This is a genomic window from Occultella kanbiaonis (assembly GCF_009708215.1).
GTDB classification, from domain to species: domain Bacteria; phylum Actinomycetota; class Actinomycetes; order Actinomycetales; family Beutenbergiaceae; genus Occultella; species Occultella kanbiaonis.
Map to the genome: position 1 here is coordinate 5193676 of NZ_CP046175.1, position 54824 is coordinate 5248499.

The following is a 54824-nucleotide window of genomic DNA, read 5'->3' on the forward strand; positions in this document are numbered from 1 at the left end:
GACAGTACCTGGACCACCCGGCGGATCTCCGCGTCTCGGCCGATGATCGGGTCGATCTTGCCCTCGCGGGCGGCCTGGGTGAGGTCCTGACCGTACTTCTCCAGGGCCTGGTACGTGCCCTCCGGGTCGGCCGAGGTGACCTTCGCACTGCCGCGCACCCGGGGCAGGGCGTCGAGCAGCCGGTCCCGGTCGGCGCCCGCGGAGCGGAGCACGTCCCCGACGGCGCCGGTGTCCTTCGCGAGGCCGAGCAGCAGGTGCTCGGTGGACACATAGGCATCCCCGAGCGCGGTCGCCTCGTCGCCGGCCGCCTTGACGGCGGTCGCGAGGGACCGGGACATCTGCGGCTGGTTCACCGACGAGCCGGAGGCCGCCGGCAGGGCCACGACGATGGCGCGCACCCGATCGGTGACGGCGGCCCGGTCCGCGCCCACGGCGTCGAGCAGGGCAGCGGCGACGCCGCCCTCCTGCTCGATCAGTGCCTGGAGCAGGTGTGCGGGCTCCAGTTGCGGGTTGCCGGATGCGGTCGCGGCCTGCAGGGCGGCGGCAACCGCCTCCTGCGACTTCGTGGTGAGTTTGGTGTCCAAGAGAACCTCCGGGTATCAGTGCTGTGTCTGATAGTGACAACGCCACCCAAGATTGAGTCTATTCCACTCAACTCTGGTCTTGATCACTGGATCTCAGTACGCCGCACCGACCGGGGCCAGGTCCTGGGAGCCGGTCACCCGGAGCAACGCGAGCGCCTGCGCCGCGGGTGTGCCGGGGGTCGCGGAGTAGACCAACAGGGTCTGATCCGCGCAGGGCATGGACACGGTGTCGCAGTCGAGCACGATCCGGCCGAGGTCGGGGTGGTCCACCGTGGTCGTCAGCGACTGCCAGTCGCAGGTGTGACCCTCGCCCCACAGCCGTTCGAAATCGACGCTGCCGCGGCGCAGGTCCTTGATGAGCCGCTGCAGGGGTAGGTCCTCGGGATAGCGAGCCATCGCGGTGCGCAGTGTCGCCACGGACGTGAGCTTCACGGCCGCCAGGTCCTCCGGGGTCATCGCGACACGGCCGGACTCGGCGCCCAGGAACCGCTGCCAGATGATGTTGCGCTCCCGGTCCGGCCACCGGGACAGGTCTCCGAGCAGCGCCGTGGCCATCGGGTTCCAGGCCAGCACGTCGCTCTTGGCGGAGAGCACCAGCCCGGGTAGGTCCGTGAGCCGGTCGAGCAGCCGGAGCAGGCCGGGACGCACGCTCATCTGGACCTGTCCCGGCCGCGGCGGCGCCGCGTCCGCGAGGACGTACAGCTGGTCCCGCTCCGGGTCGGGTAGCCGCAGGGCACGGGAGAGCGCCTGCAGCACCTGCGTGGAGGGGTGCGGCCCCCGGCCCTGCTCCAGCCGGACGATGTACTCCACGCTCAGGCCCGCGAGCTGGGCGACCTCCTCCCGGCGCAGGCCCGGCACCCGGCGCCGGGATCCGGCCGGCAGGCCGACGTCCTCGGGCCGCACCCGCTGCCGGGCTCGACGCAGCAGGGCGGCCAACTCGTTGCGGTTCACGCCCCCAGCATGCCCCCGGGTGGCCGCCGCCGCGAGGGTCGGCGGCCGTGGATCCTGGTATCGGGGGTACCAGGGTCCGCGCTACCTGGAAGGACCGGGCACCTGGAGCCACGGTGGAGCCATGACAACCACCGAACCGAACACCGCAGCCCGACCGACCGACCCGACCTCCGCCGTCGATCATCGAACGGCTGCGGGCGACCCGGCCCACGAGCAGACCACCGTGCTGGTCACCGGCGCCAACCGAGGGATCGGGCTCACCACCGCACGCCGCCTCGGGGAGCTCGGCTGGCGGGTCCTGCTCGGCGCCCGCGATGCCGGCCGGGGCGAGGCCGCGGCGGCGGACCTGGCCGCCGCGGGCCTGGACGTGAGCGCGGTCACGCTCGACGTGACATCTCAGGACTCGGTGCTGGCCGCCGTCGAGCAGGTGCGTGCGCACCACGACCACCTCGACGTCCTGATCAACAACGCGGGCGTCCTCGGCGCGACCGGTGACCCGGCGCGGACCGTCGCCGCCGACTTCCTCGCCCCCTACGGCGTGAACGTGCTCGGGCCGGTCCGGGTGACCCAGGCCTTCCTGCCGTTGCTGCGCGCCGCCCGGCGTCCCCGGGTGGTCATGGTCTCCAGCAGCCTCGGGTCGATCACCCTCACGTCCGACCCCCAGCGCATGGAGCACGCGACCCAGGAACTCGTCTACACCTCGTCCAAGGCCGCGCTGAACATGATGACCACCCAGTACGCGCGCGCCATCGAACAGGTGCAGTTCAACCTGGTGGACCCCGGGTACACGGAGACCGACATGAGCCCCCAGGGCACCCAGACCGTCATCGAGGGCACCGACGCCATCGTCGCTGCGGCTCAGGTGGGCCCAGGGGTCACCGGCACGTTCGCGGACCGCTTCGGCGTGGTGCCGTGGTGAGGCGCGCAGCCCTGCGTGCCCGCCGTGCGCGGCGGTCAGAACGCGGGCACGGCGGACCGCGGGTCGACGCCGGCGAAGGCCAGGGCGATCACCGTGCCGGCGAACTCCTCGACCTGCCGGGCACGATCCAGGCCACCGAGGACGTGCGGCGTCGCCCCGACGTCCCGGACGAGCCGGATGACGTCCGCCAGCGCGGAGGGGTCGTCGCCCGCGATCGTCACGACGTCGTCGGGGCCCGCACCGTCCCATCGGGACGCCGGGTGGACGTTGAACGCCTTCACGACCCGGGCTCCCGGCGCACGGGAAGCAATGTGTTCTGCGGCCGAGCCGGTGGCGAGGCGATGCCTTCCCACGCCGTGGCCGACGGGGTTGGTCGGGTCGATCAGGGTCACCCCGGAGAGGGCATGGTCTCCGGCTCTGACCTGAGCGAGGACGTCGTCGACCGCGGACCACGGAACGGCCACCAGGACGACATCGGCGCCCGCCACGGCATCGGCAGGTGAGGCGGCCGTGGCACGGTGCCCGATGTCGGACGCGAGGTTCTGGGCGTTCGCCAGCGACCGGCCGCCGATCACGACCGTGTGTCCGCGTGCGGCCCAGCGGCCGCCGAGGGTTCGTGCGATGTTCCCAGCGCCCAGGATGCCGATCCGGACCGCTGCAGGTGGTGCGAGCGTCGCTTCAGTCATAGGACAACGGTAGGAGGACCGCCACGCACCGAACGGTGCGCGCCGGGTGTGGAGAATGGGTCGCGTGACCCACCGATCGCCGAACCTGCCCGAGGACCGGGTCGCCGATTGCCACGTCAGGGCTGCCACCGATGTGCTCAGCCATCGGTGGGACGGTGTCGTGCTTGCGGCGCTCGGCGACGGCCCTCGCCGCAGGGTCGATCTGCGAGCCCGCATCGGCCAGGTCCGGGACAAGCCGTTGACCGAGGCTCTCGCGCGCTTGCTCGCGGCAGGCCTCATCTCCCGGCGCGAAGGTGCGGGTGCAGCCCCCGGCGTCGTCTACGAACTGACGCCGCTCGGGCGCAGCTTCCACGACGGACCGTTGCAGGCGCTGGCCACCTGGGCGCAACGGCACGGCCACGAGCTATCGGCCGGCGGCTACCAGGCGCTGCCGTAGCAGACGAAGGGTGCGGGGGGACCATCATGCTCGGCCAGGGCCGCGGCGAGCGCGGTGGCGGAGTCCGCGCCGGCCGCCAGTCGCGTGTGCACGCCCGCCATCACATCCGCGGCGGCACGGTCGTTCACGTTCGCCACGCCCGCGACCACGGCGCGGGTGCCCAACTGCAGCAGCACGCTCGCCAGCCCGAGCGGCTGGTCCCCGGGACGCACGCTGACCAGACCCGCCTCGCAGGCCGAGATGAGCACGCAGCCGCCGCGCAGGTTCTGGTCCTCCAGCTCGTGCGCGAACAACGGACCGTCCGCCAGGCGCAGCGACGAGAACAGCGGACTCTGGGGCTGGTGCAACCCGTGGGCGGCCACGTGGACCACGTCGTGGTCGGCCAGGGCGGTGCGGACCCGGCCGGCCGTGGCGCCGGCACCACCGAGGACCTCGGCACCGGGCCAGGCCGCGCCGACCCGGGAGACCTCGTCCTCGGCCCGGTCCAGGCCCGGCCCGGCAACGGCCAGCACGGTGGGCCGGTCCGGGCGCACCCCGGCCCGCCAGGCACGCCACCACATCGTCGCGCTCGGGGCGACGACGGTCGGCAGTCCGCGCCGGGACGGCAGCAGCGTCCACGGGACCGCGGCGAGATTCCCACCGGTGGCGAGCACGAGGGGGCCGCCCGCCCCGGAGCCGGCGAGCAGGATCTCGTCCAGCTGGGCCAGCTCGTCCGCGAGCGCGGTCCGGACCGTGCTCGCGATCGGCTCGGGCAGCAGCGGCAGCGCCAACGCGTCCAGGTCGGCGCGCACCCGCCGCATCAGTTCGGCCACCTGCGTGGTGGACCCGAGCTCGCGGACCCGGGACCGGCCCGCGGTCACCTCGACGGCGTACCACCGGCCGCCGTACGCGCCGAAGTTCACGAGCGTGGCACCGGGGTCGGTCCGCAGCACCTCGCGGACCCGGCCGAGGGTGACCACGTCGGTGTCCACCGGTGCCGCACCGTCACGCTCCCAGGCTCGGGACCGGATCTGACGCTGCAGGTCGGCGACGCGCTCGCGCAGCCGGGCCCGCTGGGAGGCGTGCTCGGGTTCGCCGATGAGGTCCCGGGACTCCTCCTCTGCACGCCGCAGCGCTCCGAGGAGCTCGGCGCCCGCCGGGTCCGCCGGCCCGCTCACGCCGGGCACGCGGACAAGGACCGATCGCGCCCACTCGAGGCTGTCGAACAGTCGTGCCGCGCCGCCGTCGGCCAGGGCCAGTGCGGTCCCGAGACCGGCCAGACGGGACCCGTGCACGGCCGCGGCGGTGCGCAGGTCGAGCGAGTCGAACGTGGCCCGGTGGTCGGTCAGCTCGGCCAGACCGACCCGCACCTCACGCCGCGCCCGCGCGGGATCCTGACGGGCGAGGGCGAGCTGGGCGCGCACCTCACGCCGCTCGATGCGCGTCCGGAACGTGTCATCCGGGCGCAGCCGGAGCACGGCGTCGAGCGACGGCGACCCCTCGACGCCCTCGGTCCCCGCTGCCCCACCACGCACCGGGTCCTCGCCAGCGGCGAGCCTGGTGCCGGCCAGCAGCAGGCCCCCGGCATCGGCGAGGTCCCGTCGACCCTCTCCCGCTACGGTCTCGACGAACTGTGCGATCCGGGTCGCCAACCGGGACAGCCGGGCCGGCGACGCGGCGACGAGCGCACGCTCGCAGCGCAGGGCCACGAACTCGCTGCGCCGCTGCCACATCACGTTGCCCCGGCGGCGGAACCGCCGGGCGGCCCCCAGCGCGAGGGTGCGCCCACGGTCGGGGGCACCTTCGACGAGCGCACATTCGGCGCGCAGCAGTTCCACCTCGGCGAGTTCCTGGCCGCGCCGGTCCGCCCGGAACAGATCGGCCGCGGCAGCGAGAGCTACGTCCGCGTCGCGGACCAGGCCGGCCTCTCGGAGCACCCGGGCGCGGTCCAGGTAGAACACCGGGTTGCGCCCGCCCGGTGCGATGTCAGCGGCGGCGGACATCTCCGCCAGCGCCCGCGGCAGGTTGCCGGCCAGGAAGTCGGTGTAGCCGAGGTTGTGGCGGGCCATCGACTCGACGAGCACGTCGCCCTCGGCGGCGGCGATCTCGACGCCGGCGCGCAGGTCCACGCGGGCCTGGTCCAGGCGGCCGAACTCGAGGGCGAGCGTGCCCCGGTTGACCAGGATCCGGACCTGATCCCGGGGCAGCGCCACGTCGATGAGTTCCATCGCGTGCCCGAAGGCATCCGCGGCATCGGCCAGCCGCCCGGAACGCATCAGCAGCAGCGCCTGCTGGCCACGGATCGCGGCCCGCACCGCGTCCGCACCGGCCGCCTCGGCATGCTCGGCGGCCAGCCGCAGGTGCTGCTGGGCCGCGGACAGGTCGGCATCGGTGTCGAACGTGGAGGTGGCCAGGCCGACGTAGGCGCGGGCCAGCACGAGCTCGGCACCCGGACGCCCGTCCGCGGCGGTCTCGACCGTGCGGACCAGCTCCCGGAGCATCCGCGCGGCAGCCGCGGAGTGGCCCTCGGCGTTGCGCCCGAGCCCCTCCGCGAGTCGTTGCTCAGCCAGGTCCAGGTCGAGCACCTGCGGGCCTCCGGAGGGGTTCGGCTCCTACAGTTCGAAGAGCGGTGTCACCACCGTAGTGGTGCCGATCTCGAATACGAGCTGCACGAAGCCCTCGGGGACGTTGTCGAAGACGAATCGGCCGGTCGGTTCACTCCGGGTGCTGAGCTCGCGGCCGTCCATCCGCAGACGCACCGCCAGCTCGCGCGGCGGCGCGATCCACCCGTCGAGCCGGGCGCTGGTACCGCTGTGCCCCACGGTGACCATCGCCGTCAGGGACTCGGCCGAGAACGTCAGCGTGTGCGTGCGGGTCACCGCCATCTCCGAGCGGACCCCGGCTCCGACCGTGGGCACCCGGGTCAGTTCGGCGACCTCGGTCATCAGTTCGGAGAGGGCGACGGCGAACTTGAGCCGGTCCACGAGTCCATCCGGGACCGGGTCCTGCTCCTCGTAGAACCGGCGCAGGCCGGCGAGCATCGCCGCGTCCCGGTCGTCGAGGGGTTCGGCGGCCGAGGCCACCTCCGCGGCCGTCCAGCGTTCCTTGTCGGTCATGACGCCCACCCCGGGTCGGTCGAGAGCTTCGCGCGCAGCCGGGCAAGGCACCGGCCGCGCGTCGGTCCGATACTGCCGACCGGCATGCCGAGCGCCTCCGCGATCGCGGCGTAGTCGGGCCGGTCGGCGAAGGCGATCACGCGCAGAAGCTCCCGGCATCGATCGGAAAGCTCCCGGACGTGGTGCCAGAGCCGCACGTCACGTTCGTTACGGACGGCGACGTGCTCGGGCAGGTCCTCGGCGGGCACCGCGACCCGGTCGATCTCGTCCGTCTCGGCGTCCGGCCGCGGCGTCGACGTGTGCGCCAGCTCGTTCCCACGCACCCGGGAGACCCGCCAGGACTCCCGCTTGGTGGTCACCAGCAGCCACTTCACGACGGTGCGTGGATCGCGCACCGACGCCGCGCTGCGGACCAGGCTCAACCAGACCGTCTGCAGCACGTCCTCGGCCTCGGTGCGGTCAAGGCCCTGCCCGCGCGAGGTGTGCCACAGCAACGGCGTGAGCATGCCGACCAGGTCGTCGAACGCCGTCCGGTCGCCGCCACGGAACCGTTCGAACGCCGCGCTGGCGCGGACCACAAGGGTCTCGCCCGGGCTGGCCTCGATCATCACGAACCACCGCCGTCCGCGGCGCGCGCGCCCGGCAGGTTCGCGAGGGCCTTACGACCCCGCTCGACGGCGTCGGCCGCCTTGGTCGAGTCGGCGCCACCCGCGTACAGCTCGGCCAGGGTGGCCGCGACCTCTCCTGCGAACACGGGGGCGGCGAAGGACGTGCCGCTCCAGGTGGCGAACCCGGACGCGAAGTCGTCCGGGTCGATGCTGGCCCGGATCCTGCCCTCGTGGGCCAGCGACGCCACCGGGTTCAGCGAGGTGTTGATCGTGGTCGGGAAGGTGCTGACCAGGCCGGCGCCGACCCGACGGTGCAGCACCCATGGGCCCTCGTTCGAGAAGAGTGCCACCGTGCTGCCGTTCGGGTTCAGGGCTCCGACGGCCTGCAGCGGCAGCCCATCCGGTGCGGTCCGCGCCGGGCCACCCGGGTAGTCGGCGAACGCGGCGGGGAACATCTCGCGGGTGGTGGCGTCGTTGCCCGAGGCCGCCACGACCGTCACACCGAGGGCGCCCAACGCCTTCAGCGGCAGCCACAGGAGCGGGTCGAAGGCAAGGTCCGCCGGCTGCTCGTGGTAGTACCCGAGGGACAGCGACAACACGTCGACCGGCGGCATCTCGGGGTCGCCGGCCGCCATCGCGACCACCTGCCACAGCACCAGCCGGCGCAGCGAGCGCACCAGCTGGGACTCGGCCACCACGCCGTCGCCCCGGAACACCCGGACCGAGAGGATCCGGGCATCCGCGGACTGCTGCCGGATCAGCCCGGCGATGAACGTGCCGTGACCGGCGTCCGCCTCGAGCCCGCCGACGAGCGGGTTCGCGGTGCCGGTCTCCTCGGTGTCCGGCACGAGCCGGGGCAGACCGAGGGGCAGACCGAGTACCTCGGGGTCACGGATGACGACGTCCGAGCCGAGCCACGGGTGCTCGCCGACCCCGGTGTCGAGCACGGCCACGACGGGCCGGCGCACGTTCGGATCGTTGCGCGGAGCGGGCTCGGGGCCGAGCCATGCCACCGGCTGGCGGCCGCCGGAACCGGGCATCGCGTAGGTCGAGAGCCCGTTGTTGCTGTGCGGGATCGTGTAGGGGACACCGCCACCGCTGGAGGAGACGTCGTGCGGTGCGCCACCGGCGACGTGCGGGATCGTGTAGGGCGTGCCGCCGATGTCCGTGGCGGAGAACACGAGGTGGTCGAGGGCCACCTCGTCGGCGCGGCCGGTCGCGGCCCGGTACGCCTGCACCAGGCGCCACGCGTCCACCGGCTCCGCGGGGGCGGCGGGGTCCAGTCGGACCACCCGGGCGCTCTCCACCCAGTTCTCCTCGATCAGGCCGCGCACCTCGGGCCCGAACTCGGGCCGGCCGAGGTATTCGCGTTCGGCCCTCGCCTCGTCGTCCTCGACCAGGCCGAGGCCCAGCTCCCGGGCGATGTTGCCGAGGGCCTTCAGGGCACCCTCGACGGCGGCGCCTCGGATCAGGACCGAGTCCACGGAGTAGACGGTCGGGTGCAGGGCCACCTCCTCGGCCCGCTGGACCGCGGTGGAGGGGTCCAGGACGCGGGCGCGGTAGCGCTCCCAGGATGCGTTCGGCAGACCGATCGGTGGTTCCGATACCAGTGGAACGTTGGCCTCGCCTGGGGTGTTCTGACTCACGTCCTTGTTCTCCTGTTGTTCGACGGGCGGTGCGACGGGCAGGGTCTTCCGCGGGCCGGGGGACGCTCGCGGTTCGAGCCTAGTGCGGCGTCGAGTGGCCGACCAGGGTCTGAGCGGGCTCCGGACCCACATGGCCGAGGAGGTGCTCGGCCGGGGCCTGATACACGCGGTCGGGCCTGGATCCTGCGGAGAGGCAGCGGTGTCGACGTCCGGGGTATCAGGACCGGGCGCCCTGCCTCATCACTAGGCACCGGTCCCACCCGGGGCCCGAGGGGAGCACGCGATGCACACCACCGACGTGATGCCGCAGACCACTGTTGCGGACGAGGTCGAGGCTGCCATCACCATGGTCCGCCGCACGCTGATCCTCGGCCGCGTGCGCAGTGCCGCCGAACTCACCGGGCAACTGCTCCGGGACTGGTACGCGCCGGCCACCCCGGTGCCGCCGGCCGATCCCGCGGAACCGCCGCTGGCCGGTCTGCTGCGCGTCGCACACGTGGGCTTCGAGCGGTGGCAGACGTCCAGCGGCTGGCGCGCGACGTCCGCCGGCCATGCCTGGCTCCGCGTCGAGGGCGGGCGGCCCCGGACCACCGTCGCCACGAACATCGTGGGCGCCGACGCCCACGGCGCCCTGGCGCCCACCGACCGCGTCGAGGTACGCGAGCAGGCCACCCGGGCCGCCGGCGGCCGCTGGCGCACCTGGGGGGCCGGCTGGGTACCCAGGCTGCAGGGCTCGGGCACGAACCTGCTCCGGATCCACCTGAACTGCCCGGCGGACAACCTGCCCGACCTGGTGCGGGCCGTCACCGCCCACACGAGCACCTGGGACGAACCGTGGGCGCTCGACGCCCCGACGGACCGGACGGCGACCGCACGTCCGGACGCCACCCACCTGACCCTCCCGGTCGGCGCGTTCATGCGCGGCACCGACCTCCTCCACGAACTCGTCGACGCCCTCGCGCCGCTGCTCCGGCCGGCCGTCCCCGCCCTGACGCTGCGACTCGCCCCGGGCGTCGGCGTGGGCCAGTCGGCGGCCACCGGACCCACGTTCGGCGAGCTCCGCTGCCACGTCCTGGCCCAGACGCTCATCGCGGACCCGTTCCCGCCCACTGCGGAACTCCTCCGACGCACACGCACCGCGCTCGCCCGTGAGGGCATCGACGCCCGCCGGCCCCACCGGGTCCGGGATACCCAGGATTGGGATGCACCATGGCTGTGACAGCACTCGCCGAACCGGACCTGCTGGCCTACGCGGGCGATCTCGCGGACGAGCTGCGGGCCGGGGTGGTCCGTGGCAGCACCGGGCCGACCTGGCGCAACCGCTCGCCCCGTACCCGCACCGGCCGCGGCCGTTCGCCGCACGCGGTCGAGGACGGTGACGCCGGGATCGCCTGGGCCCTGGCCGAACTCGGCCGCACGCTCGACCGGTCCGAGCTCCTCGATCTCGCCGTCGACGCCTCGAGCCGCACCCTGGAGGGCGCGGCCCGGGGCGGTGGACCTGGCCTGCTCACCGGCCTGGCCGGGGTCGCCTGCGCGGCCCATCGCGTGGGGGCCGCCGCGGACTCCCCCGAGCTGCGACGGAGGGCTCGCCGCGCCGCGGCGTCGGTGCGGACGGATCCACGTCGGCACGACCTCGCCGCGGGCACGGCCGGGCACCTGCTCGGACTGCTGGTCTGCGAGGCCCCGGCCACGGCCGTCTCGGCGGCCACCCGCCGGCTGCGCACAGCCGCCCGGCACCTGAGCGCGAACACGGTCTGCTGGCCTGATGCCGACGGTCGGGCGCGCACCGGGCTCGCCCACGGGACCTCCGGCGTCATCCTGGCCCTGGCGGAGGCGGCCGCCCGCCACCCCGTGCTGGCGACCGACCTGGTGCCACTCATCGACGGCGGCCTGCGCTGGGAGTCGGCCTGGTTCGAGCCTGAGGCCGACGCCTGGACCACGCCCGGATCAGAGCCGGCCGTTGCACCGGGCGGGCACGACGCGCAGACGACCGGCGACCCGTGGACCGGACCGGTGGGCATCGGGCTGACCAGGCTGCGCCTGCTCGCCCTGCGCGACCAGGGACTCGGGCTGGCGACCCCACGGACGAACCTCGTCGCCGACGTGCACGCCGCGGTCCGCGCGGGCACGCGCACCGCCCGAGCCACCACGGACCTGAGCCTCGGCCACGGCGCCGCGGGCACCTGGGACCTGCTCGCCTCGGCCGCAGTCGGTCTGGACGCCCAGGAATACCGCAGCGCCGCCGTCGACCTGGCGCACGAGGCCCTCGCCGCGCACGGCACGGCGGTACCGGGCCAGGGCGACGACGCCGGCCCCGGCCTGCTCTCCGGCATCGCCGGCACCGCACTCGCCCTCACCGCCGTGGCGACCCCTCGGGCCGGCTCCGCGAGCCGACTGTTCCTCGCGGGGAGGTGAGTGCCGTGGCCGCTGGACACCGACGTCGTCCGGTCCGACGAACCCCACGTCCGCGCGCGTGACCCTGCGGTTGCGCGCCCGCGACCTGTAACACTCCGTCAACACGCGTCGGGCAGAATGCCCATCACACCCGGCCGCAGCGTGAGGAGTGATGATGCACCTGACCCCATCGGAGCAGGAGAAGCTCCTGCTCGCGGTCGCCGGCATGGTCGCCCGCGACCGCAGGGAGCGCGGCATCCGCCTGAACTACCCGGAGGCGGCCGCGCTGCTGACCACCTGGGTGATCGAGGGCGCCCGCGAGGGACGCACCGTCGCGGACCTGATGGTGGCCGGCCGTGAGGTGCTCGGCCGCGCCGACGTGATGGAGGGCGTGGCCCAGATGCTGCCCGACATCCAGGTCGAGGCGACGTTCCCGGACGGTCGCAAGCTCGTCACCATCCACGAGCCGATCGCCTGAGGAGGCCGACGTGAGCGGACCGAACACGACCGGGCCCGGTGCGATCCGGGTGGCGCCTGGCACGATCGAACTCAACGCGGATCGGCGCCCCGACGAACGCCTGGACCTGGTCATCCTGAACACCGGGGACCGGCCGGTCCAGATCGGCTCCCATCTGCATCTGCCGGATGCGAACGAGGCCCTGGAGTTCGATCGCGAGGCCGCGCACGGGTTCCGGCTGGACGTGCCGTCCGGGACGTCGCAACGCTTCGAGCCGGGCGCCTCCCGCGCCGTGGCCGCGGTGGCGCTGCGCGGGGCGCGACGGGTGCCCGGGATCCGGTTGGGCCGGACCTCGGCGGACCTGGACGGCGACGATGGTTGAGATCTCCAGGGCGGCCTACGCCGCGCTGTACGGCCCGACGGCGGGCGACCAGATCCGCCTCGGTGACACCGATCTGTGGATCGAGGTCGAGCGGGACCACACGGTAGGCGGCGAGGAGGCCGTGTTCGGGGGTGGCAAGTCCATCCGCGAGTCGATGGCGCAGGGGATCACGTCCCGCACCGACGGAGCCCTGGACACGGTCATCACGAACGCGATCGTGCTCGACTGGTGGGGGGTGGTCCGGGCGGACGTCGGCATCCGCGACGGCGTGATCGTCGCCCTCGGCCGCGCCGGCAACCCGGACATCGCCGACGGGGTGCACCCGGCGCTGCACATCGGGCCCTCCACCGACGTGATCAGCGGCGAGGGCCGCATCCTCACCGCCGGCGCGTTCGACACGCACGTGCACCTCATCTCCCCCTCGCAGATCCACGAGGCGCTCGCCAGCGGCATCACCACGATCGGCGGCGGCGGCACCGGGCCCTCCGAGGGCACCAAGGCGACCACGGTGACCCCGGGCGCCTGGCATCTGGGCACGATCCACCGCAGCCTCGACCCGCTGCCGGTGAACGTGCTGCTGCTCGGCAAGGGCAACACGGTCAGTGCCGAGGCGTTCGCCGAGCAGGCCCTCGCCGGCGCGGGCGGGTTCAAGGTCCACGAGGACTGGGGCTCCACCCCGGCCGCGCTCGACGCGGCGCTGCGGGGCGCCGCGGACTGGGGACTGCAGGTGGCCCTGCACTCGGACTCCCTGAACGAGGCCGGGTTCCTGGAGTCGACGGTCGCCGCCATCGGCGGGCGCTCGATCCACGCGTTCCACACCGAGGGCGCCGGCGGCGGGCACGCGCCGGACATCATGCGCCTGGCCGGTGAGCCGTACGTGCTGCCGGGCTCGACGAACCCGACCCTGCCACACACCGTGAACACGGTGGCAGAGCACCTGGACATGCTGATGGTGTGCCATCACCTGAACCCCCAGGTCCCCGAGGACCTGGCGTTCGCCGAGTCCCGGATCAGGGCGACCACGATCGCGGCCGAGGACGTGCTGCATGACGTGGGGGCGATGTCGATCACGTCCTCCGACGCGCAGGCGATGGGCCGGATCGGTGAGGTCATCACCCGCACCTGGCAGGTGGCGCATGTGATGAAGGCCCGCCGCGGCGCGCTCGGCGGCGGGTTGCCGGCGGACAACGAGCGCGCCCGGCGGTACGTGGCCAAGTACACGATCAACCCGGCGATCGCGCACGGGGTGGACGCCTACATCGGCTCCGTCGAACCGGGCAAGATGGCGGATCTGGTGCTCTGGCAGCCGAAGTTCTTCGGGTTCCGACCGGACGTCGTGATCAAGGGCGGCGCCATCGTGCGCGGCGCCCTCGGCGACCCGAACGCGTCCATCCCGACCCCGCAACCGGTGCTGATGCGGGACGCGCTGGCGGCCGCGATCGGCGCCGAGGTCTCCGCGACGTTCGTCTCCCCCGCCGCGCTCGACGCCGGCCTGACCGAGCGGCTCGGGCTGCGCCGCCGGCTGCTTCCGGTGGCGGACACCCGCGCCGTGGGCAAGGCGCAGATGATCAACAACGACGCCCTCCCGGTGATCGAGATCAATCCCGAGACCTTCGAGATCGACGTCGACGGCGAACGCATCGTGCCCGCACCCGCCGCGCAGCTGCCGCTCGCCCAGCTGTACTCCCTGTTCTGATGGGCCCCTCCCAGTCGGTGCTCCTCGCGTTGCTCGCCGACGCCCGGCTGCCGACCGGTGCGCACACCCAGTCCGCGGGGCTGGAGCCCGCGCTGAGATCCGGGTTGGCCACGGACGCCGTCCCCGCCTACCTGGCCGCGCGGCTGCGAACGGTGTGCGTGGTGGAGGCGGGCACCGCCGTCGTGGCCCGGCACGTGAGCCTCGCCGGCGGGCGGACCGGCGACCTGGCCGCCGTCGAGACCGCATGGGCGGCCCGGACCCCCAGCCCGGCGCTGCGCGCGAACGCGCGCATGCTCGGGCGCGGCTACGTCCGGCTGTTGCACCGGCTCTGGCCCGTGGCCGGCGACGACCCGAGCTGGCGCGCCACTCGGCCGGTGGTCCTCGGGCTGATCGCCGCCCGGTCCGGACTGGACGCGGCGAACACCGCCCGTCTGGTCGGCTACGACGACGCCCAGACGGTGGCGGCGGCGATGCTCAAGCTCGCCCCGCTCGACCCGCTGGCGACGACCTCCTGGGTGCTCACGGCGTGGCCGCTGATCGAGACGCTCGCGGACCGCGTCGCCCACTTCACCCGACCCGGGGAGATCCCCGCCTGCGGTGCGCCCCTGATCGAGCAGTGGGCGCAGGACCATGACCACACCACCGAGAGGTTGTTCCGTGCCTGAGACCGCTGAGATTCCCAAGACCCGTTCCCTGCGGCTGGGGGTGGCCGGCCCGGTCGGCACCGGCAAGAGCTCACTGATCGCGCTGCTCTGCCGTGAGCTGTCCACCGACCTGGCGCTCGGGGTGATCACCAACGACATCTACACCGACGAGGACGCCCGGTTCCTGCGCTCGGCCGGCGTGCTGGACCCGGAGCGGATCCGTGCGGTGGAGACCGGCGCCTGCCCGCACACCGCCATCCGGGACGACGTCACCGCGAACCTGCTCGCGGTCGAGGACCTCGAGGCCGACTTCGCACCCCTGGACGTGGTGCTCGTGGAGTCCGGCGGGGACAACCTCACCGCCACGTTCTCCCCCGCTCTCGTGGACGCGCAGATCTTCGTGCTCGATGTCGCCGGCGGCGGCGATGTCGCCCGAAAGGGCGGCCCCGGGATCGCCCGGGCCGACCTGCTCGTGGTGAACAAGACCGACCTGGCCCCCTACGTCGGGGTGGACGTCGAGCGGATGGTCGCGGACGGGGCCGATGCCCGTGACGGGCGCCCCGTGCTCGCGCTCTCCCGGGACGACGCCGCGTCCGTGGCCACGCTCTGCGCGTGGGTGCGCGCCGTGCTCGCGGCGCACCGCGGCGGCGAGCACGTGCCGGTGGACCCGGGACCGATGGCGCCCCACTTCCACGCCGACCCCGACGGTGGCGGCGTGCTGCACTCGCACGCCGACGGCGATCACGACCATGCCCACGCCCGGCCGACCGGCCACGAGCACGCCACGGCCGAGGGACACGACCACACCGGGGACCCCGCGGGCACGTGAGCACCATCGCCGTCGCCCCCGCGCCGGGCCGGGCGCGGTGTCGGCTCGTCGCGGGCGCGCTGAGTCCGCGCATACTGCATGCCGACGACGGCGGAGCCCGGGTCGCGCTCGTCGCGACCGGCGCGTTGCTGCTCGGCGGCGACGAGGTGCGCATCGACGTCGAGGTGGCGCCCGGCGGGTGGCTCGAGGTGGTGGAGACCGCCGGGACGGTCGCCTACGACGCAGGCGGGACGCCGTCGGGCTGGCACGTACGGGCGCACCTGGGCGAGGGCGCCCGGCTGAGCTGGTGCGGACTGCCGCTCGTGGTGGCCGACGGCGCCCACGTACGGCGCAGCACCGAGCTCACCCTCGCCGCCCACGCCCGGGCGCTCCTGCGCGAGACCCTCGTGCTCGGCCGCGCCGGCGAGACCGGCGGGCTGCTGCGGGCCACCACCCGTGCCACGCTCGACGGCACGGACCTGCTGGTCGAGGACCTCGACCTGGCGCCGGCCGCCCGCACGGCACCCGGGGTCCTCGGGGAGCTCCGGGTGCTGGACACCACCCTCGCGCTCGGCTGGCGCCCGGTCGAGGTGCGGGCCGGGCGCCGGTACGACCTCGACGGTCCTGGCGCCTTCGTGCGACATCTCGGCGCCGATACCCATTCCGGGACGGGACCGGCGCTCGCGGCGACCTCCTGGCGGGCCGACCTCGACCTCCCGTGAACCACCCGGGCGCCGTTTCGGGGTGCGCCCGCCGCCGAACCCGACCACAATCGGGCCCGACCGGGCGGCTGCCCGGCTCGGTGATCGGGAGGGGACGCACATGGGTTTCGACGAGTTGAAGAAGAAGGCCAGCGAGTTGCTCGGCAACGAGGAACAGACGGACAACGCCCTCGACCGGGCCGCGAACTTCGCGAACGAGAAGACCGGCGGCAAGTACGAGGACAAGATCCAGCAGGGGCGTGACTTCGCAGACGGCAAGGTCGGCGACGAGCGCGCCTGACCGCTGATCCAGCGGCGGCCGGTCCCGGACGGGACCGGCCGTTGTGCTGTACGCGCCGGGGTCGGTCGGACCCGCGCGGATGTCGGTGCGCGGTGGCAGGATCGAGAGCATGGCCGAGTTGAAGACCCGCCCCGGTCCGGGGGACGTGGAGGCGTTCATCGCGTCCGTGCAGGATCCCGTCCGCCGCGCCGACGCCGAGCGTCTCGTCGAGCTGATGCGCGAGGTCAGCGGCGACGAGCCGGTGCTCTGGGGCCCGAGCATCATCGGCTTCGGCGAGCGCCACCTGGTCTACGCCAGCGGGCGTGAGATCGACTACTTCGAGGTCGGCTTCTCCCCGCGCAAGGCGGCCACCACCCTCTACCTGGACGCGGTCCTCGGGTCGTCGGCGGAACTGCTCGCCCAACTCGGACCGCACACCACCGGCAAGGGGTGCCTGTACGTCAAGAGGTTGGCGGACGTGGACGGTGACGTGTTGCGCCACTTGCTGGAGGAGGCGGTGCGGGCCGCTCGCGGGTGAGCGCGACGAGAAATCTCTGCGCCCGCACGGGCGAAGCGGGCATAGGCTGACCCCATGCGCCAGGCACAGGTCACCACGACGCCGGAGACTCTCCGGATCGTCGCGTAGCCATCAGCGCACCAGCCCCGGGGAGAACAACCCCGGGGCCTTCTCGTTCCGTGGGCTCTCCCCATCCCACGAAGGAGACAGCATGTCGCACGACCACCGCGTCCTCGGACGCCGGCTCGACCTGTTCGACACCACCCCCGCCGTCGGCGCCGGGCTCCCGCTCTGGCTGCCGGACGGCGCCGTGATCCGCGGTGAACTGGAGGCGTTCGCGCTCGAGGAGGCGCTCGCGTCCGGGTGCCGGCGCATCTACACCCCGGTGCTCGCCAAACGTGAGCTGTTCGAACGGTCCGGGCACTGGCACAAGTTCTCCGCCGACATGTTCCCGGAGATGATCGTGGGCGGCGAGAGCTTCGTGCTGCGGCCCGCCAACTGCCCGCACCACACCCAGGTGTTCGCCGCCCGGGAGCACAGCTACCGGGACCTGCCGGTGGGCTACGCCGAGCTGGGCTCGATGTTCCGCAGCGAGCTCTCCGGCGTGCTCGGTGGGCTCAGCCGGGTGCGCCAGATCAACCTCGACGACGCACACGTGTTCGCGCGGCCGGATCAGGTGGGCGAACAGGTGCGGGTGGCGCTGGCGGCGATCCGGCGCTGCTACGACGTGCTCGGCATCGAGATCGACCACCTGCGGCTCTCCGTGCGCGGCCCCGGTGGCGCCTACCTCGGCGGCGATGCGCAGTGGGAGCGTGCCGAGGGCCAGCTGCGGGAGGCACTGGACGGGGAGGGCCTTGAGTACGAGCTCGGCATCGGGGAGGCCGCGTTCTACGGCCCGAAGGTCGACGTGCAGGTCCGGGACGCCGCCGGGCGGGAGGAGACCCTCTCCACCGTGCAGGTGGACCACAACCTCCCGGAGCGCTTCGACCTCACCTACATCGGCCCGGACGGTCGCAAGCACCGCCCGGTGCTGATCCACCGCGGCCTGCTCAGCTCGATGGAACGGATGACCGCTCTGCTGCTGGAACGGCACGACGGTCGCCTGCCCACCTGGTTGGCTCCGGTCCAGGTGCGCCTGCTGCCCGTCGCCGAGCACGCCCACGGCCCGGCCGCGCTGCGCGTGCTGGACCTGATGCGCGGTGCCGGGATCCGGGCGGAGGTCTCCGTCGACGGGGCGCTCGGTGCCCGCATCCGCGCCGCTCGGGAACGCCGCGAGCCCTACCTCGCGGTGCTCGGCGACAGCGAGCTGGACGCCGATGCCCTGACCGTCAGCGCGCCGGGTTCCGGTGCACGCGCCACCATCGGGGTGGCAGCGTTCATCGCGTCCGTGACAGCCGAGGTCGGCCGGCGGTCACCGGCGGCGGCCCTGGACGCGGAGTCGATGGTTCCCCATCACGCAGACGCCCGGACCGAGGCTCACCGCTGAGCGGCCTCGAGCAGCTCCAGCTCGTCGTCGGTGAGCAGCCGGGACCGGATCAGGAACCGTACGCCCTCGGGGGCCTCGAGCGAGAAGCCCGCACCGCGCCCGGGGACGACGTCGATGGTCAGGTGCGTGTGCTTCCAGTAGTCGAACTGGAACCGGCTCATCCAGACCGGGACGGTGAAGTCGCCGTCCGGGGCGCTCACGCTGAGGTCGCCGAGGAGCACGTCGGCGTCGGAGGTGATGAAGTCGCCGTCGGCGAAGCACATCGGGGAGGACCCGTCGCAGCAGCCGCCGGACTGGTGGAACATCAGCTCGCCGTGGCGGCGGCGCAGGGAGGTGAGCAGCTCGCCGGCCGCGGGGGTCAGGGCCACCCGTTCGGCGGGCCCGGTCGTCTCGGTCATCGACGCCTCTGTCCTTCGGATGCGAGCCATCCGGACACCGGTGGGGACGGGACCACCGGTGCCCGGACGTGGGGCGCAGCGGGTCTGCTCAGAAGAATCCGAGCTTGTTCTCGCTGTAGGACACCAGCAGGTTCTTCGTCTGCTGGTAATGGTCGAGCATCATCTGGTGGTTCTCCCGCCCGATGCCCGAGTTCTTGTAACCACCGAACGCGGCCCCCGCGGGGTAGGCGTGGTAGTTGTTCGTCCAGACCCGGCCGGCCTGGATGTCCCGGCCGGCCCGGTAGGCGACGTTGCCGTTGCGGCTCCAGACGCCGGCGCCGAGGCCGTACAGGGTGTCGTTCGCGGTGGCGATCGCGTCGTCGTAGTCGGCGAACGAGGTGACCGACACCACCGGCCCGAAGATCTCCTCCTGGAAGATCCGCATCGAGTTCTTGCCCTCGAAGATGGTCGGCTGCACGTAGTAGCCGCCGCTCAGCTCGCCGCCGAGGTCCGCCCGGCCGCCACCGGTGAGCAGCTTCGCGCCCTCCGCCTTGCCGATGTCGATGTAGGACAGGATCTTCTCGAGCTGGTCGTTGGAGGCCTGCGCACCGATCATCGTGGTGGTGTCCAGCGGGTTGCCGGCGACGATCGCCTCGGTCCGCGCGATGGCGTCGCCGAGGAACGAGTCGTAGATGGACTCCTGGATGAGCGCCCGGGACGGGCAGGTGCAGACCTCGCCCTGGTTCAGCGCGAACAGAGTGAAGCCCTCGAGCGCCTTGTCGTAGTACGGGTCGTCGGTCCTGGCAGCGACATCCTCGAAGAACACGTTCGGGCTCTTGCCGCCGAGTTCCAGGGTGACCGGGATCAGGTTCTGGCTGGCGTACTGCATGATCAGCCGGCCGGTGGTGGTCTCGCCGGTGAACGCGATCTTCGCGATCCGCGGGTTGGACGCGAGCGGCTTGCCGGCCTCGGCGCCGAACCCGTTCACGACGTTGATGACGCCCTTGGGCAGGATCTCCCCGAGCAGCTCGATCAGGTACAGGATCGAGGTGGGGGTCTGCTCCGCGGGCTTGAGCACCACGGTGTTGCCGGCCGCGAGCGCCGGGGCGAGCTTCCACACGGCCATCAGGATCGGGAAGTTCCACGGGATGATCTGCCCGACCACGCCGAGGGGTTCCTTGAAGTGGTAGGCCACCGTGTCGTTGTCGATCTGGGTGGCGTGCTCCTCCTGGGCCCGGATCGCGGCCGCGAAGTAGCGGAAGTGGTCGATCGCGAGCGGGATGTCCGCAGCCAGGGTCTCCCGGACCGGCTTGCCGTTCTCCCAGGTCTCGGCGACGGCGATCTTCTCGAGGTTCTCCTCCATCCGGTCCGCGATCGCGTTCAGCACCGCGGCGCGCTCGGCGGCGGTGGTCCTGTTCCAGGTCCTCGCGGCCGCGTGGGCCGCGTCGAGGGCCTTCTCGATGTCCTCCGCGGTGCCGCGGGCCACCTGGGTGAACGGCTGTCCGGTCACCGGCGTGACGTTCTCGAAGTACTCGCCACCGACGGGCGGTACGTACTCGCCGCCGATCCAGTGGTCATAACGGTCGCGGTAGCTCATCAGGCTGCCCTCACGACCCGGTGCGCTGTAGACGGTCACCTCTGCGCCTCCTTGCGTTCTGGTCACCACCCGCCATCGGGTGGTCGTGTGGGTGACGTTACGAGCGGGTGCGTTGCAATCACGTTGCAACGGCAGCGCCCCGGGCGTCAACGGGGCGATCCCGACGTACCCAGTGCCTCGGAACCACACCGCAACGGGTTGGACCGGGTCGGGAGGAGGGGCGGGCCGCGCCAGGTCGGGTGGGTCAGGTGCCGAACTCGAGGTCGAGGGCCGCCAGACGCAGGTCCGCACGCAGGCGGGTCGCACTGCCGGCCGAGGCGAGGTCGCGCAGGCGCGCCCAGGCCTCCCAGTCGTCGCGGCCGGACGCGTCCGAGGTCCACCGCTCCACCGCCGCCGCGTCGGAGGTCGCGAGCACCGCGGACCGGACCTGCCCGGTCAGGTCGGCACGGAGGTCCTCGACGGCGGGTGCCACCGACGCGGGCAGCACCGGCCCGCCGTAGGCGGCGAGCGCACCGGTCAGGTCCCCGGCGCGGATCGCGTCCCGGACCTGTGCCACGTCGGAACGGGACGACGTGCGCAGTCGGTACGGTCCGCCGTCGGCCAGCATTCCGGGCAGCGCCCGGCGCAGCCGGGAGATCTCGGCGCGCACGGTGACCTCGGCGGTGTCCTCGAGGTACACCGCGGCCGCCAGTTCCGCGGCGCCGAGCGGCTCCGCGGACTCGCTGAGGACCAGGATCATCTCGCCGTGCCGGGCGGACAGGTCAACCCACTCGTGCCCACGGCGCAGCCCGGCCCGGCGGCGGCCGAGCACCCGCAGGTCGACCTCGCGGGAGACCGGTTCACGCAGCGGCGCGGCCAGTAGCTCCGCCTCGATCGCGGCGATCGTGGCCCGGATCAGCGCGAGCATGTGCGGCGCGGCCACCGAGGGACCGCCGGTGATGTCCAGGAGCCCCAGGGGTTGCCCGGTGCGCGGGTCGTGCACCGGCGCGGCCGTGCAGCTCCACGGCTGGATCGACGTCGCGAAGTGTTCGGCGCCGAACACCTGCACCTCGTGGTCCAGGGCCAGGGCGATCCCGGGAGCGGAGGTGCCCGTGGCGCTCTCGGCCCAGTTCGCCCCCTCCGCGAAGCCGATCCCCTCCAGCGCTGCCCGGGCGGCCCGGTCGCCCTCGATCCACAGCAGCCGCCCTCGGGTGTCCCCGAGGGCGACGACCATCCCGTCGGAGCCGAGCCCGTCCAGCAGCAGCCGGCGGATCACCGGGATCGCGAGCGAGAGCCGATGCTCACGCCGGTAGCCGGCGAGGTCCGCCACGGCGATGTCCGCGCGTGGCAGGGCCCGGTCCGGGTCCACCCCCGAGCGCAGGGACCGGCGCCAGGACTCCAGAACGAGCCGGCGGACGCCCGGCGTGGGGGCGCCGGTGGTCAGGAAGATCTCCCGGGCGCGGTGCACGTCCCGCTCCAGCTCGAGCGGGTCGGAGCCGCTCGGCCACGCGGCCCATGCGCTTCGATCCACGATCCACTCCCCTGCCCGGGCGCCATCACCCGACGGTCCCAGCGTAACCGGGGCCCGCGCCCAGCGGCTGTTCGGGTGGACCGTCGGGGCCAGCCGCTCGGAGAGCGTCGGGACGGCAGCGTCAACCGCTACCGGGCCCCATACGATGAGCTGGACTGCTCCCTGCTCCCGCCGCCGCGCGGTCCGACCGAGAAGGCCCCGATGACTGCTCCCACGCTCCCCGTGAAGGTCGACCGGGGCGATGGGCCGGCGCTCGTCCTGCTGCACGGCCTCGGCAACAACCACGAGAGCTGGACGTACGTCCTCCGTGAGGTCGACGAGACCCGCAACCGCATCATCGCGCCGGATCTGCTCGGGTTCGGCGACGCACCGAAGCCGCAGGTCGACTACACGCCAGGGGAGCACGCGGATGCGGTGATCGCCACCCTGGACGAGCTCGGGGTGACCTCGGCCGTGGTCGCGGGCCACTCGATGGGCTGCATCGTCGCGGCGGAGGTGGCCCGCAAGCGCCCCGATCTCGTCAGCCGTCTGGTGTTGCTCGGCGCACCGACCTTCCGACGGATCCGGCGCACCCGACGTCGGTTCGGCAGCCGGGTCGCCGAGGACCGCTACTCGGCGATCTTCAACGCCATCGCCGACAACCCGGACCTGACGATCACCGCCGCGAAGGGGCTCGACGTGTTCGCTCCGCTCGTGAAGGGCATGGAGATCACCGTGGAGACCTGGCCGGCGTTCCGGTCCAGCCTGCAGCACACGATCATGCAGACGCGCACCTACCGCGATCTGACGGTGCTGCCCGTGCCCACCCTGCTGGTCTACGGCCGCCTCGATGTGTTCGTGATCAAGCGGAACCTGAAGTCGATCGCGCGCCGTAACCGCCGCCACGTCCGCTACGAGACGCTGCTCGGCCCGCACGAGATCACGCCGGTCCAGGGCCGCACGGTCGCCGAACTGCTCCAGTCGGGTCCGAACTAGGTGCGGCAGGATGGCAGCCATGATCTCCTCACTCGACGACCTCACCTGGCCGGTCCGGACGGAGCGGCTGACCATCAGGCCAGCCACCGCCGCGGATGCCCCGAGCGCCTGGGCGTACCGGCGCCTCGATGACGTGGCCCGCTGGATGACCACCCAGCACGCCGACGAGGCGGGCTTCACCGAGTCCTTCGTCGAACCGGGCCGCCTCGCCAGGACGCTCATGATCGAGCGTGACGGCCAGATCATCGGCGACCTGATGCTCGCCCCCGAGGACGCCTGGGCCCAGACCGAGGTGGCCGCCGACGCCAAGCAGATGCAGGCGGAGCTCGGCTGGAGCATGGACCCGGCCCACCAGGGCCACGGGTACGCCACCGAGGCCGTGACCGCGCTGATCCGGGTCTGCTTCGAGGGGCTCGGCCTGCGGCGGGTCGTCGCGCTCTGCTTCGCGGAGAACGCACCGTCCTGGCGGCTGATGGAACGGGTCGGGATGCGCCGCGAGAATCACAGCGTGCGCGACTCGTTGCACCGCACCGGCGGCTGGATGGACGGCTACGGCTACGCCCTGCTGGCCGAGGAGTGGCGGGCCCGATGAGCCCCGTGGGGACCGGTGCGGACGGGCCCGCCGGTGCGCCCGAGGTCCCCGACTGCCTGTTCTGCCGCATCGTCGCCGGCACCGAGGACGCACAGGTGGTCGTCCGTACCCAGGACACGGTCGCGTTCCTCGACGTCCGTCCGCTGTTCAAGGGGCACACGCTCGTGGTCCCGGTCCGGCACGTGGTGACTCTGGCGGACCTCCCGACGGCGTTGGCCGAGCCGTTCCTGACGGCGGTGCAACGCGTCGCGGCCGCGGTGCCGACCGCGTTCGGCGCGCAGGGCACGTTCGTGGCGATGAACAACGTGGTCAGCCAGTCCGTGCCGCACCTGCACGCCCATGTGGTGCCGCGCACGAAGGGCGACGGGCTGCGGGGGTTCTTCTGGCCCCGGACGAAGTACGCCGACGACGGCGACGCTGCGGCTCATGCGCAACGGTTGCGTGCGGCGGTGGCCGGCTCGGCCTGAGCCGAGCGGACGGCCCGGCGCGCGGAACCTCACCCACCAGGTTTCGATGCCAGACTCGTACGGTGACGAAGACCCTCCTACGACTGCTCGTGGCCCTCGGCGGCCTGGCCCTGCTGACGGGCTGCCTGAAGATCGACGGCGACATCCGGATCAACGATGACGACACCGTCTCCGGGGAGGTCCTCGTGGCGTTCAGCACCGCGTGGGCGGTCTCCGAAGGTCAGGACCCTGAGGGCCTGGTCGACTCGATCGAGGAGGAGCTGGCCGCGGCGCCGGACTCCGGCGTGAGTGGGGAGCGCTACGACGACGGCGAGTTCGCCGGGGTGCGGATGACGCTGACCGATGTGCCGATCGAACGGGTCCGGTCCGCCACCTCCGATGCGCTCCGGATCGAACGGGTCGGCAGCACCTATGTGGTCACCGGTGACTTCTCCGAACTGGATCCCACGGTGCTCGGCGAGGAGGCCGGTGAGGTCCCGTGGTCCGTTCGCATGTCCGTGACGTTCCCCCGCGGGGTGACCGAGCACGACGGCACCCTCTCGGGCGATACCGTCACCTGGGAGCTGGGGCCGGGCACCACCTCGATGCACGCCGTCGGCCCCGCCCCCAGCACGCCGCTCCTGCAGAGGATCGGGTTCATCGTGCCGGCCCTCATCGTGATCATTGCGGCCGCGGTGCTCCTGACCTGGCTGAGCCGGCGCCGGCACCGGGCCGACGAGGCTGCCGGCCGCACCGCTGGGTTCCGGGCGCGCCGTGAGGCCGCGCGGGAACCGTCGAGCACAGACGTCGAGAGCATGCTCGGCGGGTCCGGCAAGACCGACGCCAAGTCGAAACCGACGGTGGAACCCGACGCGCAGGACTAGACCGGGCCGGCACGCGAAGGGCGGGCACCGTGATGGTGCCCGCCCTTCGCGTCAGCCGGTGACCGGTCGGGTCGATCAGACGCCGTCGGTCTCCGCCGGAACCCGCCGGACGATGCCCCGTGCGGGCTCCTCGTCGGTCGGCTCCACGCCCTCCGGGGTGATCTTCACGGCGAACGACTCCAGCAGTGCGTTGATGTCGATCCCGGTGGTGTTCTTCAGCAGCTCCATGGTCTGCACCATGTTGTTCGTGACCTGCTTCGGCAGCGCGCCGGCGCCGTCGGTGGAGACCACCGTGAGCTTGTCGATGTTGGCCATCGGCGCGGCAACCTCGTGGGCGATCTGCGGGAGGACCTCCACCAGCATCTGCAGCACGGCGGCATCGTTGTACCGGGCGAACGCGTCGGCACGCTTGTCCATCGCCTCGGCCTCGGCGTGACCCTTGGCCAGGATCGCGGCCGCCTCGGCGTCACCCTCGGCGCGGGTCGCCTCGGCCTCGGCCACACGACGTGCCTTCTCGGCCGCACCGCGGTTCTGACCCTCGATCGCCTCGGCCTCGGCCAGCGCGGACCGGCGGGACTTCTCACCGACACCGACCAGGCGGGACTTCTCAGAGTCTGCCTCGGCGGCGGCGATCGCCGCGGCCTTGTTGGCCTCGGCCTCGAAGATCTCCGCGTTGCGGTTCGCCTCGGCGGCCGTCTCCACCCGGTACCGCTCGGCGTCGGCCGGCTTACGGACCTCGGTGTCGAGCTGGCGCTCCTTCAGCGCCGCCTGCCGCACGGCCACCTTCTCCTGCTCGGCGAGGATGGCCTGGTCCCGGTCGGCCTGGGCCAGCGGGCCCGCCGCGGCTGCCTGCGCCTGCGCGGCGTCGGTCTGGGAGCGGATCTCCGCCTGCTTCAGGGCCAGGGTCCGCTGCGCGATCGCGATCTCCTCCTCGGCCTTGAGCCGGGCCTGCTCGGCTGCCTGGCGGGCCTCGGCCTCGGCCACGGAGGCGATGCGTTGGAGTTTCGCGGACTCCGGGCGACCGAGGTCGGCGAGGTAGGAGCCGTCGTCGGTGATGTCCTGGATCTGGAACGTGTCCAGCACCAGGCCCTGCCCGGTGAGGGAGGACTCGGCTTCGTCGGCGACCCGCTGTGCGAACGCCGCGCGGTCGCGGATGATCTGTTCCACGGAGAGCGACCCGACGATCGACCGCAGCGAACCCGCGAGGGTCTCCTGCGTGAAGATGTCGATCTCGTTCTGCTGGCTCAGGAAGCGCTGCGCGCCGGCGCGGATGGAGTCCACGTTGCCGCCGACCTTGACGATCGCGACGCCGTCGAGGTTCAGCTTGATGCCCTGACCGGAGACCGCGCCCCGGATCTGGACCATGATGCGGCGGCTGGACAGGTCGAGGGTGTGGATCCGCTGCACGAACGGCCACACGAACACACCGCCACCCATGACGACCTTCTGGCCGGACAGGTCGGTGGAGATGACTCCGGTCTCGGGGTTCTTGACGGCCTTGCCCTTACGGCCGGTGACGATGAACGCCTGGTCCGGGCCGGCGACCTTGTACCGCGAGCTGATGAGTCCACCGATGAGCACGATCACCACCACGATGGCGATCACGAGCACGATTGGGGAGGCAAAGTCCATGCGAATCTTCCTTCAGGTCGTCTGGCGTGGGCCCGGCGCGTCTGTTCGCCCGGCCCGATGGATGTACTGGTCGGAACTACGTTGTGCTGGGGTGCTGCGGCCTACGGATACGGGTAGGGGTTGGTGGGCAGGTCCGCCTCGACCATCACGGCGGTCGCGGAGAGCACGGCGGTGATGGTGACCGCGGCCCCGGACTGGACCGGACCGGGTGCCCGGGCGTTCAGGCGGGTGATGTGACCGGCGACCACCAGCGTGATCTCCCCGTAGCCACCCTCCGGGATCGCGGTGACCACGGACGCCTTCGAACCCACCAGGTCACCCGTGCGGACGTTCGCCTCGTCGCCGCCCTCCCTGAGTTTGAGCGTCGCCCAACCCGTCAACGACCCGACGATTCCTCCCGCGAGCAGACCGAACACGATCGAGAGCCCCACCGAATCCGTCAGGCTGAGCGTGAGCGCACCGGCGAACCCGAACACGCCGAGGAACCCGGCCAACGCCGCCCCGGAGAACAGGTCCCCCCCGATCCCGTCGAAGAGCCCGTCGAGAACCTCGCCGAGCAGGAGCGAGACCACTAGCAGGGCAATACCGATCCCGCCGATGATCAGGAATACGAGCATGTGCGCTGCCTTGCTGGTGAGGACGGATGTTTTGTCCGGAGTTTACCAATCAATTGGAAACGCTCGGGCGTCTGGGGATGGGCAGTACTGCCGGACGGCGGAGCGGGCGTTCGCCCATTCGGCTCAGCCGGTCGGGGGCCGGCGATCGAGCCACGGTTCGGCACGCTCGATCGTGGCCGCGAGCGCGAGCAGCAGGTCCTCGCGCCCGGTGCGGGCACCGAGCATGACGCCGAACGGCAGCACCGGTCCGTCCGGCTCCGCCGGTGCCCAGTGCAGCGGCACCGAGATCGCCGGCGCCCCGATGATGTTCCAGGTGCTCGTCCATGGGGTGAACGCCATCTGGGCCTCGAAGTCGGCGGCGGGGTCGTCGTCGTTTCGGGAGGTTCCCATCGGTTCGGCCGGCTGGGCCAGGGACGGCATCAGGATCACGTCGAACTCGGCCCAGGCGCGGGCTGCGTCGCGGGTGAGCTGCTGGCCGGCGCTGACCGCGTTCGCGTAGGTGATGCCACTGACCCCGCGGCCGCGCTCGCGCATCCAGCGGCTCAGCGGGACGAGCAGGTGTTCCCGCTCGGGCGGGATCGGTGCGCTCGCCGCGAGCACCGACCACAGGTCCCGGAACGGATCCCACTTCTCGGCGGGGAACGGCACGGGCGCGGTGTCCACGTGATGCCCGAGGCCCTCCAGGACCCGGACGGCGTGGTCGACGGCGCGGATCGCCTCGGCGTGCACCGGCGCGTCCGGGGCGATGATCGGCTGGGTGAGGACGCCGATCCGGAGGGCGCCCGGGTCCGCCTCGCACGCGGCGAGGAAGCCGGCGTCGGGCCGTGGCAGGGAGTAGGTGTCGCCGGGCCAGCCGACGGCGAGCACGTCGAGCGCCGCGGCGGTGTCGCGGACGTCCCGGGTCAGCACCCCGAACGCCGCCAGGCCCGGGCCGGGCACGCCGTACGGTCCGGTGCTGATCCGGCCCCGGCTGGGCTTCAACCCGACCAGCCCGCACGCCGCCGCCGGAATACGGATCGAGCCACCGCCGTCGGACCCTTGGGCGATCGGCACGATCCGGGAGGCGACGGCCGCGGCCGCCCCGCCGGACGATCCGCCCGCGGAGCGGGTCAGGTCCCACGGGGTGCGCGCGGGCGGCGCGATGTCCGGCTGGGTGTAGCTGGGCAGGCCGATCTCCGGGGTGTTGGTCTTGCCGACCATGACCGTGCCGGCCTCGCGCAGCCGGATCACGACGCCGTCGTCGACGTCCGGCACGTACCCGGCGAGCGCGGCGCTGCCGAAGCTGGTCGGCACCCCGGCCACCAGGTTCAGGTCCTTGATCGGGCAGGGCACCCCGAGCAGCGGCGGCAGCGCGCCGGGATCGTCGCGGCGGGCGGCCAGGAGGCTCTGCGCGGCGACGGCCTGCTCGCGAGCGAGGTCGGGCGTGCGGGTGATGAACGCCCCGACCGTCTCGTCGAGGGCGGCCATCCGGTCCAGAGTGTGGTCGAGGACCTCGGTCGGCGACGCCTGCCCGGACCGGATCGCGGCGGCCAGTTCGAGTGCGGTCAGATCATGCAGGTCGGCCATATGAGCGAGCGTATCGGCGGACCTCTAGTACGGCGGGTACCCGCCCGGCGGCGGGCCGGGGTGGTCCGCCTGGGTGCCGTAGACCCGGCGGGCCTGCGCCCGGACGGCCCACATGATGCTCCCGCCGATGGTCAGGCCGAGCCCGGTCAGCCCGAGCAGGATGGCCGCCGGGATCGCGAACGCCGCGCCGGAGATGCCGAGCCACCAGTAGAACTCGGTGTCGACATCGGCCGAGAGCCGGGTGAAGGCCCAGATCATGAACGCCACGATCACGACCGTGAGCACCAGGCAGCCGACCCCGATGAAGGTGACCACCTTCGGGCCCGTGGTCGAGGTGTTCACCGGCAGCGGGCGGTAGGGCTCCGGGGTGTACGGGCCCTGCCACGGCTGCGTCATGGGCCGAACCTACCCGGCGGATCGGGGCGGTGCACGGATGGGCGAGGTCGGCTCCGACCGTTGGACCGACTCGACGAGCGTGCGAGTCTGCGGCGGATCGTGCCGTTGGACCGCGCGAGGACTCCCTCGGCGAGGCTGACCGGCTACCGGCCGCCCTGGAGCTGCCGGCGTGCGACCGCGCGCCGGTACCACCAGACGCCGCCGCAGATGCTCATCACGACGCCGAGCGCGCCAAGGCAGATCGCGACCGGGATCGCGAGCGCGGCGAAGACGACCTGGCCGAGGCCGTCCTGGTCACTGGTGGTGGGTTGCACGAGCACGGTGGCCGCGGAGCCGTCGGTGGTCGCGGGTACCTCGATCCGGTACTCGCCCGCGGCGGTCGGGTCGAAGAGGCCGATCAGGTGGGCGGTCGTGCCGTCCTCGCTCACGTCGCTGCCGCCATCGGGTACCAGGACCTCGATGGCCTGACCGGTCGAGGCGTGGACGATGATCTCACCGTCCAGTCCGGGCATCGGAGCACCCGTGGGATAGGCGAGGTAGACCCGTTGCCGATCGGTCGTGGTCACGTCCACGAGCCCTTCACCGGGCGCGTCGACCGCGAGCGTGACGGTCGGCCCCGGGGACCCGTCGGTGGACAACACCGCCTGGTTCCAGGTGAAGGCGAAGACCACGAAACACACCAGCGCGATCACGATCGCGAGGCAGCCGAGCCCAGCGAAGGTGAGGATCTTCGGCCCCTTGGTCGAGGTCCTCACGGTGGGCGCCCGGAGGGGTTCGTACCCGCCCGGCCCGCCGGCCCCCTGCAGCGTCATGCGCCGAACCTATCGGACCTCGCTCCCCTGTTACCGTTCCACCATCCGAGACGAGAACCGAAAGGGATCGGTGCAGATGAAGGCACTGCTCAAGGCCGGCCCACGCGCGGGCCTGGACCTGGTCGACGCACCCGAGCCCGAGCCCGACTCACGGGACGTGAAGATCCGGGTGCTGACCACCGGGATCTGTGGCACCGACCTGCACATCCTGAACTGGGACGCCTGGGCCGCCGGCGCCGTCTCCGCGCCACTGATCCCGGGCCACGAGTTCTACGGAGAGGTGGTCGAGGTCGGTGCCGAGGTGCGTGAGGTCCGCCCCGGCGACCGGGTGTCCGGCGAGGGTCACGTGGTGTGCGGGATCTGTCGCAACTGCCGAGCCGGTCGGCGCCAGCTCTGCATCCACACCGCCAGCGTCGGGGTCCAGCGCAACGGGGCGTTCGCCCAGTACGTGGTGATCCCAGAGGAGAACGTCTGGGTGCACCCGGGACCCGACGTGATCGGCCCGGACCTCGGCGCGATCTTCGACCCGTTCGGCAATGCCGTGCACACCGCCCTGAAGTTCTCGGTGGTCGGCGAGGACGTGCTGATCACCGGCGCCGGGCCGATCGGGCTGATGGCGGCGGCCGTGGTCCGGCACGTCGGGGCCCGGTACATCGCAATCACCGACGTGTCCGAGGCACGCCTGGAACTGGCCCGGCACATGGGCGTCGACCTGGCCCTGAACGTGGCCACCACGCCGATCGCCGACGCCCAGCGCCAGCTGCGCCTGAAGGAGGGTTTCGACGTCGGCCTGGAGATGTCCGGGCACGCCGCGGCCCTGCCGGAGATGATCAGGAACATGAACCACGGTGGCCGGATCGCCATGCTCGGGCTGCCGAGCACCCCGATCGACATCGACTGGTCCATCGTGGTCACCCACATGCTCACCCTCCAGGGCATCTACGGCCGGGAGATGTTCGAGACGTGGAACACGATGGCCGCGATGCTCTCCTCGAGCCCGTGGCTGCACAACGCGATCTCGAGCGTGATCACCGACCGGCTGCCCGCCACCCGGTGGGAGCACGGCTTCGAGGTCGCCGCCGGCGGCACGTCGGGCAAGGTCGTGCTCGACTGGACCGTGTTCGACTAGACACCCTCGCACGCACAGACACTTCCAGGTAGGAGGAACCATGTTCACGTTCGCCAGCGACCTGGCCGGCGAGCTCGCCGAGCTCCGTGAGGCCGGCCTGTACAAGCAGGAGCGGGAGATCACCAGCCCGCAGTCCGCACACATCAGCGCCGCGGCCGGTGGACCGCCGCGCGAGGTGCTGAACTTCTGCGCGAACAACTACCTGGGCCTGGCCGACCACCCGGCGATCATCGCCGCCGCGAAGCGGGCCCTGGACGATCGCGGCTTCGGGATGGCCTCCGTGCGGTTCATCTGCGGCACCCAGGACACCCACCTCACCCTGGAGCGCCGGGTCTCGGAGTTCCTCGGCACCGACGCCACGATCCTGTTCTCGTCCTGCTTCGACGCCAACGGCGGCGTGTTCGAGTCCCTCTTCGGGCCGCAGGACGCGATCATCTCCGACGAGCTGAACCACGCCTCGATCATCGACGGGATCCGGCTGTCCAAGGCGGCCCGGTACCGCTACCGCAACCGTGACATGGCCGACCTCGAGGCCCAGCTCCGGGCGGCCACGTCCCAGGGCGACGGCGGAGCGCGCCGGACGATCATCGTCACCGACGGCGTCTTCTCCATGGACGGCTACCTCGCGCCGCTCGCCGCCATCTGCGACCTCGCCGACACCTACGGCGCACTGGTCATGGTCGACGACTCCCACGCCGTCGGGTTCATGGGCGCCACCGGCGCCGGCACCCCCGAGCACGCGGGCGTGGGAGGGCGGATCGACATCTACACCGGCACGTTCGGCAAGGCCCTCGGCGGTGCGTCCGGCGGGTACGTCTCCGGCCGCGCCGAGATCGTGGACCTGCTCCGCCAGCGGGCCCGCCCGTACCTGTTCTCGAACTCGCTGGCGCCGTCGATCGTGGCTGCGACGTTGCGCGCACTGGACCTGGTGGCGGGCAGCGCGGACCTGCGGACGCGCCTGTTCGCCAACGCCGAGGCGTTCCGGCGCCGGATGACCGACGAGGGCTTCGACCTGCTCGACGGCGAGCACCCGATCGTGCCCGTGATGTTCGGCGACGCCGTGCTCGCCTCCAGGGTCGCCGCCCTGATGCTCGACCACGGCGTCTACGTCACGGCGTTCAGCTTCCCGGTGGTGCCGCGCGGGAAGGCCCGGATCCGCGTCCAGCTCTCCGCGGCGCACAGCCCCGAGGACGTCGAGACCTGTGTGGCCGCGTTCGTGGCCGCCCGCGCCGACGCGACCGCCTGACCCCAGCCCCGGCACCCGGGACCGTGATCGCCGCCCCCGGCCCCCGCGGTGCTCGTGAGGAAGTACCTCACGCCCGACGTAGACGGGTCAGCGGCACTGGCTCAGGAGCGAGGTTCTGCTTCACCGCGGGAGGTACTTCCTCACGCCAGACGGTCCGCGCGCGCGTTCAGGTACCGCTGCTCGGGCACGCTCGTGCTCATCCGGGCCGCCATCAGGTACTCCTCGTGCGCCTGGGCACGGTCCCCGACCATCTCCAGCAGGTGCGCTCGTACCGCGTGGATCCGGTGGCCGCGCCGAAGGGCGGGATCCTCCCGCAGCGGCTCGAGCACCTCGAGGCCCGCGGCAGGTCCGTGAGCCATCCCGACGGCGACGGCCAGGTTCAGCCGCACCGTCGGGCCGGGCGCGATCCCGTCGAGCATCCGGTAGAGGATCACGATCTGCAGCCAGTCCGTTTCCGCCCACGTGGGCGCCTCCGCGTGCACGGCCGCGATCGCAGCCTGGAGCTGGTAGGGCCCCACGGTGGCGTGCGGCAGCACGACCTCCAGGATCGACGTCGCCTCGGAGATCATCGAGCGGTCCCACCGGGACCGGTCCTGGTGCTCGAGCGGCACCAGGTCGCCGGCGGGGTCGACGCGCGTGGCCGCGCGGGACTGCGTGAGCAGCATCAGCGCGAGCAGCCCCGCGGTCTCGGCGTGGTCGGGGACCACGGCGCGCAGCTCCCGGGTGAGCCGGATCGCCTCGCTCGCGAGCGCGACGTCCATGAGCCGCTCGCCCGCGCTGGCGGTGTAACCCTCGTTGAAGATCAGGTAGAGCACCTGCCCGACGGCGTTGAGCCGGTCCGGCAGGTCGCTCGCCGTGGGTGCGGCGAACCGGGCGCCCGCCGCGGCCAGTGTCGCCTTCGCGCGGCTGATGCGTTGGCCCATGGTCGCGGACGGGACCAGGAACGCCGAGGCGATCTGGTCGGTGGTGAGCCCGCCGACGGCCCGCAGGGTGAGGGCGGCCTGCGCCGTCGGGGTCAGGGCCGGGTGCGCGCACAGGAGGAGCAAGTGGAGGGTCTCGGGATCGTGAGACTCCGAGCCGGGCCCGCGGGCATTGCCGTCCGCGCTCCCGGCGCCGGGTGCGATGCTTCCGGCGCCGAAGGCGACCTCGTCACGAGAGCCGGGCAGCTCCTGGTCGGCGGCCGGGGCGTGTTCGGTGTCGATGCGGTCCCGGACGGCGGCGCGCAGTTCACGCGCCGTGCGCGCGCTCTCGGACCGGTGGGCGTCGATCAGCCGCCGGGAGGCGACCCGCAGCAGCCAGCCACGCGGGCTGTCCGGGCCCGCGCCGGGCTGCCACTGCTGCGACGCCGCCAGGAGCGCCTCCTGAACGGCATCCTCGCAGGCCGCGAAGTCGCCGTAGCGCCGTACGAGCGCCCCGAGGACGTGCGGCACCTCTCGGCGCCACACGTCCTCGAACGGGTCACTGATCGTCACCGCCGGGCCACATCGCGGGCCGCAGCTCGACGGTCTCGCCTGGTCCGGAGAACTTCGAGGTGATCTCCTCGGCCCGGGCCTGGTCCGCCACGTCGATCAGGAAGAAACCGGCGAGGTGTTCCTTGAACTCCGAGTACGGGCCGTCGGTGACGACCGGGGTCCCCGCGTTCCACCGGAACAGGCGGGACGTGCTCGGGTCCCCCAGCGCCTCGCCGGTGACGAGTTCGCCGGACTCCTGCATCTCGGTGAGCACGGCCTCGAACTCGGCGTTCTGCTGCTCGCGCTGAGCGGCCGGCAGGGCCTGGTTCTCGGCGATGAAGTCACCGGTCGGGTGACCCCACGGCTGCGGGTTCGAGTGGATCAGGATGACGTACTTCACGACTTCTCCTTCTCATCGGGGGCCTTCGCTGCGGGCCCGTCACAGGAGACGTCGGAGCCGCGATCAGTATTTCTACACCCGGCCGACCGGCGTGAAGTCGGTCGAGCCGGCGAACTCCGGTCGGGGCCTCGGCGCGGAGAACGGCTCCTCGAGCGTGTTCTCCACCGAGTTGTAGACGATGAACACGTTCGAGCGCGGCGTGGGCGTGACATTGCCGTTGGAGGCGTGCATGCAGTTGCTGTCGAACATCACCGCTCCGCCGGCCGCACCCTCGAGCACGTCGATCCCGTAGCGGTCGTAGAAGTCCCGCAGGACCTCCTTGCTCGGAGTCCCCGCGCCCTGCATGACCAGAGACTTGCGGTAGTTGTCCTCCGGGGTGGCTCCGTCGCAGGAGATGTACTCCCGGTGCGAGCCGGGCATGATCATCAGCGGGCCGTTGTAGGAGTGGTTGTCGGTCATCGAGATCGAGATGCTCACCGCCCGCATCCGCGGCATGCCGTCCTCGGCGTGCCAGGTCTCGAAGTCCGAGTGCCACATGAACTCCTTGCCCTCGAAACCCGGCTTGAAGTTCACGCGCGACTGGTGGATGTAGACCTCCGAGCCCAGCAACTGGCGGGCCCGGTCCACCACCCGGGGATCGTTGGCGATCCTGGCGAACACCGGGCTGATCCGGTGGACGTCGAAGACCGAACGAACCTCCTGGCTGCTCGACTCGATGACGCACCGCTCGTCGGCTCGGACCTCGGGGTCGTTCGAGAGCCGCTCCAGCTCGCGATGGAACTCGGCGACCTCGTCGGCACCGACCAGCTGGTCGATCGAGAGGTAACCCCTGGCGTCGAAACCCTCGAGGGTCGAGGCGTCCATCGGACCCGTGGCGGCCGTCCCCCAGACCACCGGAGCCGCTCGGGGTATGACCTTGACCTCACCGTTGTTCCGGGTGGGGTAGGCGTCGATTCTGTTCTGCACGTCTGCGGCAGTCATCGGTCTTCTCCTATCCGTTGAGTTGTCACGGTGGTTCGCACCGCACACCCCACCCTCACCCGGGGGCCGCATCCGTCGCAAGGTCGGCGCAGCCGGGCGGCCGGGGACCGCAGTGACCGGGGACGGCTCTAGGTCGCGGCCGCGGGACGTTCACTGAGCACGCAGAACTCGTTGCCCTCCGGATCTGCGAGAACCACCCACGGGACGTCCTTCTGCCCGATGTCCACCGCGGTCGCGCCGAGCGTGATCAACCGCTCCACCTCCGCGTCCCGCGACCCCGGGGCCTCGCCCGGGGCGAGATCCAGGTGCAGGCGGTTCTTCGTGGTCTTCACGTCGGAGCTCCTGCCGAATAGGAGCACCGGACCGCGCTCGACATACGGGAGGTCCTGCATCCTCCGTGACTCCTCGAGGGCGCCCGGCGGCACCAGAACCACCTCGTCCTCGGACTCGTAGGCGATCCGCCAGTCGAGCACCTCGGCCCACCACCGCGACAGCGACTGCGGGTCGAAGCAGTCCACCACCACGCTGTGCCACTGAGCAGCCATCGATCACGCACCCCTCTCGATGGGCAGCGCCCAGCGCGGGGCAGGTCGCGGGCACCTGCCCTGCGTGACCTGCCCCGCGCCGTCGGGCAGTACTCAGTCGTCGAGGACGAAGGTCACCTCGAGCACGACCTGCCATGCCGTCGCGACACCGTCGGTGAGCTCGACCTTCTGGTCCTTGACCCAGGCGCCGGAGACGTTGCGCAGCGTCTTCGCGGAGCGCTCCACGCCTGCCTTCACCGCGTCGTCGAAGCTGGTGTCCGAGCGGGCGGTGATCGTGGTGACCCGTGCGACAGATGCGGCCATGTTTCGTCCTCCTCGTTGAAGTCGATCCGCTGCCGATGCAGCCCTGCCCATGGTGGACCGGGCTCCGGGACCCCGCAACAGCACGGACCCGCCTCGTGCGCGAGTCAGTCGCGGATGAGGTGCGCCCACGGGTCGGGGCGTTCGAGATCGCCGCGAAGCACGCAGAACTCGTTGCCCTCCGGATCGGCCAGGGTGAACCAGCCCGTGCCGTCGGCGACGCGCCGGTCCGCGACCACGGTGGCGCCGAGCTGGAGGAGCCTGGCGACCTCGTCGTCACGGGTCAGATCGGTCGGGGCGAGGTCGAAGTGCAGGCGGTTCTTGGCACTCTTACCCTCGGGGACCTCGATGAACAGGATCTTGGTGCGGCCATCGGGCGAGACGATCAGGCACTCCTCGTCACCGGGCTCGTCCGGGTCGTCGGGGTCCCCCGTGTAGCCGAGGACCTGGGCCCAGAACGCTGCCTGTGCGTACGCGTCGCGGGAGTCGACACTGGTGTGGGACAGACGTGAGGTCATGGCGACCACGATGGTCGACCGGGCCCCCGCCGTCGAGGCATTTGCCGGGTTAGGGTTCTTTGGCACAGCTACGAACGGAAGGAACGCGCGTGAGCCACGAGGACCCGTACGCCTGGCTGGAGGACGTCGAGGGCGAGCAGCAACTCGACTGGGTCCGCGCCCGCAACTCCGAGCAGGCCGCCACCCTGGCCGGCACGCCCGAGTTCGCTGCCATGAAGGCACGCACGCTCGGGATCCTTGACTCCGAGGAGAAGATCCCGGACGTCTCCAAGATCGGGGACTTCTACTACAACTTCTGGAGGGACGCCGAGCACGAGCGCGGCCTGTGGCGGCGCACCACGCTGGCGTCCTACCGCACCGCCGAGCCGGCGTGGGAGACGGTCCTCGACCTGGACGCACTCAACGAGGCCGAGGGCGAGAACTGGGTCTGGCACGGCGCGAGCGTGCTCCGTGGCGACGAGGAGTACCGGCTCGCGATCATCGACCTGTCCCGCGGCGGCGCGGACGCCGACGTCTCCCGCGAGTTCGATCTGCAGACGATGTCCTTCGTGGAGGGCGGTTTCTTCCGCCCCGAGTCCAAGGGCGGGACGTCCTGGATCGACGCGGACACCCTGTTCGTGTTCACCGACTTCGGCGAGGGCACGATGACCCCGTCGGGCTACCCGCGGATCGCCAAGCGCTGGCACCGCGGCACCCCGCTCGAGGCGGCCGAGACCGTGTACGAGGGCGCCGAACAGGACATGTACATCGCCGCGTATCACGACTCCACGCCAGGGTTCGAGCGGGACATCGTGAGCCGTTCCATCGCGTTCTACAACAGCGAGCTGTACCTGCTCGGCGCGGGCGGCGAGCTCACCCGCATCGACGTGCCGAACTCCGCCGAGCCGGACATCAAGCGCGAGTGGCTGACCGTGGAGCTGCGCGAGGAGTGGACGCCCGCGGACGTCACCTACCCGGCCGGTGCCCTGCTCGCGATCCGGCTCGAGGAGTTCCTCGCCGGCTCGCGCGACCTGCAGGTGCTCTACACGCCCACCGAGACGAGTTCCCTCGCCTCGGCCACGTGGACCCGTTCGCACCTCGTGCTGAACATCCTCGAGGACGTCAAGAACCGCCTCGAGGTGCTGACGCCGACGGCGCACGGCACCTTCGAGCGGTCCGCGTTCGTGGGTGCGGCCCAGGTGGGCACGGTCGCCGTCGGCGCCGTCGACTCGCGGCTCTCGGACGCCGTCTGGCTGTACGCGACCGACTTCCTGTCCCCCACCACCCTGTCGATCGCGGAGATCGGCTCGGCGCCGGAGCCGCTGAAGTCGATGCCGGTCTTCTTCGACGCCGCCGGCCTCGTCGCCGAACAGCACTTCGTCACCTCCGACGACGGAACCCGGGTCCCGTACTTCCTCATCCACCGCGAGGACCTCGCCTTCGACGGCACCGCGCCCACCCTGCTGTACGGGTACGGCGGGTTCGAGATCTCGCTGACCCCCACCTACTCCGGGGTGCTCGGCAGCGCCTGGCTCGAGCAGGGCGGCGTCTATGCCCTCGCGAACATCCGCGGCGGCGGCGAGTACGGCCCGCGCTGGCACCAGCTCGCGCTGAAGGAGAACCGGCACCGGGCGTACGAGGACATGGCGGCCGTCGCCAAGGACCTCGTGGAGCGCGGCATCACCGCGAGCGCGCACCTGGGGGTGCAGGGCGGTTCGAACGGTGGGCTGCTCACCGGGAACATGCTCACCCAGTACCCGGACCTGTTCGGGGCCGTGGTGATCCAGGTGCCGCTGCTGGACATGAAGCGCTACTCGCACCTGCTCGCCGGCGCGTCCTGGATGGCCGAGTACGGCGACCCGGACGATCCGGCACAGTGGGAGTACATCCAGCACTTCTCGCCCTATCACCTGTTCGACGCCGACGCCGACTACCCGCCGGTCCTGTTCACCACGTCCACGCGGGACGACCGGGTGCACCCCGGGCACGCGCGGAAGATGGCAGCGCAGATGATCGCGGCCGGCAAGAACGTGACCTACTACGAGAACATCGAGGGCGGCCACGGCGGGGCGGCCACGAACGGGCAGCAGGCGCACATGCAGACCCTCGCGTACCGGTTCCTGTCCGAACGGCTCATCTGAGCCGATGACGCAACCCGACGGCGTCGCCGCCGCGGTCTCCTCGCTGCGGTCGATGCCGCGGTTCTGGAACCGCGAGCCACCGCTGGTGCAGTGGCTGGACGAGTTGCCACGTCTGGTCGCGCAGGCGTGCACGGCGTGGGGTCTGGAGCCCGACGGCGGTGCTCGCCACGGGTCGAACGCGCTCGCCGTGCCGGTGCACCGGGGCGGCGAGCAGTTCATCCTTCGGCTCGCCCCGCCGGGTGACGACGTGGCCGCCGAGGTCCGGGCGCTGACGTTCTGGGACGGGCGCGGCACGGTCCGCCTGTTCGAGGCGGACCTGCCGCGCCGGATCACGCTCCTGGAACGGCTCAGCGACGTCTCGCTGGACTCCGTGCCCCTGGACGAGGCGGCCACCGTGATGGGCGAACTCATGCGCCGGCTCGCGGTCCCGGCGCCGCCGGACGTGCCGGGCACGGACGAGATCGCGCGGCACCGGGCGACCGAGCTCCCCGGCGAGTGGGACCGGCTCGGCCGAGTCGTCGGCGAGCACTTCCTGCGCGCGGCGCTCGCCGCCGCCGAGGTGTGCGGGCAGACCGAGGCGAGCACCGCCGTCGACGGCGACCTGCACGGCGCGCAGGTGCACCGCGCCACCCGGGAGCCGTGGCTCGTGTTCGACCCGGGGCTGCTACGCGGGGATGCCTGCTACGACCTGGCCCGGGTGCTCTGGACGCGGGTGGACGAGATGGACGACGCGGCCGCGATGCACCGGCACGCCGACCGGGTCATCGCCGCCGCCGGGCTCGAGGTCGAGCGCGCACACGCGTGGATCGTGTACCGGTCCTTCGACTACCTGCTCTGGGGCCTCGCGCACGGGCTCACCGAGGACCCGCCGCGCTGCGTGCGGCTGCTGGAGGCGTTCGCCCGGGCGTGAGGCACAGCCCGCCGACCGCCATCATCGGTCGTAGGCTTCGGCGATGGAGCCCGATCCCGGCCACCGTCGCGACGATGAGGAGCTTCGCCGCGCGAAGGAGAGCGCGCGAAACTTCGCGCTCAACCCGAACGACGCGGTTCCCATCCCATCCGCGCGGCGGGGTCGCGCGACATCGAGGGTTGCCCGGGTCAGCCTGATCGTGGGCGCCGTCGTCGCAGCGGCCCTGATCGGAGCACTCCTGTTCGCCGCGCTGTCCTAGCCGCCGAGGATGTGCCGGCTACGGGCGCGCCGACCCGGGCCCGGCCCCAACGCGCTCATCGGTGCAGCCCGAGGGCCTCCAGTCGGTCGAGCCAGGCATCGGGGGTGGCATCGTCGAACGGCGGGACCTGTGCGCGCACGCGCCGCTCCAGGTCGAGCGCGAGTTCCTCCAGCCGGGTGACGACGTCGACCGGGTAGCCGAACTGCTGGCGGTGCTGGGCCCACTCGTCGCGGTCGTCGACCCAGGTGCCGCGCGGGCCCTCGACGCGGACCACGTCCAGATCCATGTCGATGCCCGTGGCCAGCAGCGGGTCGCCCGTCCAGCGCACGTCCCAGCCGAGATCGATGTAGATGCGCAGCCCACGCGGATGGTCACGGTTCACCGTGAGCGCGAAGTCCGCGGCGGGTCCGCCCGTGGGCAGGAGCGCGACGTTCGGTCCCTCCGCGTGGAACTGCGCACCGGGGCGCGCGCTGTGCCAGCCGACCGGCTGTCCGATCCAGTCGCCCCATTCGTCGGAGCCGAGGTAGACGCACTCGTGGCGCCAGTGTGGTGTGCCGTCCCACTTGCGCCACTGGAAGATCATCGGGGTGCCCGGGTCCGGCCGCTGCGTGCTCACGAGGGCCCATTCTGCACGCCGACCGGGTCATCGCCGTCGCCTGGGGGTCGAGCACGCGCGAGTTCGGCCCGTGGCTCACGCGCGGTCGCGGGCCCAGTTCAGGGACTGCCGGGCCGGAGCCGGCAGCTTGGAGACCACGGTGTCGTAGGAGTCCTCGATGAGCCCGGCCACCAGGTTCCGGTCCGCATCCGGCCCGAGGGCGACGCTGATCCAGTGCTTCTTGTTCATGTGCCAGGCCGGGAGCACGTAGTCGTGGGTGCCGATCAGCAACGGCACCTCGACCGGATCGGCCTTGAGGTTGACCAGCAGGTGCTCGCTGATGTGCGGGACACCCATGACCAGCGCGAACATCCTGCCGTGCACGCGCAGCACGTCCGAGTCCGGCCCGAACGGGTGGTCGAGCGTCGCCGACGGCAGGTCGAGGCAGACTCCGTGGCACCACTGGGCCGCCTGCGCCCACGCGCCGGTCCTGGTCATCGGACCATCGTGCCACCCACGTGCGACACCGACGCGTCACGCGCCAGGTCACGCTCGACCGATGAGTTCCGCCAGCCAGGGAGGTCGGTACCGGGTGCGATGACCCCGAGCCAGGAGAGCCCGATGATCGATCTCACCCCGAGCACCACCCGCCTGGCCGCACTGATCCCGGCCGTTCGCGAGGAGCAGTTGGACGCGCCGACGCCGATGGGCACACCGGTGCTGCAATTGATGAACCACCTCCTCGGCCTGACCGTGGCCTTCCGGGATGCGGCCGCGAAGATCGAGGGACCCACCACGTCCACCCCGCCCGCCCCGATCCTCGACCCCCTGCCCGAGGACTGGCGCGAGCGGCTCACCGATCAGCTCGGGCACCTCGTCCTGGCCTGGCGGGACCCGGCCGCCTGGGACGGGATGACGATGGCCGGCTCGGTCCGGTTCCCCGCTCAGGCGTGCGGGCTGGTGGCCCTCGACGAGGTGCTGCTGCACGGCTGGGACCTGGCCCGAGCCACCGGTCAGGAGTACCGGCCCACCGACGCGGAGGCGGAGGCGGTGCTGCCGATCGTCACGCCGGACCCGGACCCGCAGGTCGCCGCCGCCGAGCGCGAGGGCATGTTCGGCCCGCCACTGTCCGTCCCTACCGACGCGCCGCTCTTCGACCGCGTGCTCGGCCTCGCCGGTCGCGATCCTGGGTGGTCGCCGCCTGCCTGAGCGTCACTCACCCACGCGGCGGCTCCGGCGCGGGCGGCGTGGGCCAAGGCCCGAGCTCCGGCAGGGCGACGGCGGCGCCCGCCCTGGTCGCGAGCGGCGCCACGGCGGGGGTTCGGCCGGCGAGCCAGGACGTGATCTCACGCAGCCCTCCGGTCACCTCGACCGCCGCCTCGTCCCCTTCGCCCACGCCGCCGAGCTCGACGTCCAACTCGTCGAGCCCGGTACCGATGGCGTACCGCAGCCCCTCATCATCGGCGTTCAGGACAACCGCGTCCCCCTCCGGCAGGCGCACGCCCAGGAAGTCCAGGAGGTGCTCGCACAGGGCGACCGACCAGGACTCGACGCCGATCCCGGCGACCAGGTCCACCTGATGGATCCCGGCCTCGCGCCACCAGGCGAGCGCGACGTCCACGGCGGTGCCGTCGTAGTAGGTGACGGACGCGTCCCAGTCCGGCGATCCCGGCGCCGGCCACGCGGCCGCCAACCGGTCGCGCAGCGACTCCAGCCCGGCCAGGTGCTCGGCGGGGGAGCGCCCCGAGAGCTGCTCGATGCGTGCGTTGCGACCCGGCCGGCCGCCCTCGTACACCTCGATCAGCTCACCGCGTGCGGCGAACTCGAGCTGGCGGGCGAACGCGTTGCCGACGCCGTCGAGGTGCGCGAGCAGGTGCCCGCGGGTCCAGTCCGGTAGCGCCGACGGCGCCCGCACGGCCTGGTCATCCATGGTCGCCAGGGCATTGATCACCCGGGTGAGCGCTTCGCCGCCCTCGGTCGCTGCGAGCACGGCCTGCCCGTGGGGGTCCTGCGAGGTGTCGGTCATGGCCAGATCAGTCCTTTCGTCCACGCCTGGTCGGCGGAGGGTCCGTCCGCGGATCGTCGGTAGCGCAGCCGGATCTGACCGGCGTCGGGCGTGGCCGCCCAGAACTCGACGGTGTGCGGCGCCAGTGCGTAGACACGCCACTCGGGGGCGACCAGGACGCCGTCGACGTCCGCCTCGACCCGGGCCAGTGCCGCCGCGTAGGCGTCCCAGTACTCCTGGCGGCCGGCCAGCGGTTCGCTCTGCCGGCCAACCAGCGCGGCGGCTCGCGAACCCGGCGGCCGGGCCAGGAAGTCCGCCGCGCCGGCCTCCTCACCGAGGTCGTGGACGGTCCCGGTGAGCCGGACCTGACGTCCGAGCGCCGGCCAGAAGGACGTCATCGCGGCGTTCGGGTTCTGCGCGAGCGCGGCGGCCTTCGGGCTGTGCGAACCGGTGGCGAAGTGCCAGCCGCGGGCGTCCAGGTCCTTGAGGATCAGCGTCCGTGCGGTGACGGCACCGGAGGCGTCCGCGGTGGCGAGGTTCATCGCGTGCGGCGCCGCGGAGCCGACGTCGACGGCGTCGCGGAGCCAGGTCAGGAACAGGTCAGCCGGGTCCGCCGGGGCGTCCTCGGGGTCGAAGGGCGGCAGCCGGTCGCGTTCGAAGCTGGGCAGGCCGCGCAGCCAGGTGCGCAGGTCGGTCGGGTCGGCGGTCACTGCGTCTCCTCGAGGGCGGGCGTCAACATGGACACGAAGCCGCGCACGGCGCGTTGCATGGCGGTCGGGTCGGCGAGCGCCCGCGCGAGCACGTACCCGCCCTGCACGATGGCCAGGGCGGCGTACGCGCGATCGGAGGCTGCGCCGTCGGGCAGTCCTGCCTCGACGAAGACCTCGGTGAGGCGCTCGACCAACCCGGAGAAGTAGAACCCGACCTCGGCGGCCAGGGCGTCGTCGGACATCACGGCCTGGTCGCTGGTGAGCCGGCCGATCCGGCACCCGTTCGCCGTGTCCCGGGGGCGTTCGAGGTAGGCGCGCAGCCGGTCCAGGGCCGGCCGTTCGCCGCGGAGCTCGCCGGCAGCGGCGGACAGCGAGTCGGCGACCGTGGCCGAGATCGCGGCCAGGGCGAGATCGTGCTTGGCCGGGAAGTGGTGATAGAGGCTGCCCTGACCGACGCCGCTGGCCGCGAGGACCTGGCGGGGACTGGTCGCGCCGACGCCCTGGCTCGCGTAGAGGTCGCGGGCAGCGGCCACGAGGCGTTCGCGGCTCCCGGTGGTATCGGACACCTGGCCACCATACCTAGAGGTAGGTCTGGTGGCAAGGGCGGCGCACATCGGGATGCCTGACGGACCCGGCGCGGGCGTAGGGTCGAAGCCGTGCCAACCTCCTCCCAGCCTCCGGCTGCATCGGACCAGAGCCTGCTCCAGCGGCTCGCCGGGATCGTCAACGCCGCCGTCCGACCCCTCGTGACCTCACCGCGCTGGGGCCGGTTCACCGGCCGGTGGATGACGATCGTCACCTACACGGGCCGGCGGTCCGGTCGCACCTTCAGCCTCCCGGTGGCGTACCGGCGCACGGGCGAGACGCTCACGATCGCCGTGGAGCTGCCGGAGCAGAAGCGGTGGTGGCGCAACTTCCTCGACGAGGGTGGGCCGATCCTGCTGCACCTGAACGGCGTCGACGAACCCGGGCATGCGGTCGCGCGCCGCGACGACGGCGGCAAGGTGACGGTCGCCGTCCAGCTCGGCTGACGCCCGGACCCACCGACGCTCGCGCGCTCGGGTACGAACGGGCTTCAGTCCGAGGGTGGATGCCGACACCGCCTGGCCGGGCGTCACCTCGACCGGACCCTCAGGCCCGGATCAGCGGAGCCTGGACGAGGCTTCGGCCTCAGTGTCCTTGGGCATCCTTCTCGATGGCCGACTGCTCCGCCTTCAGTTCCTTCTTCTCGACCCTCTGGGCCTTCTTCAGTGCGTGCTCGACCTTGCCCTCCAGGTCCGATACCGCCACGACCACCAGACCCGCCTGGCTCGCGTCGAGCCCCTCGCCCAGTTCCTTGAGGTCGCTCCGGCTCATGCCGGCGGCAGCGTGGCCGGCCACTGCGCCCAGCACGGCCCCACCACCGGCGGTCGCGGCGAGGAGTCCACCGCCGATGGCCGCGAACGGGAAGAGTGCGACGACCAGACCGGTCGCCAGCCCGACGCCAGCACCCAGCACCCCGCCGACGCGCGTGGGCGTCTCGTGCTTCTTCGCGATCTTGACCTTGCCGGATGCCGTGCGTTCGATGACGGCGGCGTCGTAGGCATCGATCAGCCCGACCTCGGTGTGGAGCGCCTTGACGGCGCTGTAGTCCGACTCCGCGTCGGCGACGCTGTCGTAGACCCCTACATAGACGAAGAACGTGTCGACGGGCATGGCCGGACCTCCCAGATCGGTTACGGCCGACACTACGCACGGGCCCGGCGCCCGCCAATGGAGTGGCGACCCTTTCATCCCGATCGGATGAGACTTCGGATCAACGCGCGGCGGGCACGGTCGGCGCCAGCAGGACCGAGCCTGGTTCAGCGGCGATGGACACCCAGCCCGGTCCGGCCGGGGGCGAGCCCGGGGTGCAGTGCGAGGTCGCGGTCGTAGTCCTCGGGGCCCTGGAACCGGTACGGGATCGGTTCGGTCGCGCCGAGCTCGCCGAGCCTGGTGCGCAGGAGCTCGACAGCGGCGGCGTGGTCGGACTCGCCGTAGGCCGACGTGCCGTGGATCGCGACGGGCGGCAGCGCCGAGATCCCGGCGTACCAGAGGGTGCCGTGCAGCAGCGGGAAGAGCACTTCGTCGAGGTCGCCATGGATGCCGCGCGGCCCGAACGCCTCCGTCCCCGCACCGGTGGTCACGACCACGAGCGCCCGCTTGCCGGCCAGGTGCCCGCGGCCGTAGCGCATCGTGTGCCCGGGCCGGTCGGGGTCGGGCATGTCGTAGGCGTAGCCACGCACGAATACCCGGTCGAACCAGCCCTTCAGGATCGCGGGCATGCCGAACCACCAGAGCGGGAACTGCAGCACGATCGTGTCCGCCCGTGCGATCTTCTCGTGCTCGGCGAGGATGTCCGGGCTGAGCCGTCCCCGCGCGTAGGCCTCCCCGGACGCCTCCAGCACCGACCCCGGCTCGACCTCCGGGTAGTCCTCGGCGTCGAGGACCGCCTTCCACTTCATCGCGTACAGGTCGTCCACCTCCACGGCATGGCCGGCGGCCCGGAGCGTGGCCACGCCGTCGGCGTGGAGCGCACCCGCGAGCGAGCGTTGTTCGGGATGGGCGAGTACCCACAGCACGTTCATCTGGTCGGTCCCTTTCGTTGCGGACCACCCACGTTGCCGGTCCGCCCGGAGACCCACCAGTGACCTTTTGGCCGACATGCGCAAGAATCGGGCCATGCCTACTCGTGCCCGCCACCGGGTCGCCGTGCTCGTCCGCGACGGCGTGCTCCCGATGGAGCTCGGCCTCGTGCACCAGGTGTTCGCCGAGGCCAAGACCTCCGACGGCGGACCGCTCTATGAGGTCCGCACGGCTGCCCCGGTGCCCGGCCAGGTCCGCACCGACGCCGACTTCCCGATCACGGTGGCTCATGGCCCGGCCGCACTCGCCTGGGCGGACACGGTGATCGTGCCGGCGTCGCACTCCCCGGCCGAGACCGACAGCACCGGCCGCCTCGGGCCGGAACTCGCCGCCGCGCTGGCCAGGATCCGTCCGGGTACCCGGATCGCGTCGATCTGCACGGGCTCGTTCGTCCTTGCCGCGGCCGGCCTGCTGGACGGGCGCAAGGCCACCACGCACTGGAAGTCCGCGGCGCAGTTCCGCGCGTGGTTCCCAGCCGTGGACCTGGACCCGAACGTGCTCTACGTGGACAGCGGGGACGTGCTCACGTCCGCGGGCGAGGCGTCCGGACTTGACCTGTGCCTGCACCTGGTCCGCCGCGACCACGGCGTCGCGGTCGCGAACACCGCCGCCCGGCACCTCGTGGTCCCGCCACACCGCGACGGCGGCCAGGCCCAGTTCATCGAGCGGCCGGTCCCGGTCGGTCCGCGGTCGGTCACGAGCGGCGCACGGGACTGGGCGGTGGCCAACCTGGATCGGCCGCTGCCGCTGGCCGAGCTCGCCGAGCGGTCCGCCGTCAGTGTGCGAACCCTGACCCGGGCGTTCCGGGCCGAGTTCGGCCTCTCCCCCGGTCAATGGGTGACCCGGCAGCGCCTCGAGCGCGCCCGCCACCTGCTCGAGCACAGCGACCTGCCGGTCGACCGGATCGCCGGCGCCGCCGGGTTCGGCACCGCCACGTCGCTGCGCGCGCACCTGCAGGCGAGCCTCGGGGTCTCCCCGAGCGCCTACCGGCGCACGTTCCGCGGAAGCGAGCCCGCCCTGCCGGCCTGACCCCCGCCGTCGGGCTCGCGCCCGACCCAGCCACGGCAGCCGCGCCGCCGCGAGCGCGACATTGTTGGCCCCATCGTCGCGCGAGGGACCAACGATGTCGCGCTCGGCAGGCTCAGAACACCCCTGAGGAGAACTCCTCCATCCCGATCAGGGGCCGGATCACCTGCGCCACCTCGCCGCGGGCGAAGTACCGGTGCAGGGCGTCGTGACCGAGCACGTTGCCGAGGGCGCCCAGGATCATGCCCTGGTCGAGCGAGAGGTACCGCTCGGCGGCGGTCCCGCTCACGGCGACGGAATCGAAGAACCCGCCCGGCCCGTAGGCGCCGAGCTCGTCCTCGATGCCGGCGAGGTTGTCGACCGCCTCCCGCGGTGCGTACGGGATCGCGAGGAAGGCCGCGTGCGGGGTGACCACGCCGTCGCCGAACTCCGGCTCGGGGTTGGCACCCTCCCGGCAGTCGCCGAAGCCGCCGTCCACGTCGGTGCCCTCGATGTCGGAGAAGTAGCCGTCGGACTGCATCCCGATCACGTCCACGCCGTAGGCGTTGTACCCACCGAACGGGTTCGACGCGGGCGAGAAGCCCCAGTACCCGTAGTCGGCCTCGTCCAGCCCGTGCCGGATGTGCGCCTGCACCGCGAGCGGGTGGTTGGCGCCCCAGCTGTCCGGCGCCCATCGCTGCTCGGGCACGAACAGGTCCGGCATCAGCTCCTCGAACATGGACCCGCCCCAGGTGGGCACCATGTGCAGGTCCTCGTAGGCGAACGTGCCCTCGTAGACGTCGATCCCGAGGTAGCTGCGGGTGGTCCCGATGGGCTGTTGCTCCGCCCAGTCCCAGTCGCAGGTGTCCGGGAACGTGCGCCACAGCGAGTAGTACGCCTCCTGCGGGATCTGGCCGAGCGCGATCCCGACGTAGACGGCGATCCGGGTCTCGGAGTTCAGCAGGTCGTAGTGGTGGCACGTGTAGTAGAGCGGCGCACCGGCCGGGTCGCCGTAGTTGCCGGGCACGTTGCACTGCTCGGCCGGGGGCTCGTCGACCCAGAACCCGCCCCGGTTCCAGCCGGGCAGGTCTCCCCCGCGCGCGTCCGGGTTGTGGAAGAACGCGAAGTTCATCCCGTCCAGGAGGTCCTGCGCCTGGGCGCGCAGCCGCGGCTCGGCGCTGCGGACCACCATCAGCGCGGCGGCGAACCAGCCGTTGTCCACCGTGGACACGAACGGGTGGATCACCTCACCGCTGCCCGGGAACTCGACGAGCTTGGCGCCGGTGGCCTCGTCGTACCAGTTGTAGAACATGCCGCTGGGTTCGTGGCGCTCCATCCCGGCCAGCGTGTCGAGGGTCTGCGCCATCCGGTGACGCGCCTCGGTCCTCGAGATCAGGCCGATGTCCCGGGCCGCGACGGTGCTCCACAGGTACGCGCCGATGTTCGTCGGCGACGTGTACCCGGAGCGGGTGGCCGGGTCGAGGTCACCCTCGATGTTGTCCGCCGGCAGGCCGGTGGTCTCATCGGTCATGGCCTCGAACGAGGCCCAGGTGTCCGCGGCCCAGCGGCGCAGCTCCTGTCGGTCCGCGCGGGTCAGGTCGGCATTGATGCCCGACGGCGCAGGGCCCGTCGGTCCGGTCGGTTGCGGTGCCGCGGTGGCCACGGCGGCCGGGGTGGCCACGAGGACCACGCCGGTGACTGCGGCGAGTAGTCGCTTTCGCATGCGTTCTCTCCCATCTCGATGCCATCAGCTGCCATCAGCGCCCATCACTGCGGCGCTGGCGTGCTCAGCGTGTTGGTGCGGGCCACCTCCCCCAGCCAGGCGGCACTCGGCTTCGGGGTGCGCGCGAACGTCTGCCGGTCCACCCCGATCAGCCCGAACGTGGGCCGGAAGCCGCTGGCCCACTCGTAGTTGTCGAGGGCGCTCCAGTGCAGGTAGCCCCAGACGTCCACGCCGTCGGCGATGGCGGCGTGCAGGCCGGCGAGCGCGCCGGCGGTGTAGTCGATGCGGCGGGTGTCGTCGGCGGTGGCGATGCCGTTCTCCGTGACGAACACCGGCACCCCGCCGGTCAGCTCCCAGGCGGAGCGCACCCCGATCTCGAGCGCGGGCGGGTAGTACTCCCACCCGGTCAGGGTCGTCTCGACACCGTCGGGCACCTGGCGCGGACCGTCCGGTCCGATGATGGTGCGGGTGTAGGCCTGGACACCCACCCAGTCGTCGCCGCGGACGGCCTCGAGGTACCAGTCGTCGCGCTGGTGGCCGTACTCGCGGGCGACGTCCTCACAGCCCGGCTCGGGCTGGAACGCCTGGGTCGCCACGGTCCACCCGGAGGCGACCGAGGTGTGCTCGGCGAGCACCTCCCGGGCGGCCCGGTGGCAGGCGAGCAGCGTGTCCGCGACGGCCAGGTCCGGCGCCGGCAGCCCGTAGGCGACCAGGTTCGCCGGGTCCTCGCCGCCGGCGATCATGGCTGCGATGTTCGGTTCGTTGATCGTGCACACCCACGGGACGCCGTCGGCCACGATGGGCAGCGCAAGCTCGGTGAACCGGCGGAACCGGTCCACCGCCTTCGCGGAGCGCCACCCGCCGTCGTCGGCGAACCAGCGCGGCACGGTGAAGTGCATCAGCGAGACCATCGGGGTCAGCCCGGCCGCCTGGCAGGCCTCGACCATGCGCTGGTAGTGGGCGATCTCGGCGCGGGAGACGAAGCCCTCCTCGGGTTCGATGCGGCTCCACTCGATCGAGAACCGGTACGTGTCCAGGCCGAGTTCGGCGAGCAGCGTGATGTCCTCGCCATAGCGGTGGTAGGAGTCGCACGCGTCCCCACTGGGTTCGGCGATCGAGGTGCCCGGGGCGTGCTCGCGCGGCCACCAGTCGTTGTTGAGGTTGTTGCCCTCGATCTGGTGGGCGGCCGTGGCCGCGCCCCAGCGGAACCCGTCCGGGAACACCAGTGGCTGGGTGGTTTCTGCTGCGGTCATGATCTTCGGCCTCCAGGATCGACGGGTGGCACGGGTCAGTCGGCGGCCCGGCCGGGCTGCGGTACGGCGTCGAGCAGTTCGACGGTGTAGGCGTCCTCCGGGAACCGCAGCACCTGCGCGGTCTCACCGCGTTCGACCACCCGGCCGCGGTTGAGCACGAGGATCTTGTCCGTGACCAGGCGCGCGCTGAGCAGGTCGTGGGTGATGAACAGCAGGCTCACGCCCCACTGCTCACGCAGCCCCTCGATCAGCGCGAGCACACCGGCGCGCAGGGACACGTCCAGCATCGAGACCGGCTCGTCGGCGATGATCACCTGCGGGTCGCAGGCGAGGGCGCGCGCGATCACGACGCGCTGACGCTGCCCACCCGAGAGCTGGTGCGGCAGTTTCGCCGCGAACTGTTCCACCGGCGCCAGGCCGACGATGTCCAGCAGCTCCAGCACCCGCCGTCGGGCCTCGAGGCCACGCAGGCCACCGAAGTTCACGACCGGCCGCATCAGCGTGTACTCGACGCTGTGCAGCGGGTTCAGCGCCGAGTACGGGTCCTGGAAGACCATCTGCACGTCGCGGCGCAGCCGCCGCAGGCCGCCCCGGCGCAGCGATCCGACATCGGTCTCACCCAGGCGCACGGTGCCGGAGGTGGGCCGCTCGACGCCGGTGATCAGCTTCGCGATGGTCGACTTCCCGGACCCGCTCGCCCCGACCAGGGCCAGCGCGTCGCCGGGCTCGATCGTGAACGAGACGTCGTCGACCGCGACCACCGGGTCCTCGCCGCGGCGCGGCGGCGGGTAGACCTTGCCGACGCCCTCGAGCACCACCGCCTCGCGGGTGCGCCCGGTCCGGGCCTTCGCACCGCCCGACGGCGCAGCGTCCGTCCCGATCGCGGCCGGCGGTTCGCCGGTGGTGCTGATCTGCGAACCGGCCACGCGCAGCCCGGGCAGTTCGACGACCTCGGCCCGCGGGTCCGCGTAGTGGCTGAGCAGCATCTTCGTGTAGTCGTCCTGTGGGTCCCGCAGGATCCGGGCCGACGGGCCGTCCTCGACGATGACACCCTCGTGCATCACGAGCACCCGCGCCGTGGACTCCAGGACCACGCCGAGGTCGTGGCTGACCAGGATCGCGGTGAAGTTCTCCTCCCGCTGCAGCTCGATGATCGTCTCCATCACGGCCCGCTGGACGAGCACGTCCAGCGCGGTGGTGGGCTCGTCGAAGACCAGCAGCCGCGGGTCGAGGGACATCGCGAGCGCGATCGCGACCCGCTGCCGCATGCCGCCGGAGAGCTCGCCCGGGTACCGGTCCAGCACCGAGGCGGGCAGCTTGACCTTCTCCACGAGTTCGACCGCACGCTCCCGGCGCCGTCCCCGCGGCACGTGCTCGTGCGCCGCGAAGATGTCCGCGAAGTGGTTGCCGATGGTGCGCACCGGGTTCAGTGCGTTCATGCCGGACTGGAGCACCATCGCGAAACCGCCTCGGCGCTGGCGGCGCAGGTCCTCGCCGCCGAGGTGGGCGATGTCGGTGCCGTCGAACGTGATCCGCCCGGAGGTGATCCGGGCCGGCGCCTTCGCGAGCCCGGTGAGCGCGAACCCGAGGGTGGACTTGCCGGACCCGGACTCGCCGACGAGGCCGATGAACTCGCCCTGTTCGAGGGTGAACGTGGCGCCACGCACGGCGGTGACCGGTTCGGCCCCGCGGGGTTCGTAGACGATGGACAGGTCCTGCACGTCGAGCAACGTCATCGGCCCTTGCCCTCCCTCAGGCGCGGGTTGGACAGCCCGTCCACCCCGAAGTTGATCAGCGTCAGGGACGTGGCCAGCAGCGCGATGCACAGCCCCGGCGCGAACAGCAGCACCCATTGCCCGGTGAGGATCGCATTGGAGTTCTGCGCCCAGAACAGCATCGATCCCCAACTGACCATCGCCGTGTTGCCCAGGCCGAGGAAGGACAGGCCCGACTCGGCGAGGATGGCCGCGGTGGCCGCCCCGAAGAAGCTCCCGGTGATCAGGGAGGTCATGTTCGGCAGGATCTCCCGGAACACGATCCGGAACGAGGACTCGCCGCTGAACTGCGCGGCGGTGATGAAGTCGCGGCTGCGCAGTGATTGGGTCTGCGAGCGCAGCACCCGCGCACCCCACGCCCAGCCCGTGATCACCACGACGAAGATGATCATCGCCAGCCCGCCACCCTGCAGGTACGCGGCCAGGACGATCATCAGCGGCAGCCCGGGGATGACCAGGAACAGGTTGACGAAGAAGTTGATGACGTCCGCCGCGAACCCGCGCGTGTACCCCCAGGACATCCCGAGCAGCACCGCGATCAGCGTGGCCCCGAAGCCCGCAACGAAGCCCACCAGCACCGACACCCGGGACCCGTAGATCAGCTGGGAGAGCACGTCCTCACCCGCGGTCGTGGTGCCGAGCGGGTGCGCGGCACTGCCACCCTCGGCGCGGCCGAAGGTGTTGTCCGTCGGCGCGTACGGCGCGAGCAGCGGTGCGAACACGGCGGCCAGGAGGAACACGGCGAGCAGGATCAGCCCGACCCGCGCCTTCGGCACCGACCAGATCGTGCCGGCCGCACGGCCGAGTACGGTGAGCGGGCTCGCCGGTGCGGCGACCTGCACGGCCGCACCTGCGCCGTCGACGGTGTCGTTCGGGTTCTGCCGGCCCGACGGCGAGGGCCGCGTCGGCTGCGGCGCCTCGTCGCGGGCGGTGGCCTCCTTCTCGGTCATCGCCTCGTCCTCGGGTCCAGGTAGCCGTAGAGCACGTCGACGATGAAGTTCGCGACGAGGACGCTGACGGTGATCATCAGGAACAGCGCCTGCATCAGTGGGAAGTCCTGATTCGTGACCGCGTTGTAGAGCAGGTACCCGACGCCGGGGTAGTTGAACACCCGCTCGACGAGCAGGGACCCGCCGACCACACCACCGAGGGCGAGCCCGAAGCCGGTCAGGTTCGGCAGGATCGCGTTCCGGGCCGCGTACTTCAGCGCCACGGCCCTTGGCGCAAGCCCGTTCGCCTCGGCGAAGGTCACGTAGTCGTCGCCGAGCGTGTTGATCATCGTGTTGCGCATGCCGAGGATCCACCCGCCGAGGGAGGTGATCAGGATCGTCACGGCCGGCAGGACCGCGTGGTAGGCGGCGTCGGCGATGAACTCCAGCGACAGGTTCGGGGTGGCCCGCGCGGAGTAGGCGCCCGACGTCGGGAACCACTGCAGCACGTAGCCGAGGAAGAACAGCAGCAGCAGCGCCGTCCAGAAGTACGGGAACGCGGAGGTGAACGTCCCGGTCAGGGTCGGCAGCGAGTCCAGGAACGTGCCCCGCTTCCAGGCGGCGAGCACGCCGAGCAGGGTCCCGAGCACGAACGCGACGATCGTCACCACGCCGACCATCACGAGCGTCCAGGGCAGCGCGGTGAGCACCAGTTCGGAGACGGACTGCGGGAAGAACGTGTACGAGACACCGAAGTCCAGGGTGAGCACGTTGCCGAGGTAGGTGACGTACTGGTCCCCGATGTTGCCGGTCGGAACCCCGAGCTGGGCCTCGATCGCGGCGCGGGTGGCCGGGCTCACCGGGCCGTTCTGCGCGAGCTTCGCGATCGCGGCGTCGGTGGGTGAGCCGGGCATCATCCGGGGCAGGAAGAAGTTCAGGGTCACCGCCGCCCACAGGGTCAGCAGGAGCAGGCCGATCTTGCGGAGCACGTAGCGCATGGGTCACCTCCTTCGGTGGTCGACGGCGGAGCGTGGTTGCTGCGGGTCGCCCCGGTTCGGGGCGTGGTCGGCCGGGCGGATGCGGGCCCCGGTGCGCGGGGCGTCCGGGGACCGCATCCGATCCGTGCCGGGGTCAGCCCGCTGCTTCGATGTTCGTCAGCACCAGGAGCGGGTTCGCGTCCCAGGTGGCCGGCGAGGCGTAGGGGTCCTCCGCGCTGGGCCAGCCGGTGAAGTTGGCCTCGCTGAACAGGCCCCACAGGCCGCCGTAGAACATCGAGATCACGGGCGCCTGCTCGAACATGATGGTCTGCAGCTCGTGCGCGATCTCCAGCTGCCGGGCCTCGTCCAGGGTGACGCGGAGCTCGGCGAGCAGGGCGTCGGTGTCCGGGTCGGAGTAGCGCTGGAAGTTCGCCGTGGTGGTGGTGCCGACGGGCTGCAGGAACTCGCTCGAGAGGAGCCTGTTGTAGTCCTCGTAGATCGAGCCGGTGCCACCGAAGGAGCCCATCGAGAGCTGGAAGTTCCCGTTCTGGAGTTCCTGCTGGTACGCGGCCGGCTGGGGCTGGTTGAGGGTGACCTCGATGCCGACCGCGGCGAGCTGGGTCTGCACCTCGGTGGCGCCGCGCAGCCAGTCCGTCCACCCGTTCGGGGTGGTCAGGGTCAGTGCGAGGGGCGTGCCCGCGGAGTCGACGAGCTGGTCGCCGGACATCGTGTACCCGGCGGCCTCGAAGTGCGCCAGAGCGGCGTCGACGTCCTGGGCGACGGCGCCGCCGTCGGGCAGATCCGGGTTCAGGAAGGCCTCCTGGTTCGGCAGCAGCAGGCCGGACATGCCGGCCGCGTCCACGTAGCCCTCCTCGGCGACCTCGGCGATCCGGTCCCGGTCCAGGGCGGCCGAGAGGCCGAGCCGGAACTCCGGGTTGTCGAACGGCGCCATGGTCAGGTTCGGGAACAGGGCGATGGTGCCGCCCGGCGGGAACCAGTACGTGTTGCCCTCTGCGGCGGCGACCCAGGTGTTCTCGACGTCGGACATGAACGCGTAGGCCCAGTCGTAGCCGTTGTTGACGACGTCCAACTGGGTGTTCGAGGCGGGCAGGATCAACTCCTGCGCGGCCACGTTCTCGACCTGCCAGTAGTCCTCGTTGCGCTCGAGGGTGTACTCGTTCGGGGTGAACTCGCCGAGCGCGTACGGCCCGGTGCCGACCGGATCCTCGTTGGTGTAGGTGGTGGGATCCTCGACGTCGGCCCACAGGTGCTCGGGCACGATGATCGTCTTCTGGATGATCGCCGCGGCGGGCACGTTGTCCCCGGTGAGGTGGATGACCACGTCCTGGCCGTCCACCTCGATGGACTCGATCAGGGCCCAGACGCCGTTCGTGTCGAGGGCGGGGAACTCCTTGAGGAGGTCGAACGTGAAGACCACGTCGTCGGGGGTGAACTCCTCGCCGTCGGACCAGGTGACGTCCTCACGGATGGTGAAGATCACCGTGGCCGGATCCGGCTGCTCCTTCTCGCTGGCCAAGAACGGCGTCTCAGTGCCGTCGAGGGTGTTCGTGACGAACAGCGGCTCGTAGATCAAGGTGGTGGTGGTCCGCTTGCCCGGCGAGTACGGGTTGAAGT

At 72.0% G+C, this 54824-nt stretch carries 59 protein-coding genes (2 of these 59 only partly in view); 25 read left to right on the top strand and 34 right to left on the bottom strand.

Annotated elements, in window-relative coordinates:
- Together clpB and GKS42_RS23750 are read right to left on the bottom strand one after the other, a co-directional pair.
- Positions 1–584, bottom strand: partial view of an ATP-dependent chaperone ClpB gene (clpB, locus tag GKS42_RS23745; protein ID WP_154796070.1) — the beginning only. The gene continues 2014 nt to the left of window position 1, outside the view; 584 of the gene's 2598 nt are visible here — the first part of the coding sequence; the start codon lies at positions 582–584; the stop codon falls past the left edge of the window.
- A gap of 93 nt (positions 585–677) precedes the next feature.
- On the bottom strand, positions 678–1535 hold the full coding sequence (locus tag GKS42_RS23750; RefSeq protein WP_154796071.1) for a helix-turn-helix transcriptional regulator: 858 nt from the start codon (positions 1533–1535) through the stop codon (positions 678–680).
- A gap of 121 nt (positions 1536–1656) precedes the next feature.
- On the opposite strand from GKS42_RS23750, the gene GKS42_RS23755 reads away from it, so the two are divergent.
- Positions 1657–2454: an SDR family NAD(P)-dependent oxidoreductase gene (locus tag GKS42_RS23755; RefSeq protein ID WP_154796072.1), complete on the top strand. Its 798-nt coding sequence runs from the start codon at positions 1657–1659 to the stop codon at positions 2452–2454.
- A 35-nt stretch (positions 2455–2489) separates the two neighbouring features.
- On the opposite strand, the gene GKS42_RS23760 is transcribed toward GKS42_RS23755, so the two are convergent.
- Entirely contained in the window at positions 2490–3140 is a 651-nt protein-coding gene (locus tag GKS42_RS23760; RefSeq protein ID WP_154796073.1) for an NADPH-dependent F420 reductase, read from the bottom strand.
- Positions 3141–3204: 64 nt separating this feature from the next.
- Between GKS42_RS23760 and GKS42_RS23765 the strand changes: the two genes are divergently transcribed.
- On the top strand, positions 3205–3576 hold the full coding sequence (locus GKS42_RS23765; protein ID WP_232847823.1) for a winged helix-turn-helix transcriptional regulator: 372 nt from the start codon (positions 3205–3207) through the stop codon (positions 3574–3576).
- On the opposite strand, the gene GKS42_RS23770 is transcribed toward GKS42_RS23765, so the two are convergent.
- Genes GKS42_RS23770 through GKS42_RS23785 form a run of 4 tightly spaced genes read right to left on the bottom strand, consistent with a single transcriptional unit; the run spans position 3558 to position 8925 of the window.
- Complete coding sequence (locus tag GKS42_RS23770) at positions 3558–6140, bottom strand: CHAT domain-containing protein (RefSeq protein WP_154796075.1); 2583 nt, start codon at positions 6138–6140, stop codon at positions 3558–3560. The genes GKS42_RS23765 and GKS42_RS23770 overlap by 19 nt on opposite strands.
- A 27-nt stretch (positions 6141–6167) precedes the next feature.
- The gene (locus GKS42_RS23775) at positions 6168–6671 is read right to left on the bottom strand and encodes a carboxypeptidase regulatory-like domain-containing protein (protein WP_154796076.1); all 504 of its coding nucleotides are present in this window, start codon (positions 6669–6671) and stop codon (positions 6168–6170) included.
- Entirely contained in the window at positions 6668–7279 is a 612-nt protein-coding gene (locus GKS42_RS23780) for an RNA polymerase sigma factor (protein WP_154796077.1), read from the bottom strand. Before GKS42_RS23780 ends, GKS42_RS23775 begins: the two co-directional genes overlap by 4 nt.
- On the bottom strand, positions 7279–8925 hold the full coding sequence (locus tag GKS42_RS23785) for a S8/S53 family peptidase (RefSeq protein ID WP_168217968.1): 1647 nt from the start codon (positions 8923–8925) through the stop codon (positions 7279–7281). The genes GKS42_RS23780 and GKS42_RS23785 overlap by 1 nt, the downstream gene beginning before the upstream one ends.
- 283 nt (positions 8926–9208) lie before the next feature.
- Between GKS42_RS23785 and GKS42_RS23790 the strand changes: the two genes are divergently transcribed.
- The 11 genes from GKS42_RS23790 to thrS all read left to right on the top strand — a co-directional run bounded on the left by GKS42_RS23790 (position 9209) and on the right by thrS (position 18290).
- Positions 9209–10144 carry a T3SS effector HopA1 family protein gene (locus GKS42_RS23790; RefSeq protein ID WP_154796079.1) on the top strand — a complete coding sequence of 312 codons (936 nt, stop codon included), beginning with the start codon at positions 9209–9211 and terminating at the stop codon, positions 10142–10144.
- Positions 10135–11340 carry a lanthionine synthetase LanC family protein gene (locus GKS42_RS23795; RefSeq protein WP_154796080.1) on the top strand — a complete coding sequence of 402 codons (1206 nt, stop codon included), beginning with the start codon at positions 10135–10137 and terminating at the stop codon, positions 11338–11340. Before GKS42_RS23790 ends, GKS42_RS23795 begins: the two co-directional genes overlap by 10 nt.
- Before the next feature lie 154 nt (positions 11341–11494).
- Positions 11495–11797 carry an urease subunit gamma gene (locus GKS42_RS23800; protein WP_154796081.1) on the top strand — a complete coding sequence of 101 codons (303 nt, stop codon included), beginning with the start codon at positions 11495–11497 and terminating at the stop codon, positions 11795–11797.
- A 10-nt stretch (positions 11798–11807) separates the two neighbouring features.
- The gene (gene ureB, locus GKS42_RS23805) at positions 11808–12158 is read left to right on the top strand and encodes an urease subunit beta (protein WP_154796082.1); all 351 of its coding nucleotides are present in this window, start codon (positions 11808–11810) and stop codon (positions 12156–12158) included.
- Entirely contained in the window at positions 12151–13854 is a 1704-nt protein-coding gene (locus GKS42_RS23810) for an urease subunit alpha (RefSeq protein WP_154796083.1), read from the top strand. Before ureB ends, GKS42_RS23810 begins: the two co-directional genes overlap by 8 nt.
- Positions 13854–14519 (top strand): urease accessory protein UreF, encoded by a 666-nt coding sequence (locus GKS42_RS23815; protein WP_154796084.1) that lies wholly within the window; start codon positions 13854–13856, stop codon positions 14517–14519. Before GKS42_RS23810 ends, GKS42_RS23815 begins: the two co-directional genes overlap by 1 nt.
- Positions 14485–15327, top strand: coding sequence for an urease accessory protein UreG (gene ureG / locus GKS42_RS23820; protein WP_154796085.1), 843 nt, complete (start codon positions 14485–14487; stop codon positions 15325–15327). The genes GKS42_RS23815 and ureG overlap by 35 nt, the downstream gene beginning before the upstream one ends.
- Positions 15324–16028: an urease accessory protein UreD gene (locus GKS42_RS23825; protein ID WP_154796086.1), complete on the top strand. Its 705-nt coding sequence runs from the start codon at positions 15324–15326 to the stop codon at positions 16026–16028. The genes ureG and GKS42_RS23825 overlap by 4 nt, the downstream gene beginning before the upstream one ends.
- Positions 16029–16128: 100 nt before the next feature.
- Complete coding sequence (locus tag GKS42_RS23830) at positions 16129–16308, top strand: antitoxin (RefSeq protein ID WP_154796087.1); 180 nt, start codon at positions 16129–16131, stop codon at positions 16306–16308.
- A 109-nt stretch (positions 16309–16417) separates the two neighbouring features.
- Positions 16418–16825 (top strand): DUF1801 domain-containing protein, encoded by a 408-nt coding sequence (locus GKS42_RS23835; protein ID WP_154796088.1) that lies wholly within the window; start codon positions 16418–16420, stop codon positions 16823–16825.
- Positions 16826–17015: 190 nt separating this feature from the next.
- Entirely contained in the window at positions 17016–18290 is a 1275-nt protein-coding gene (gene thrS / locus GKS42_RS23840; protein WP_154796089.1) for a threonine--tRNA ligase, read from the top strand.
- On the opposite strand, the gene GKS42_RS23845 is transcribed toward thrS, so the two are convergent.
- The 3 genes from GKS42_RS23845 to GKS42_RS23855 all read right to left on the bottom strand — a co-directional run bounded on the left by GKS42_RS23845 (position 18281) and on the right by GKS42_RS23855 (position 21774).
- Complete coding sequence (locus GKS42_RS23845; RefSeq protein WP_154796090.1) at positions 18281–18688, bottom strand: DUF779 domain-containing protein; 408 nt, start codon at positions 18686–18688, stop codon at positions 18281–18283. The two genes, thrS and GKS42_RS23845, sit on opposite strands and share 10 nt — an antisense overlap.
- Before the next feature lie 88 nt (positions 18689–18776).
- A complete protein-coding gene (gene exaC, locus GKS42_RS23850) occupies positions 18777–20303 on the bottom strand; it encodes an acetaldehyde dehydrogenase ExaC (protein ID WP_154796091.1) in 1527 nt (508 codons plus the stop codon).
- A 205-nt stretch (positions 20304–20508) separates the two neighbouring features.
- Complete coding sequence (locus GKS42_RS23855) at positions 20509–21774, bottom strand: sigma-54-dependent transcriptional regulator family protein (protein WP_168217969.1); 1266 nt, start codon at positions 21772–21774, stop codon at positions 20509–20511.
- Between the two features lie 201 nt (positions 21775–21975).
- Here GKS42_RS23855 and GKS42_RS26080 point away from each other — a divergent pair, with 201 nt between their 5' ends.
- The 4 genes from GKS42_RS26080 to GKS42_RS23875 all read left to right on the top strand — a co-directional run bounded on the left by GKS42_RS26080 (position 21976) and on the right by GKS42_RS23875 (position 24671).
- Positions 21976–22749 (top strand): alpha/beta fold hydrolase, encoded by a 774-nt coding sequence (locus GKS42_RS26080; RefSeq protein ID WP_168217970.1) that lies wholly within the window; start codon positions 21976–21978, stop codon positions 22747–22749.
- Between the two features lie 19 nt (positions 22750–22768).
- Positions 22769–23341 carry a GNAT family N-acetyltransferase gene (locus GKS42_RS23865; RefSeq protein ID WP_154796094.1) on the top strand — a complete coding sequence of 191 codons (573 nt, stop codon included), beginning with the start codon at positions 22769–22771 and terminating at the stop codon, positions 23339–23341.
- Positions 23338–23808 (top strand): HIT family protein, encoded by a 471-nt coding sequence (locus GKS42_RS23870; RefSeq protein ID WP_154796095.1) that lies wholly within the window; start codon positions 23338–23340, stop codon positions 23806–23808. Before GKS42_RS23865 ends, GKS42_RS23870 begins: the two co-directional genes overlap by 4 nt.
- Positions 23809–23870: 62 nt before the next feature.
- Positions 23871–24671 carry an LppM family (lipo)protein gene (locus GKS42_RS23875; protein ID WP_154796096.1) on the top strand — a complete coding sequence of 267 codons (801 nt, stop codon included), beginning with the start codon at positions 23871–23873 and terminating at the stop codon, positions 24669–24671.
- A 75-nt stretch (positions 24672–24746) separates the two neighbouring features.
- Here the strand turns inward: GKS42_RS23875 and GKS42_RS23880 are convergent, their stop codons facing one another.
- The 5 genes from GKS42_RS23880 to GKS42_RS23900 form a co-directional block, all read right to left on the bottom strand.
- Positions 24747–26303 carry a flotillin family protein gene (locus tag GKS42_RS23880; RefSeq protein ID WP_154796097.1) on the bottom strand — a complete coding sequence of 519 codons (1557 nt, stop codon included), beginning with the start codon at positions 26301–26303 and terminating at the stop codon, positions 24747–24749.
- A 101-nt stretch (positions 26304–26404) separates the two neighbouring features.
- On the bottom strand, positions 26405–26920 hold the full coding sequence (locus tag GKS42_RS23885) for an NfeD family protein (protein WP_154796098.1): 516 nt from the start codon (positions 26918–26920) through the stop codon (positions 26405–26407).
- Positions 26921–27043: 123 nt separating this feature from the next.
- Entirely contained in the window at positions 27044–28486 is a 1443-nt protein-coding gene (locus tag GKS42_RS23890; protein ID WP_154796099.1) for an amidase, read from the bottom strand.
- A 24-nt stretch (positions 28487–28510) separates the two neighbouring features.
- Positions 28511–28882: a hypothetical protein gene (locus tag GKS42_RS23895; RefSeq protein ID WP_154796100.1), complete on the bottom strand. Its 372-nt coding sequence runs from the start codon at positions 28880–28882 to the stop codon at positions 28511–28513.
- A 143-nt stretch (positions 28883–29025) separates the two neighbouring features.
- A complete protein-coding gene (locus tag GKS42_RS23900; RefSeq protein ID WP_154796101.1) occupies positions 29026–29694 on the bottom strand; it encodes a hypothetical protein in 669 nt (222 codons plus the stop codon).
- A 76-nt stretch (positions 29695–29770) separates the two neighbouring features.
- On the opposite strand from GKS42_RS23900, the gene tdh reads away from it, so the two are divergent.
- Positions 29771–30823, top strand: coding sequence for an L-threonine 3-dehydrogenase (gene tdh, locus GKS42_RS23905; RefSeq protein ID WP_154796102.1), 1053 nt, complete (start codon positions 29771–29773; stop codon positions 30821–30823).
- A 40-nt stretch (positions 30824–30863) separates the two neighbouring features.
- Complete coding sequence (locus GKS42_RS23910) at positions 30864–32069, top strand: glycine C-acetyltransferase (RefSeq protein ID WP_154796103.1); 1206 nt, start codon at positions 30864–30866, stop codon at positions 32067–32069.
- 140 nt (positions 32070–32209) lie between these two features.
- Here GKS42_RS23910 and GKS42_RS23915 read toward each other — a convergent pair whose 3' ends face one another.
- The 6 genes from GKS42_RS23915 to GKS42_RS23940 form a co-directional block, all read right to left on the bottom strand.
- Positions 32210–33541 carry an RNA polymerase sigma factor gene (locus tag GKS42_RS23915; RefSeq protein WP_232847825.1) on the bottom strand — a complete coding sequence of 444 codons (1332 nt, stop codon included), beginning with the start codon at positions 33539–33541 and terminating at the stop codon, positions 32210–32212.
- The gene (locus tag GKS42_RS23920; RefSeq protein WP_154796104.1) at positions 33528–33920 is read right to left on the bottom strand and encodes a YciI family protein; all 393 of its coding nucleotides are present in this window, start codon (positions 33918–33920) and stop codon (positions 33528–33530) included. Before GKS42_RS23920 ends, GKS42_RS23915 begins: the two co-directional genes overlap by 14 nt.
- A gap of 72 nt (positions 33921–33992) precedes the next feature.
- Positions 33993–34901 carry an ectoine hydroxylase gene (gene thpD / locus GKS42_RS23925; protein WP_154796105.1) on the bottom strand — a complete coding sequence of 303 codons (909 nt, stop codon included), beginning with the start codon at positions 34899–34901 and terminating at the stop codon, positions 33993–33995.
- A 128-nt stretch (positions 34902–35029) separates the two neighbouring features.
- A complete protein-coding gene (locus tag GKS42_RS23930; protein WP_154796106.1) occupies positions 35030–35446 on the bottom strand; it encodes a VOC family protein in 417 nt (138 codons plus the stop codon).
- Between the two features lie 93 nt (positions 35447–35539).
- Positions 35540–35749 carry a dodecin family protein gene (locus GKS42_RS23935; RefSeq protein WP_154796107.1) on the bottom strand — a complete coding sequence of 70 codons (210 nt, stop codon included), beginning with the start codon at positions 35747–35749 and terminating at the stop codon, positions 35540–35542.
- Between the two features lie 104 nt (positions 35750–35853).
- On the bottom strand, positions 35854–36264 hold the full coding sequence (locus GKS42_RS23940) for a VOC family protein (RefSeq protein ID WP_154796108.1): 411 nt from the start codon (positions 36262–36264) through the stop codon (positions 35854–35856).
- Between the two features lie 89 nt (positions 36265–36353).
- Between GKS42_RS23940 and GKS42_RS23945 the strand changes: the two genes are divergently transcribed.
- The 3 genes from GKS42_RS23945 to GKS42_RS23955 are packed head-to-tail and all read left to right on the top strand — an operon-like array spanning position 36354 to position 39553.
- The gene (locus tag GKS42_RS23945; RefSeq protein WP_232847826.1) at positions 36354–38384 is read left to right on the top strand and encodes a prolyl oligopeptidase family serine peptidase; all 2031 of its coding nucleotides are present in this window, start codon (positions 36354–36356) and stop codon (positions 38382–38384) included.
- A 4-nt stretch (positions 38385–38388) separates the two neighbouring features.
- Positions 38389–39294: an aminoglycoside phosphotransferase family protein gene (locus GKS42_RS23950; protein ID WP_154796110.1), complete on the top strand. Its 906-nt coding sequence runs from the start codon at positions 38389–38391 to the stop codon at positions 39292–39294.
- A gap of 43 nt (positions 39295–39337) precedes the next feature.
- Positions 39338–39553, top strand: coding sequence for a hypothetical protein (locus GKS42_RS23955; RefSeq protein WP_154796111.1), 216 nt, complete (start codon positions 39338–39340; stop codon positions 39551–39553).
- Positions 39554–39608: 55 nt separating this feature from the next.
- Here the strand turns inward: GKS42_RS23955 and GKS42_RS23960 are convergent, their stop codons facing one another.
- Together GKS42_RS23960 and GKS42_RS23965 are read right to left on the bottom strand one after the other, a co-directional pair.
- The gene (locus GKS42_RS23960; RefSeq protein WP_154796112.1) at positions 39609–40169 is read right to left on the bottom strand and encodes a DUF402 domain-containing protein; all 561 of its coding nucleotides are present in this window, start codon (positions 40167–40169) and stop codon (positions 39609–39611) included.
- 75 nt (positions 40170–40244) lie between these two features.
- Positions 40245–40646, bottom strand: a complete 402-nt coding sequence (locus tag GKS42_RS23965) for an MmcQ/YjbR family DNA-binding protein (RefSeq protein WP_154796113.1) — start codon at positions 40644–40646, stop codon at positions 40245–40247.
- Between the two features lie 123 nt (positions 40647–40769).
- On the opposite strand from GKS42_RS23965, the gene GKS42_RS23970 reads away from it, so the two are divergent.
- Positions 40770–41357, top strand: a complete 588-nt coding sequence (locus GKS42_RS23970; RefSeq protein ID WP_210769257.1) for a TIGR03086 family metal-binding protein — start codon at positions 40770–40772, stop codon at positions 41355–41357.
- A gap of 7 nt (positions 41358–41364) precedes the next feature.
- On the opposite strand, the gene GKS42_RS23975 is transcribed toward GKS42_RS23970, so the two are convergent.
- The 3 genes from GKS42_RS23975 to GKS42_RS23985 are packed head-to-tail and all read right to left on the bottom strand — an operon-like array spanning position 41365 to position 43429.
- Entirely contained in the window at positions 41365–42174 is an 810-nt protein-coding gene (locus tag GKS42_RS23975) for a maleylpyruvate isomerase family mycothiol-dependent enzyme (protein WP_154796115.1), read from the bottom strand.
- Positions 42171–42863, bottom strand: coding sequence for a pyridoxine/pyridoxamine 5'-phosphate oxidase (locus tag GKS42_RS23980; protein WP_168217971.1), 693 nt, complete (start codon positions 42861–42863; stop codon positions 42171–42173). The genes GKS42_RS23975 and GKS42_RS23980 overlap by 4 nt, the downstream gene beginning before the upstream one ends.
- On the bottom strand, positions 42860–43429 hold the full coding sequence (locus GKS42_RS23985; RefSeq protein ID WP_168217972.1) for a TetR/AcrR family transcriptional regulator: 570 nt from the start codon (positions 43427–43429) through the stop codon (positions 42860–42862). The genes GKS42_RS23980 and GKS42_RS23985 overlap by 4 nt, the downstream gene beginning before the upstream one ends.
- Positions 43430–43519: 90 nt before the next feature.
- Between GKS42_RS23985 and GKS42_RS23990 the strand changes: the two genes are divergently transcribed.
- Complete coding sequence (locus GKS42_RS23990) at positions 43520–43894, top strand: PNPOx family protein (protein ID WP_210769258.1); 375 nt, start codon at positions 43520–43522, stop codon at positions 43892–43894.
- A gap of 139 nt (positions 43895–44033) precedes the next feature.
- On the opposite strand, the gene GKS42_RS23995 is transcribed toward GKS42_RS23990, so the two are convergent.
- Positions 44034–44558, bottom strand: a complete 525-nt coding sequence (locus tag GKS42_RS23995; protein WP_154796118.1) for a DUF1269 domain-containing protein — start codon at positions 44556–44558, stop codon at positions 44034–44036.
- Between the two features lie 146 nt (positions 44559–44704).
- A complete protein-coding gene (locus GKS42_RS24000) occupies positions 44705–45469 on the bottom strand; it encodes an NAD(P)H-dependent oxidoreductase (RefSeq protein ID WP_154796119.1) in 765 nt (254 codons plus the stop codon).
- A gap of 94 nt (positions 45470–45563) precedes the next feature.
- Between GKS42_RS24000 and GKS42_RS24005 the strand changes: the two genes are divergently transcribed.
- The gene (locus GKS42_RS24005; RefSeq protein ID WP_210769259.1) at positions 45564–46556 is read left to right on the top strand and encodes a GlxA family transcriptional regulator; all 993 of its coding nucleotides are present in this window, start codon (positions 45564–45566) and stop codon (positions 46554–46556) included.
- A 112-nt stretch (positions 46557–46668) separates the two neighbouring features.
- Here GKS42_RS24005 and GKS42_RS24010 read toward each other — a convergent pair whose 3' ends face one another.
- From GKS42_RS24010 to GKS42_RS24035, 6 genes are all read right to left on the bottom strand, one after another.
- Complete coding sequence (locus GKS42_RS24010; RefSeq protein ID WP_154796121.1) at positions 46669–48255, bottom strand: glucoamylase family protein; 1587 nt, start codon at positions 48253–48255, stop codon at positions 46669–46671.
- Positions 48256–48299: 44 nt separating this feature from the next.
- Positions 48300–49508: a glycoside hydrolase family 1 protein gene (locus GKS42_RS24015; protein WP_154796122.1), complete on the bottom strand. Its 1209-nt coding sequence runs from the start codon at positions 49506–49508 to the stop codon at positions 48300–48302.
- A 35-nt stretch (positions 49509–49543) separates the two neighbouring features.
- On the bottom strand, positions 49544–51244 hold the full coding sequence (locus GKS42_RS24020; protein WP_154796123.1) for an ABC transporter ATP-binding protein: 1701 nt from the start codon (positions 51242–51244) through the stop codon (positions 49544–49546).
- Positions 51241–52233 (bottom strand): ABC transporter permease, encoded by a 993-nt coding sequence (locus tag GKS42_RS24025; protein ID WP_154796124.1) that lies wholly within the window; start codon positions 52231–52233, stop codon positions 51241–51243. The genes GKS42_RS24020 and GKS42_RS24025 overlap by 4 nt, the downstream gene beginning before the upstream one ends.
- Positions 52230–53210, bottom strand: coding sequence for an ABC transporter permease (locus GKS42_RS24030; protein WP_154796125.1), 981 nt, complete (start codon positions 53208–53210; stop codon positions 52230–52232). The genes GKS42_RS24025 and GKS42_RS24030 overlap by 4 nt, the downstream gene beginning before the upstream one ends.
- Before the next feature lie 133 nt (positions 53211–53343).
- On the bottom strand, positions 53344–54824 hold the 3' portion of the coding sequence (locus tag GKS42_RS24035; protein ID WP_154796126.1) for an ABC transporter substrate-binding protein. It continues 184 nt past the right edge of the window; 1481 of the gene's 1665 nt are visible here — the last part of the coding sequence; the start codon falls outside the window, past its right edge; its stop codon occupies positions 53344–53346.

Bases quoted from the DNA above. Each gene is read 5' to 3' on its own strand.
- GKS42_RS23995 (WP_154796118.1), bottom strand. From the start codon at position 44,558: ATGCCCGTCGACACGTTCTTCGTCTATGTAGGGGTCTACGACAGCGTC.
- GKS42_RS23815 (WP_154796084.1), top strand. From the start codon at position 13,854: ATGGGCCCCTCCCAGTCGGTGCTCCTCGCGTTGCTCGCCGACGCCCGG.
- GKS42_RS23775 (WP_154796076.1), bottom strand. From the start codon at position 6,671: ATGACCGACAAGGAACGCTGGACGGCCGCGGAGGTGGCCTCGGCCGCC.
- GKS42_RS24015 (WP_154796122.1), bottom strand. From the start codon at position 49,508: ATGACCGCAGCAGAAACCACCCAGCCACTGGTGTTCCCGGACGGGTTC.
- GKS42_RS24020 (WP_154796123.1), bottom strand. From the start codon at position 51,244: ATGACGTTGCTCGACGTGCAGGACCTGTCCATCGTCTACGAACCCCGC.
- GKS42_RS23940 (WP_154796108.1), bottom strand. From the start codon at position 36,264: ATGACCTCACGTCTGTCCCACACCAGTGTCGACTCCCGCGACGCGTAC.
- GKS42_RS24010 (WP_154796121.1), bottom strand. From the start codon at position 48,255: ATGCGAAAGCGACTACTCGCCGCAGTCACCGGCGTGGTCCTCGTGGCC.
- GKS42_RS23755 (WP_154796072.1), top strand. From the start codon at position 1,657: ATGACAACCACCGAACCGAACACCGCAGCCCGACCGACCGACCCGACC.
- GKS42_RS23795 (WP_154796080.1), top strand. From the start codon at position 10,135: ATGGCTGTGACAGCACTCGCCGAACCGGACCTGCTGGCCTACGCGGGC.
- GKS42_RS23935 (WP_154796107.1), bottom strand. From the start codon at position 35,749: ATGGCCGCATCTGTCGCACGGGTCACCACGATCACCGCCCGCTCGGAC.
- GKS42_RS23975 (WP_154796115.1), bottom strand. From the start codon at position 42,174: ATGACCGACACCTCGCAGGACCCCCACGGGCAGGCCGTGCTCGCAGCG.
- GKS42_RS23760 (WP_154796073.1), bottom strand. From the start codon at position 3,140: ATGACTGAAGCGACGCTCGCACCACCTGCAGCGGTCCGGATCGGCATC.
- GKS42_RS24025 (WP_154796124.1), bottom strand. From the start codon at position 52,233: ATGACCGAGAAGGAGGCCACCGCCCGCGACGAGGCGCCGCAGCCGACG.
- GKS42_RS23810 (WP_154796083.1), top strand. From the start codon at position 12,151: ATGGTTGAGATCTCCAGGGCGGCCTACGCCGCGCTGTACGGCCCGACG.
- GKS42_RS23845 (WP_154796090.1), bottom strand. From the start codon at position 18,688: ATGACCGAGACGACCGGGCCCGCCGAACGGGTGGCCCTGACCCCCGCG.
- GKS42_RS23930 (WP_154796106.1), bottom strand. From the start codon at position 35,446: ATGGCTGCTCAGTGGCACAGCGTGGTGGTGGACTGCTTCGACCCGCAG.
- GKS42_RS23880 (WP_154796097.1), bottom strand. From the start codon at position 26,303: ATGGACTTTGCCTCCCCAATCGTGCTCGTGATCGCCATCGTGGTGGTG.
- GKS42_RS23955 (WP_154796111.1), top strand. From the start codon at position 39,338: ATGGAGCCCGATCCCGGCCACCGTCGCGACGATGAGGAGCTTCGCCGC.
- GKS42_RS23800 (WP_154796081.1), top strand. From the start codon at position 11,495: ATGCACCTGACCCCATCGGAGCAGGAGAAGCTCCTGCTCGCGGTCGCC.
- GKS42_RS23890 (WP_154796099.1), bottom strand. From the start codon at position 28,486: ATGGCCGACCTGCATGATCTGACCGCACTCGAACTGGCCGCCGCGATC.
- tdh (WP_154796102.1), top strand. From the start codon at position 29,771: ATGAAGGCACTGCTCAAGGCCGGCCCACGCGCGGGCCTGGACCTGGTC.
- GKS42_RS23780 (WP_154796077.1), bottom strand. From the start codon at position 7,279: ATGATCGAGGCCAGCCCGGGCGAGACCCTTGTGGTCCGCGCCAGCGCG.
- GKS42_RS23835 (WP_154796088.1), top strand. From the start codon at position 16,418: ATGGCCGAGTTGAAGACCCGCCCCGGTCCGGGGGACGTGGAGGCGTTC.
- GKS42_RS24000 (WP_154796119.1), bottom strand. From the start codon at position 45,469: ATGAACGTGCTGTGGGTACTCGCCCATCCCGAACAACGCTCGCTCGCG.
- GKS42_RS23895 (WP_154796100.1), bottom strand. From the start codon at position 28,882: ATGACGCAGCCGTGGCAGGGCCCGTACACCCCGGAGCCCTACCGCCCG.
- GKS42_RS23900 (WP_154796101.1), bottom strand. From the start codon at position 29,694: ATGACGCTGCAGGGGGCCGGCGGGCCGGGCGGGTACGAACCCCTCCGG.
- GKS42_RS24030 (WP_154796125.1), bottom strand. From the start codon at position 53,210: ATGCGCTACGTGCTCCGCAAGATCGGCCTGCTCCTGCTGACCCTGTGG.
- GKS42_RS24005 (WP_210769259.1), top strand. From the start codon at position 45,564: ATGCCTACTCGTGCCCGCCACCGGGTCGCCGTGCTCGTCCGCGACGGC.
- GKS42_RS23950 (WP_154796110.1), top strand. From the start codon at position 38,389: ATGACGCAACCCGACGGCGTCGCCGCCGCGGTCTCCTCGCTGCGGTCG.
- GKS42_RS23970 (WP_210769257.1), top strand. From the start codon at position 40,770: ATGATCGATCTCACCCCGAGCACCACCCGCCTGGCCGCACTGATCCCG.
- GKS42_RS23965 (WP_154796113.1), bottom strand. From the start codon at position 40,646: ATGACCAGGACCGGCGCGTGGGCGCAGGCGGCCCAGTGGTGCCACGGA.
- GKS42_RS23870 (WP_154796095.1), top strand. From the start codon at position 23,338: ATGAGCCCCGTGGGGACCGGTGCGGACGGGCCCGCCGGTGCGCCCGAG.
- thrS (WP_154796089.1), top strand. From the start codon at position 17,016: ATGTCGCACGACCACCGCGTCCTCGGACGCCGGCTCGACCTGTTCGAC.
- GKS42_RS23865 (WP_154796094.1), top strand. From the start codon at position 22,769: ATGATCTCCTCACTCGACGACCTCACCTGGCCGGTCCGGACGGAGCGG.
- GKS42_RS23790 (WP_154796079.1), top strand. From the start codon at position 9,209: ATGCACACCACCGACGTGATGCCGCAGACCACTGTTGCGGACGAGGTC.
- GKS42_RS23885 (WP_154796098.1), bottom strand. From the start codon at position 26,920: ATGCTCGTATTCCTGATCATCGGCGGGATCGGTATTGCCCTGCTAGTG.
- thpD (WP_154796105.1), bottom strand. From the start codon at position 34,901: ATGACTGCCGCAGACGTGCAGAACAGAATCGACGCCTACCCCACCCGG.
- ureG (WP_154796085.1), top strand. From the start codon at position 14,485: ATGACCACACCACCGAGAGGTTGTTCCGTGCCTGAGACCGCTGAGATT.
- GKS42_RS23830 (WP_154796087.1), top strand. From the start codon at position 16,129: ATGGGTTTCGACGAGTTGAAGAAGAAGGCCAGCGAGTTGCTCGGCAAC.
- GKS42_RS23910 (WP_154796103.1), top strand. From the start codon at position 30,864: ATGTTCACGTTCGCCAGCGACCTGGCCGGCGAGCTCGCCGAGCTCCGT.
- GKS42_RS26080 (WP_168217970.1), top strand. From the start codon at position 21,976: ATGACTGCTCCCACGCTCCCCGTGAAGGTCGACCGGGGCGATGGGCCG.